This window comes from Actinospineispora acaciae DSM 45401 (assembly GCF_000620785.1).
In the GTDB taxonomy this organism is placed as follows: Bacteria; Actinomycetota; Actinomycetes; order Mycobacteriales; family Pseudonocardiaceae; genus Pseudonocardia; species Pseudonocardia acaciae.
In genome coordinates, this window is sequence record NZ_JIAI01000002.1 from 1,252,377 (window position 1) to 1,308,168 (window position 55,792).

General features: G+C 73.0%; 55 protein-coding genes and 1 pseudogene (2 of these 56 only partly in view). 33 read left to right on the forward strand and 23 right to left on the reverse strand.

Annotated features, from left to right (window positions below; genetic code table 11):
* Window positions 1–161: the start of a DUF2000 domain-containing protein gene (locus tag N912_RS0115685; RefSeq protein ID WP_028923176.1), read on the reverse strand. The gene continues 259 nt to the left of window position 1, outside the view; 161 of the gene's 420 nt are visible here — the first part of the coding sequence; the start codon lies at window positions 159–161; its stop codon lies beyond the left edge, outside the window.
* Window positions 162–268: 107 nt separating this feature from the next.
* Here N912_RS0115685 and N912_RS0115690 point away from each other — a divergent pair, with 107 nt between their 5' ends.
* Entirely contained in the window at window positions 269–724 is a 456-nt protein-coding gene (locus N912_RS0115690) for an Lrp/AsnC family transcriptional regulator (RefSeq protein WP_342670857.1), read from the forward strand.
* A gap of 5 nt (window positions 725–729) precedes the next feature.
* Here N912_RS0115690 and N912_RS0115695 read toward each other — a convergent pair whose 3' ends face one another.
* On the reverse strand, window positions 730–2,022 hold the full coding sequence (locus tag N912_RS0115695) for an MFS transporter (protein WP_051580217.1): 1,293 nt from the start codon (window positions 2,020–2,022) through the stop codon (window positions 730–732).
* Window positions 2,023–2,039: 17 nt separating this feature from the next.
* Entirely contained in the window at window positions 2,040–3,425 is a 1,386-nt protein-coding gene (locus N912_RS0115700; protein WP_028923179.1) for a M20 family metallopeptidase, read from the reverse strand.
* A gap of 140 nt (window positions 3,426–3,565) precedes the next feature.
* Between N912_RS0115700 and N912_RS66470 the strand changes: the two genes are divergently transcribed.
* Window positions 3,566–4,468, forward strand: a complete 903-nt coding sequence (locus N912_RS66470; protein ID WP_028923180.1) for a LysR family transcriptional regulator — start codon at window positions 3,566–3,568, stop codon at window positions 4,466–4,468.
* A 3-nt stretch (window positions 4,469–4,471) separates the two neighbouring features.
* On the opposite strand, the gene N912_RS0115710 is transcribed toward N912_RS66470, so the two are convergent.
* Window positions 4,472–5,392 (reverse strand): alpha/beta hydrolase, encoded by a 921-nt coding sequence (locus tag N912_RS0115710; RefSeq protein ID WP_037064457.1) that lies wholly within the window; start codon window positions 5,390–5,392, stop codon window positions 4,472–4,474.
* Window positions 5,393–5,424: 32 nt separating this feature from the next.
* Here N912_RS0115710 and N912_RS0115715 point away from each other — a divergent pair, with 32 nt between their 5' ends.
* Window positions 5,425–5,985 (forward strand): TetR/AcrR family transcriptional regulator, encoded by a 561-nt coding sequence (locus tag N912_RS0115715; protein ID WP_028923182.1) that lies wholly within the window; start codon window positions 5,425–5,427, stop codon window positions 5,983–5,985.
* Between the two features lie 6 nt (window positions 5,986–5,991).
* Here the strand turns inward: N912_RS0115715 and N912_RS62065 are convergent, their stop codons facing one another.
* The gene (locus N912_RS62065) at window positions 5,992–6,255 is read right to left on the reverse strand and encodes a WhiB family transcriptional regulator (protein ID WP_084210892.1); all 264 of its coding nucleotides are present in this window, start codon (window positions 6,253–6,255) and stop codon (window positions 5,992–5,994) included.
* A 124-nt stretch (window positions 6,256–6,379) separates the two neighbouring features.
* On the opposite strand from N912_RS62065, the gene N912_RS0115720 reads away from it, so the two are divergent.
* Window positions 6,380–6,802, forward strand: a complete 423-nt coding sequence (locus N912_RS0115720; protein ID WP_028923183.1) for a nucleoside deaminase — start codon at window positions 6,380–6,382, stop codon at window positions 6,800–6,802.
* On the opposite strand, the gene N912_RS0115725 is transcribed toward N912_RS0115720, so the two are convergent.
* From N912_RS0115725 to N912_RS52175, 3 genes are all read right to left on the reverse strand, one after another.
* Window positions 6,799–7,395: a dihydrofolate reductase family protein gene (locus N912_RS0115725; RefSeq protein WP_028923184.1), complete on the reverse strand. Its 597-nt coding sequence runs from the start codon at window positions 7,393–7,395 to the stop codon at window positions 6,799–6,801. The genes N912_RS0115720 and N912_RS0115725 overlap by 4 nt on opposite strands.
* A 4-nt stretch (window positions 7,396–7,399) precedes the next feature.
* Window positions 7,400–8,338, reverse strand: coding sequence for an NAD-dependent epimerase/dehydratase family protein (locus N912_RS0115730; RefSeq protein ID WP_028923185.1), 939 nt, complete (start codon window positions 8,336–8,338; stop codon window positions 7,400–7,402).
* Between the two features lie 206 nt (window positions 8,339–8,544).
* The gene (locus N912_RS52175; RefSeq protein ID WP_245645288.1) at window positions 8,545–9,366 is read right to left on the reverse strand and encodes an AraC family transcriptional regulator; all 822 of its coding nucleotides are present in this window, start codon (window positions 9,364–9,366) and stop codon (window positions 8,545–8,547) included.
* 203 nt (window positions 9,367–9,569) lie between these two features.
* On the opposite strand from N912_RS52175, the gene N912_RS0115740 reads away from it, so the two are divergent.
* Window positions 9,570–11,909, forward strand: a complete 2,340-nt coding sequence (locus N912_RS0115740; RefSeq protein WP_028923186.1) for an FdhF/YdeP family oxidoreductase — start codon at window positions 9,570–9,572, stop codon at window positions 11,907–11,909.
* Here the strand turns inward: N912_RS0115740 and N912_RS0115745 are convergent.
* Window positions 11,896–12,699, reverse strand: coding sequence for a family 1 encapsulin nanocompartment shell protein (locus tag N912_RS0115745; RefSeq protein ID WP_028923187.1), 804 nt, complete (start codon window positions 12,697–12,699; stop codon window positions 11,896–11,898). The genes N912_RS0115740 and N912_RS0115745 overlap by 14 nt on opposite strands.
* Entirely contained in the window at window positions 12,696–13,694 is a 999-nt protein-coding gene (locus N912_RS0115750; RefSeq protein ID WP_028923188.1) for a Dyp-type peroxidase, read from the reverse strand. Before N912_RS0115750 ends, N912_RS0115745 begins: the two co-directional genes overlap by 4 nt.
* A gap of 201 nt (window positions 13,695–13,895) precedes the next feature.
* Here N912_RS0115750 and N912_RS0115755 point away from each other — a divergent pair, with 201 nt between their 5' ends.
* Window positions 13,896–16,379 carry an ATP-dependent Clp protease ATP-binding subunit gene (locus N912_RS0115755; RefSeq protein ID WP_028923189.1) on the forward strand — a complete coding sequence of 828 codons (2,484 nt, stop codon included), beginning with the start codon at window positions 13,896–13,898 and terminating at the stop codon, window positions 16,377–16,379.
* A 28-nt stretch (window positions 16,380–16,407) separates the two neighbouring features.
* Complete coding sequence (locus N912_RS0115760; RefSeq protein WP_211261244.1) at window positions 16,408–17,031, forward strand: DUF1345 domain-containing protein; 624 nt, start codon at window positions 16,408–16,410, stop codon at window positions 17,029–17,031.
* Here the strand turns inward: N912_RS0115760 and N912_RS0115765 are convergent, their stop codons facing one another.
* A complete protein-coding gene (locus N912_RS0115765; RefSeq protein WP_028923191.1) occupies window positions 17,032–17,298 on the reverse strand; it encodes an HPr family phosphocarrier protein in 267 nt (88 codons plus the stop codon).
* Window positions 17,299–17,379: 81 nt separating this feature from the next.
* On the opposite strand from N912_RS0115765, the gene ptsP reads away from it, so the two are divergent.
* The gene (ptsP, locus tag N912_RS0115770; RefSeq protein WP_028923192.1) at window positions 17,380–19,044 is read left to right on the forward strand and encodes a phosphoenolpyruvate--protein phosphotransferase; all 1,665 of its coding nucleotides are present in this window, start codon (window positions 17,380–17,382) and stop codon (window positions 19,042–19,044) included.
* Window positions 19,045–19,047: 3 nt separating this feature from the next.
* Here ptsP and N912_RS0115775 read toward each other — a convergent pair whose 3' ends face one another.
* Entirely contained in the window at window positions 19,048–19,806 is a 759-nt protein-coding gene (locus N912_RS0115775; RefSeq protein ID WP_028923193.1) for a DeoR/GlpR family DNA-binding transcription regulator, read from the reverse strand.
* 138 nt (window positions 19,807–19,944) lie between these two features.
* On the opposite strand from N912_RS0115775, the gene N912_RS0115780 reads away from it, so the two are divergent.
* The 5 genes from N912_RS0115780 to cutA all read left to right on the forward strand — a co-directional run bounded on the left by N912_RS0115780 (window position 19,945) and on the right by cutA (window position 24,054).
* Window positions 19,945–21,549 (forward strand): PTS system mannose/fructose/sorbose family transporter subunit IID, encoded by a 1,605-nt coding sequence (locus N912_RS0115780; protein WP_028923194.1) that lies wholly within the window; start codon window positions 19,945–19,947, stop codon window positions 21,547–21,549.
* On the forward strand, window positions 21,536–21,952 hold the full coding sequence (locus N912_RS0115785) for a PTS sugar transporter subunit IIA (protein ID WP_028923195.1): 417 nt from the start codon (window positions 21,536–21,538) through the stop codon (window positions 21,950–21,952). Before N912_RS0115780 ends, N912_RS0115785 begins: the two co-directional genes overlap by 14 nt.
* Before the next feature lie 11 nt (window positions 21,953–21,963).
* The gene (locus tag N912_RS0115790; RefSeq protein ID WP_156993601.1) at window positions 21,964–22,443 is read left to right on the forward strand and encodes a PTS sugar transporter subunit IIB; all 480 of its coding nucleotides are present in this window, start codon (window positions 21,964–21,966) and stop codon (window positions 22,441–22,443) included.
* Window positions 22,440–23,546 (forward strand): SIS domain-containing protein, encoded by a 1,107-nt coding sequence (locus N912_RS0115795; RefSeq protein WP_028923197.1) that lies wholly within the window; start codon window positions 22,440–22,442, stop codon window positions 23,544–23,546. The genes N912_RS0115790 and N912_RS0115795 overlap by 4 nt, the downstream gene beginning before the upstream one ends.
* 184 nt (window positions 23,547–23,730) lie before the next feature.
* Window positions 23,731–24,054, forward strand: coding sequence for a divalent-cation tolerance protein CutA (gene cutA / locus N912_RS0115800; RefSeq protein WP_028923198.1), 324 nt, complete (start codon window positions 23,731–23,733; stop codon window positions 24,052–24,054).
* A gap of 79 nt (window positions 24,055–24,133) precedes the next feature.
* On the opposite strand, the gene N912_RS0115805 is transcribed toward cutA, so the two are convergent.
* Window positions 24,134–25,477, reverse strand: a complete 1,344-nt coding sequence (locus tag N912_RS0115805; protein ID WP_028923199.1) for an MFS transporter — start codon at window positions 25,475–25,477, stop codon at window positions 24,134–24,136.
* A gap of 76 nt (window positions 25,478–25,553) precedes the next feature.
* Here N912_RS0115805 and N912_RS52180 point away from each other — a divergent pair, with 76 nt between their 5' ends.
* Genes N912_RS52180 through N912_RS0115820 form a run of 3 tightly spaced genes read left to right on the forward strand, consistent with a single transcriptional unit; the run spans window position 25,554 to window position 29,972 of the window.
* Entirely contained in the window at window positions 25,554–26,063 is a 510-nt protein-coding gene (locus N912_RS52180) for a MarR family winged helix-turn-helix transcriptional regulator (protein WP_084210951.1), read from the forward strand.
* Entirely contained in the window at window positions 26,035–27,453 is a 1,419-nt protein-coding gene (locus N912_RS0115815; protein WP_028923200.1) for a 3' terminal RNA ribose 2'-O-methyltransferase Hen1, read from the forward strand. Before N912_RS52180 ends, N912_RS0115815 begins: the two co-directional genes overlap by 29 nt.
* Window positions 27,450–29,972 (forward strand): polynucleotide kinase-phosphatase, encoded by a 2,523-nt coding sequence (locus tag N912_RS0115820; RefSeq protein WP_028923201.1) that lies wholly within the window; start codon window positions 27,450–27,452, stop codon window positions 29,970–29,972. The genes N912_RS0115815 and N912_RS0115820 overlap by 4 nt, the downstream gene beginning before the upstream one ends.
* Here N912_RS0115820 and N912_RS0115825 read toward each other — a convergent pair.
* Both N912_RS0115825 and N912_RS52185 read right to left on the reverse strand, forming a co-directional pair.
* Window positions 29,969–30,301 (reverse strand): cupin domain-containing protein, encoded by a 333-nt coding sequence (locus N912_RS0115825; RefSeq protein ID WP_028923202.1) that lies wholly within the window; start codon window positions 30,299–30,301, stop codon window positions 29,969–29,971. The genes N912_RS0115820 and N912_RS0115825 overlap by 4 nt on opposite strands.
* Entirely contained in the window at window positions 30,280–30,723 is a 444-nt protein-coding gene (locus N912_RS52185; protein ID WP_245645289.1) for a winged helix-turn-helix transcriptional regulator, read from the reverse strand. The genes N912_RS0115825 and N912_RS52185 overlap by 22 nt, the downstream gene beginning before the upstream one ends.
* An 82-nt stretch (window positions 30,724–30,805) precedes the next feature.
* Between N912_RS52185 and N912_RS0115835 the strand changes: the two genes are divergently transcribed.
* A complete protein-coding gene (locus tag N912_RS0115835; RefSeq protein ID WP_028923203.1) occupies window positions 30,806–31,366 on the forward strand; it encodes a carboxymuconolactone decarboxylase family protein in 561 nt (186 codons plus the stop codon).
* Between the two features lie 4 nt (window positions 31,367–31,370).
* Here the strand turns inward: N912_RS0115835 and dctA are convergent, their stop codons facing one another.
* From dctA to N912_RS0115855, 4 genes are read right to left on the reverse strand one after another with little or no spacing between them, the layout of a single operon-like run.
* A complete protein-coding gene (dctA, locus tag N912_RS52190; RefSeq protein WP_037064464.1) occupies window positions 31,371–32,672 on the reverse strand; it encodes a C4-dicarboxylate transporter DctA in 1,302 nt (433 codons plus the stop codon).
* Window positions 32,673–32,695: 23 nt separating this feature from the next.
* Window positions 32,696–33,751 (reverse strand): tartrate dehydrogenase, encoded by a 1,056-nt coding sequence (locus tag N912_RS0115845; RefSeq protein ID WP_028923204.1) that lies wholly within the window; start codon window positions 33,749–33,751, stop codon window positions 32,696–32,698.
* Window positions 33,752–33,807: 56 nt separating this feature from the next.
* Window positions 33,808–34,692 (reverse strand): LysR family transcriptional regulator, encoded by an 885-nt coding sequence (locus tag N912_RS0115850; RefSeq protein WP_028923205.1) that lies wholly within the window; start codon window positions 34,690–34,692, stop codon window positions 33,808–33,810.
* A gap of 16 nt (window positions 34,693–34,708) precedes the next feature.
* Window positions 34,709–35,782: a helix-turn-helix domain-containing protein gene (locus N912_RS0115855; RefSeq protein ID WP_028923206.1), complete on the reverse strand. Its 1,074-nt coding sequence runs from the start codon at window positions 35,780–35,782 to the stop codon at window positions 34,709–34,711.
* Window positions 35,783–35,926: 144 nt separating this feature from the next.
* On the opposite strand from N912_RS0115855, the gene N912_RS52195 reads away from it, so the two are divergent.
* On the forward strand, window positions 35,927–37,432 hold the full coding sequence (locus tag N912_RS52195) for an FAD/NAD(P)-binding protein (RefSeq protein ID WP_064745259.1): 1,506 nt from the start codon (window positions 35,927–35,929) through the stop codon (window positions 37,430–37,432).
* On the opposite strand, the gene N912_RS0115865 is transcribed toward N912_RS52195, so the two are convergent.
* Complete coding sequence (locus tag N912_RS0115865; RefSeq protein WP_245645290.1) at window positions 37,359–38,030, reverse strand: nitroreductase family protein; 672 nt, start codon at window positions 38,028–38,030, stop codon at window positions 37,359–37,361. The two genes, N912_RS52195 and N912_RS0115865, sit on opposite strands and share 74 nt — an antisense overlap.
* A gap of 70 nt (window positions 38,031–38,100) precedes the next feature.
* Here N912_RS0115865 and N912_RS0115870 point away from each other — a divergent pair, with 70 nt between their 5' ends.
* The 6 genes from N912_RS0115870 to N912_RS0115895 all read left to right on the forward strand — a co-directional run bounded on the left by N912_RS0115870 (window position 38,101) and on the right by N912_RS0115895 (window position 44,063).
* The gene (locus tag N912_RS0115870; RefSeq protein WP_028923208.1) at window positions 38,101–38,553 is read left to right on the forward strand and encodes a MarR family winged helix-turn-helix transcriptional regulator; all 453 of its coding nucleotides are present in this window, start codon (window positions 38,101–38,103) and stop codon (window positions 38,551–38,553) included.
* Window positions 38,554–38,673: 120 nt separating this feature from the next.
* The gene (locus tag N912_RS0115875; protein ID WP_028923209.1) at window positions 38,674–40,143 is read left to right on the forward strand and encodes a diguanylate cyclase family protein; all 1,470 of its coding nucleotides are present in this window, start codon (window positions 38,674–38,676) and stop codon (window positions 40,141–40,143) included.
* A gap of 53 nt (window positions 40,144–40,196) precedes the next feature.
* Complete coding sequence (locus N912_RS60365) at window positions 40,197–41,411, forward strand: lipid II:glycine glycyltransferase FemX (protein ID WP_028923210.1); 1,215 nt, start codon at window positions 40,197–40,199, stop codon at window positions 41,409–41,411.
* A gap of 9 nt (window positions 41,412–41,420) precedes the next feature.
* Window positions 41,421–41,876, forward strand: a complete 456-nt coding sequence (locus N912_RS0115885; protein WP_028923211.1) for a winged helix-turn-helix transcriptional regulator — start codon at window positions 41,421–41,423, stop codon at window positions 41,874–41,876.
* A 223-nt stretch (window positions 41,877–42,099) separates the two neighbouring features.
* On the forward strand, window positions 42,100–43,482 hold the full coding sequence (locus N912_RS0115890; protein WP_051580219.1) for a cytochrome P450: 1,383 nt from the start codon (window positions 42,100–42,102) through the stop codon (window positions 43,480–43,482).
* Window positions 43,479–44,063 carry a TetR/AcrR family transcriptional regulator gene (locus N912_RS0115895; RefSeq protein ID WP_028923213.1) on the forward strand — a complete coding sequence of 195 codons (585 nt, stop codon included), beginning with the start codon at window positions 43,479–43,481 and terminating at the stop codon, window positions 44,061–44,063. The genes N912_RS0115890 and N912_RS0115895 overlap by 4 nt, the downstream gene beginning before the upstream one ends.
* On the opposite strand, the gene N912_RS52210 is transcribed toward N912_RS0115895, so the two are convergent.
* Complete coding sequence (locus N912_RS52210; RefSeq protein ID WP_169747882.1) at window positions 44,050–44,496, reverse strand: MarR family winged helix-turn-helix transcriptional regulator; 447 nt, start codon at window positions 44,494–44,496, stop codon at window positions 44,050–44,052. The two genes, N912_RS0115895 and N912_RS52210, sit on opposite strands and share 14 nt — an antisense overlap.
* Window positions 44,497–44,589: 93 nt before the next feature.
* Here N912_RS52210 and N912_RS0115905 point away from each other — a divergent pair, with 93 nt between their 5' ends.
* The 5 genes from N912_RS0115905 to N912_RS0115925 all read left to right on the forward strand — a co-directional run bounded on the left by N912_RS0115905 (window position 44,590) and on the right by N912_RS0115925 (window position 48,819).
* The gene (locus tag N912_RS0115905; RefSeq protein WP_425415293.1) at window positions 44,590–45,684 is read left to right on the forward strand and encodes a substrate-binding domain-containing protein; all 1,095 of its coding nucleotides are present in this window, start codon (window positions 44,590–44,592) and stop codon (window positions 45,682–45,684) included.
* Window positions 45,685–45,830: 146 nt separating this feature from the next.
* Window positions 45,831–46,115 (forward strand): FmdB family zinc ribbon protein, encoded by a 285-nt coding sequence (locus N912_RS0115910; RefSeq protein WP_028923215.1) that lies wholly within the window; start codon window positions 45,831–45,833, stop codon window positions 46,113–46,115.
* Between the two features lie 61 nt (window positions 46,116–46,176).
* Window positions 46,177–47,430, forward strand: coding sequence for a formamidase (gene fmdA, locus N912_RS0115915; RefSeq protein ID WP_028923216.1), 1,254 nt, complete (start codon window positions 46,177–46,179; stop codon window positions 47,428–47,430).
* A gap of 18 nt (window positions 47,431–47,448) precedes the next feature.
* Window positions 47,449–48,081: an AmiS/UreI family transporter gene (locus tag N912_RS0115920; RefSeq protein WP_028923217.1), complete on the forward strand. Its 633-nt coding sequence runs from the start codon at window positions 47,449–47,451 to the stop codon at window positions 48,079–48,081.
* A gap of 27 nt (window positions 48,082–48,108) precedes the next feature.
* Window positions 48,109–48,819, forward strand: a complete 711-nt coding sequence (locus tag N912_RS0115925; RefSeq protein ID WP_245645291.1) for a M50 family metallopeptidase — start codon at window positions 48,109–48,111, stop codon at window positions 48,817–48,819.
* Here N912_RS0115925 and N912_RS0115930 read toward each other — a convergent pair.
* The gene (locus tag N912_RS0115930; protein ID WP_028923219.1) at window positions 48,812–50,140 is read right to left on the reverse strand and encodes a purine-cytosine permease family protein; all 1,329 of its coding nucleotides are present in this window, start codon (window positions 50,138–50,140) and stop codon (window positions 48,812–48,814) included. The two genes, N912_RS0115925 and N912_RS0115930, sit on opposite strands and share 8 nt — an antisense overlap.
* Window positions 50,141–50,143: 3 nt before the next feature.
* A complete protein-coding gene (locus N912_RS0115935; protein WP_028923220.1) occupies window positions 50,144–50,743 on the reverse strand; it encodes a TetR/AcrR family transcriptional regulator C-terminal domain-containing protein in 600 nt (199 codons plus the stop codon).
* Between the two features lie 65 nt (window positions 50,744–50,808).
* Here N912_RS0115935 and N912_RS0115940 point away from each other — a divergent pair, with 65 nt between their 5' ends.
* The 4 genes and pseudogenes from N912_RS0115940 to N912_RS65730 all read left to right on the forward strand — a co-directional run.
* Window positions 50,809–52,857: a hydantoinase/oxoprolinase family protein gene (locus N912_RS0115940; protein WP_156993603.1), complete on the forward strand. Its 2,049-nt coding sequence runs from the start codon at window positions 50,809–50,811 to the stop codon at window positions 52,855–52,857.
* Window positions 52,857–54,527, forward strand: a complete 1,671-nt coding sequence (locus N912_RS0115945) for a hydantoinase B/oxoprolinase family protein (RefSeq protein WP_028923222.1) — start codon at window positions 52,857–52,859, stop codon at window positions 54,525–54,527. Before N912_RS0115940 ends, N912_RS0115945 begins: the two co-directional genes overlap by 1 nt.
* A complete protein-coding gene (locus N912_RS0115950) occupies window positions 54,524–55,747 on the forward strand; it encodes an amidohydrolase family protein (RefSeq protein WP_028923223.1) in 1,224 nt (407 codons plus the stop codon). Before N912_RS0115945 ends, N912_RS0115950 begins: the two co-directional genes overlap by 4 nt.
* Window positions 55,744–55,792: pseudogene (locus tag N912_RS65730) on the forward strand (DUF4440 domain-containing protein); its annotated part runs 296 nt beyond the window's last position; the annotation flags it as partial. The gene N912_RS0115950 and the pseudogene N912_RS65730, both read left to right, overlap by 4 nt.

Here is a 55,792-nt window from a genome sequence, read left to right on the forward strand (position 1 = left end):
GGGTGGGTCACGCCGTCGGCGTCCTTCACGTCCACCCCGACGAGCCCGTCGACGCGGTGCCCCATGGTCAGCGAGAGCACGCTCGCCGCGTTGACCGCGAGCCCGGTGGGCAGCTCGTCGCTGACCACGATCGCGCACTTGAACCCTGGCTGGTCTGTCATGGCGCCCAACGTAGTGAAGGCTGCGGACATTCGACTCTCTTGCCGTGATAAGTTCGGCATCTCATCGTAAAGTCCGAAATTCACACGGAGGCGAGGCGCTGGCGACGGTGCTGGACGAACTTGACACGGTGCTGCTGAGGCTCCTGCAGGAGGACGCCGGGCTGACGAACAAGGAGCTGGCCGCGCGGCTGCACGTGGCGCAGTCCACCTGCCTGGAGCGCATCCGCAGGCTGACCAGGCGCGGCATCCTGCGCGGCCGGCACGCCGAGGTGGACCTGCGGGGGATCGGGCGCGGCACCCAGGCGATGGTGGCCGTGCAGCTGCGCCCGCCGGACCGCGCGGTGATCGACTCGTTCCAGGCGTTCGTGGCGGGGCTGCCGGAGGTGTTGGCGTACTTCGTCATGTCCGGCGGCGACGACTTCCTGCTGCACGTCGCGGTGGCCGACAACGACCAGCTCAGCTCGTTCGTCCTGGACCGGCTCACCCAGCGGCGGGAGATCGTGCACGTGCGGACGTCGGTGATCTTCGGTCACGTCCGGCGCCCGGTGGTCCTGCCGCTGTAGCGCGGCTACCGCATCCCGAGCCGCTTGCGGATGACGATCAGGCTGGTCAGGCTGACCACCCCGGCGACGATCACCCAGAAGCTGGGGGCCACGCTCAGCGAGGTGGTCTTGATCAGCCAGGTGGCGACCAGCGGGGTGAACCCGCCGAAGATGGCCACGCCGATGTTGTAGCCCACCGCCTGCCCGGTGGCGCGGGTGCCGGTCGGGAAGAGCATCGCCAGCACGGCGGCCATCGGGCCGAAGTAGGCGCCCTTGAGCAGCGAGAGCAGGCCCACCACGACCAGCAGCACGCCCAGCGTCGGCAGGCCGACCATCAGCGCGAACATCGGGAAGATCAGCACCAGCAGCAGTATCGAGGCCGGGATCATGATGTTCAGCTGGCCGTAGCGGTCCGAGAGGTGCCCGACCACCGGCGTGACCGCGATGAGCAGCACCGCCGAGACGATCAGGCAGACGAACGAGCTGGACGCCGGCAACTTGAGCTGCTGCACCGAGAACGTCGGGATGTAGGTGATCATGTAGTTCACGCAGGTGGTGACCGCCATGATCCCGATCGCCAGCAGCACCAGCAGCTTCTGCTGGGCGAACAGCGTGGTGACCGGCGTGGCCCGCTCGCCGGACGCGATCACCCGCTCGGCCTCGGCCGACTCCGGCATGTGCCGCCGGATGTAGAGCCCGACCGGGCCGACCAGCAGCCCGAAGATGAACGGCACGCGGAAGCCCCAGGAGTCGAGCTGCTCCGGGGTGAGCGTGTTGGTGAGCGCGGTGCCGATCAGCCCGGACAGCAGCGTGCTCATCGACTGGCTGGTGAACTGCCAGCTCGCCGCGAACCCGCGCCGGTGCGGCATGTGCTCCACCATCAGCGCGGTCGCGCTGCCGTACTCGCCGCCGGCCGCGAACCCCTGGATCAGCCGGGCCAGCAGGATCCCGATCGGCGCCGCGACGCCGATCGCCGCGTAGGTGGGCATCACGCAGATGAGCAGCGTGCCGACCATCATCAGCCCCAGCGACAGGGTGAGCGCGGGCTTGCGGCCCTTCCGGTCGGCGTACCCGCCGATCGCCAGCGCGCCGATCGGACGGATGAGGAACGAGACGGCGAACGTGCCGAGCGCGAGCATCAGCGAGACGGCCGGGTCGCTGTTGGTGAAGAAGGCCTTGGAGATGTAGACGGCGAACACCGCGTACGCCGAGATGTCGTACCACTCCAGGGCGTTGCCGATCGACGCGGCGGCGATGATCCGCGTCGAGCTGATCTTCCTGCCGCCGGTGTCGGTGGTCGCGGACCCGGGTGCCGCCATGGCACGCTCCTTGATGTCTAGGGGACTCTGTCGATCTCGCCGAGGTCCCAGAAGAGCCCGGCCATGATTTGCAGCGCCTCGCGGGTGAGCGAGCCCAGCAGGTGTTCGTTCGGCGCGTGCTGGGCGCAGCCGGCGTACGAGTGCGGGATCCAGATGGTGGGCAGGCCCAGCACGTCGGCGAAGGCCTCGTTGGGCAGCGAGCCGCCGAGGTTGGGCAGCAGCCCCGGCTCCTTGCCGGTGGTGCGTTCCAGCGAGCCGAGCGCCCAGTGGATCCACGGGTGCTCGGGGTCGAGCCGGGTGGCCGCCATCCGGTGCTGCACCGACACCTCGACCATCGGGTAGCCGTGCGCGTCCAGGTGGGCGCGCACGATCGGCTCCAGGTCCGCCGCGTCGGTGCCGACCACGTACCGCAGCTGGCAGTGCGCCCGCGCCTCGCCGGGGATGGCGTTCACCGGGCCGTCCGGGTCGCCCGCGGTCATCGCCAGGACCTCCAGGGTGTTCCAGCCGAACAGCCGCTCGGACGGGGTCAGCCCGGGCTCGCCCCAGTCCGGGTCGATGGCCGGGCTGCCCGGCGAGGCGTCCACCTCGATCTTGCCGAGAGCGGCGCGCACCGAGTCCGGGATCGGCGGCGGCCGCAGGCCCTCCACGAGCAGCCGACCATCCCCGCTGACCATCGTGGCCAGCGCGCCCACCAGCACGGTCGCCGGGTTGCGCAGCACGCCGCCCCAGTTGCCGGAGTGGTGGCTGCCCACCCGCGCCCGGTAGCGCAGGGTGAAGTTCGTGCAGCCGCGCGAGCCGAGGAACAGCGTCGGCCGCTCGGCCGCCAGCCGGGGGCCGTCCGAGGCGATCAGCAGGTCGGCGCGTAGCTCGTCGGCCAGCCGCGCGCACACCTCGGGCAGGCCCGGCGAGCCGGTCTCCTCGCCGGTCTCCAGCAGTAGCTTCACGTTGAACCCGAGCCGGCCGCCCCGGGCGCGCAGCACCTGCTCCAGCGCGGCCAGGTTCACCGTGTGCTGGCCCTTGTTGTCCGCCGTGCCCCGCCCGTACCACCTGTCGCCCTCGATGGTCAGCCGCCACGGGTCCAGCCCGTCGCGCCACTGGTCGGGGTGCGCGAGCTGCACGTCGCCGTGCCCGTAGGTGAGCACTGTCGGCAGGCCGTCGCCCTCGTGGCGGTGCGCGATGAGGAACGGGTGGGCGGGGGAGACGGGGTTCTCCTCGATGCGCGCGGTGAACCCGAGCCGCTCGGTGTCCGGGATGATCTGGGTGGCCAGGTACTCGCGCTGGATCGGGCCGGACGCCGGGTCCTGGCTCTGCGTCGGCACGGCGACCCGGCGCGCGAGGTCATCGCGGAAATGGCCGGAGTCGAAGTAGTCGACGGCGAGTTCCAGTGCGGTGTCGCGGCTCATGCACGTCCTTTGGCTCGGGCAACCAGAGACTGAAAAGTGACACGGGTCACCGCCGGGAGCAAGGCCGACCAGGGGATATAGCGCTAGCTTTTTGCGCTCGTGGGCGTTGCCGTTGCGGCAACGCTCGCTACGGTGCGGTCATGGCGCTGTACGAGCCGGCGTTGCGGTACTTCCTCGCCGTGTACGAGACCGGGTCGGTGAACGCGGCGGCCCGGCGGCTGTTCGTGGCGGGCTCGGCGGTCAGCCGGCAGGTCGCGCGGCTGGAGAAGGAGGCGGGCGCGCCGCTGTTCGTACGGCTGCCCAGCGGCGTGGTGCCCACCGAGGCCGGGCACGCGTTCGCCGGCTTCGCGCGGCGGGTGATCCGCGACGCCGGGCGGCTGGTGGACCAGATCCACGAGCGGCGCGGCGCGGACACGCTGATCTCGCTGGCCTCCTCCAGCGGCATCGGGTACGAGTTCCTGCCCAGGGTGGCCGCCGACTACCGGGGGTTGCACGGCGGCGTGCGGTTCGAGCTGCACGTCACCGACCCGCTCGCGGCCACCCACATGGTGCGCGACGGCGCCGCCGACGTGGCGGTCACGTTCAACATCGCCATCGAGCGCGGGGTGCGCATCGCGTACTCCACGCCGGCGCCGCTGCGCGCGGTGGTCCGCGCCGGGCACGAGCTGGCCGGGCGGGCCAGTGTGAACCTCGCCGAGCTGCTGCCCTACCCGCTGGTGCTCAACCCGCCGCGCACCACCAACCGCCAGCTCCTCGACGTGCTGAGCGCGGCCCAGGGCACGCCCATCGAACCGGTGCTGGTCTGCGACAACCCGGGCGCGATGGTGCGGTTCATCGGCCGGGGCGACGCCGTCGGGGTGATCGGCATGATCTCGGTCGGCGCGCACGTGGCGGCCGGGGAGGTGGTGGCGATCAGGCTGCGCGACCGGGAGCTGCGCCAGCGCACCCTCCAGGTGCAGACCCAGGCCGGCCGGCACCTGCCCGCCGCCGTCCAGGAGTTCGTCGACACCCTGGTCGCCGCCCTGGAGACGACCGAGGTGTAGCCGTCAGGGGAGCAGTCCGTCCAGGTGACCGAGGACCACCCGGGCGTACTTGTCGGCGGCGTCCACCAGGCCGAGGAAGCCGAAGTAGCCGTGGATCAGCCCGGCGGCGGGGACGTGCTCCACCCGGACTCCGGCGGCGCGCAGCCGTTCGGCGTAGGCGTCGCCCTCGTCGCGCAGCGGGTCGAACTCGGCGGTGGTGACCACCGAGGGTGGGAGGTTGTCGAGGTCGGCGGCGTGCAGCAGGTCGATCACGGGTTCGGTGCGGTGCTCGGCCGGTACGTAGCGGTCGTAGAACCAGGCGACGTCGCGGCCGGTGAGGAAGAAGCCCTCGGCGTTGTCCCGCATCGAGGGTTGGCGCAGCGTGGGATCGGTGGCCGGGTAGATGAGCAGCTGCGCGGCGAGCCGGGGTCCGCCGGCGTCCCGGGCGCGCAGTGCCGCGCCGGCGGCGAGGCTGCCCCCGGCGCTGTCGCCGCCGACCACGTGCGGGCGGCCGGGGAACTCGGCGGCGGTCCAGGCGAGCGCGGCCATGGTGTCGTCCAGCGCGGCCGGGTGGGGGTGCTCGGGCGCGAGCCGGTAGTCGACGGCGACCACGGTGGCGCCCAGCGAGTTCGCCAGCGCCCGGCACACCGGGTCGTGCGTGTCCAGGTCGCCGACCACCCAGCCGCCGCCGTGCAGGAAGGTGAACACCCGGCCTCGGTCGACCGCCGGGGTGTAGACCCGCAGCGGCAGCGGGCCGCCAGGCCCGTCGATGGCGTGGTCCGCGACGCCTGCCACCGGCTCCGGGCGGTAGCCGTCGCCGCGCCGGGCCATCGCGAGCGTCCGGTAGTGCTCGCGGGTCTCCCGGGCGCTGCCCCGGACGAGGGGGATGGCGCCGGCCGAGGCCAGCTGGTCGAGGAGCGCGCGGACCTGGGGATCTATCGGCATGCCTGTGCATACTAGTAGGTACAATTCTGGGCGTGGGTACGGAGGAGCGGCTGATCGAGAGCACCCGCGCGCTGCTGTGGGAGCGCGGCTACGTGGGCACCAGCCCGAAGGCCATCCAGCGCCGCGCCGATGCCGGGCAGGGCAGCATGTACCACCACTTCGCCGGCAAGCACGACCTGGCGCTGGCCGCGATCCGCCGCACCGCCGAGGAGCTGCGGGCCTCGATCGAGGAGCCGCTGTCCGGGCCCGGCACGGCCGTCGACCGCATCACGGCGTACCTGCGGCGCGACCGCGACGTGCTGAGGGGCTGCCCGGTCGGCAGGCTGACCCAGGACCCGGACGTGATGGCCGACCCGGCGCTGCGCGAGCCGGTCGAGGGGTTGTTCGAGTGGCTGCACGCCCGGCTGGCGCGGGTGCTCGACGAGGGCCGCGAGGCGGGCGAGCTGGGCTCCGCGCTGGACCCCGCGACCACCGCCTCGGCCATCATCGCCGCGCTGCAGGGCGGGTACGTGCTGGCCCGCGCCTCGGGCACCGCCGAGCCGTTCGACCAGGCCGTCTCCGGACTGCTCGCCCTGCTGGCCGCCCACGCCTGAGCGGGCTCACGCCGCCCTGCGGGGACGGCGGGGACGGCCCCGGCCGCGCTTGGTTGGGACGATGCGGCCACGCTCGAAGATGTGGCCGCCCCACACGCCCCAGGGTTCGCCGCGAGCCAGCGCGTCGGCCAGGCAGGTAACTCGCAGCGGACATTCGCGGCACAGCGCCTGGGCTCGGGCGAGCTGATGCGGGAACTCGGCGAACCACAGGTCGGGATCGGCCGTGGTGCAGGGCAGCGCGGCGTCTGCCTCGGGAGCGCTCGGTGACATGATTCGGTGTCCGGGGGTTCGGCGAAGGTGACGGGGACCGCTCGAACACCAGTGAACCGAGCCGGCATGAGAAACCCCTGAACGTGGCCTGGGCATCGCCTGGCACTGTGAGAGGAGTTGCGCGGTGGACGAAGAGCACCTGCGGCGGGCGATCGCGTTGGCCGGCGAGGCGCGGTCGAGCGGGAACCCGCCGTTCGGGTCGTTGCTGGTCGGGCCGGACGGGTCGGTGCTGGCGGAGGACCGCAACTCCAGCGTGAGCGACGGCGACATCACCGCGCACCCGGAGCTGAAGCTGGCCCGCTGGGCGGGCCGGGAGCTGGACGCGGACACGGCGGCGCGCACCACCATGTACACCAGCTGCGAGCCGTGCGGGATGTGCGCGGGGGCGATCGCCCGGTCCGGGCTCGGGCGGGTGGTGTTCGCGCTGTCGTCCGGCCAGCTCGACGGGCTGCGCACGTCCGGCGGCGGGTTCCCGGCGGTGCCGACCGACGGGCCGCACCTCTACGACGAGGCGAAGGTGCCGATCGAGGGGTACTACGACGTTTAGCGCTTGACCTTGTAGCGCAGGTGCATCACGCGGTCGCCCTGGACCACCTGGTAGGGGTCGCCGAGGAGCACGGTTCCGGTGTGGCCGCCGAAGAAGCGCACGCCTTCGCCCATGACCACCGGGACGACGTCCATCGCCACCTCGTCGACCAGCCCGGCGGAGAACGCCTGCCCGCCGAGGTCGCCGGCGGTCACGTCGACGATGCCGTCGCCCGCGAGCTTCTTGGCGAGCGCGATGCCCGACTCGACCGAGTCGGCGGTGTGGAACGGTGCGTCCGGGTGGTCGGCGAGCCACCGCTGCGGCAACGGCCGGTGGGTGACGACGACCAGCTCGTCCCCGGCCGCCGGGTTGCCGTCCCAGCCGTTCGTGGTGTCGAACAGGTGGCGGCCGATCACGGTGACCTTGATGGCGTCCCAGAACGGCTGGACGTGCTCCGCGGACGTCCGCGAGACGTTGAACGTCCAGCCGCTCGGCCTGGCGGTCAACTCGTGGTCGCCGTTGCCGTACCAGTCGAACAGCGGCCCGACCGTGTCGTCGGGATAGGCGATGAAGCCGTCCACCGACACGACGGCCTGCATGACAACCGTGGCCATCTCTCTACTCCTCGTGGTGTCGCAGCCAGCCGACGTAGTCGGACACGGCGCGGTCGACGTCGTACTCGGGACGGAAGCCGGTGTCCGCCTGTAGCCGGGTGATGTCCAGGTACGTGTCCGGGGGCCTTTCGGGGTTGCGGCCCGCCGGGAGGGTGAGGTTTGCGCCCGGCACGGCGGCGTTGATCGCGTCGACCACCTCGCCGTAGCGCACCGGCCGTCCCGACGAGACGTTGTAGGTGCGGTGGTTGAGCCGGTCGGCGAGCATGAGCAGCGCGATGGCCCGCCCGCAGTCCTTGACGTAGCAGAGGTCCGTGGCGTCCTCGGCGTACGCCGGTGGCCGGGGCGGGGTGAGGTCGGGGTCCTCGCCCCGGACCGCCGCGTTGACCAGGCGGGGCAGCGGGGTGAACGGGTTGTCGGGCACGCCGAGAGGCCCCCAGACGGTGCCGATGCGCAGGGCCACCGTGTCGAACCCGGCGCTGTCGCCGGCCAGCGCGGCGAACAGCTCGGCCGTCTTCTTGAACACCGGGATCTGGTGGGCCGCCAGCACCGGCAGCGGGGCGTCCTCCCGCAGCGGGACCTCGTCCACACCCATGTACACGGCGATGCTGCTGGCGACGGAGAACCGCCGCACGCCCCACGCGGTGGCGGCATTGAGCGCGTTGAGCAGCGCGAGGGAGTCGGCGCGCAGGTAGGCGACCGGGTCGGGCAGGTCGTAGCGGGCCGCCGCGAGGTGCACGATGCCGGTGATCTCGTGCCGCGTGCCGATGTCGAGGAAGCTCGCCCGGTCGGTGGTGTCCAGCGGCTCGACGACGACCCGGCCGGCGAGGTGCTCGGGCAGCGCGGTGGACCGGTGCGCGGTGACCACGACGGACTCGCCCAGGTCCAGCAGTGCCCGTGCGGTGTGTGACCCGATCGAACCCAGGCCACCGGTAACAAGAATCACGCGCGTCCCTCCACAGCGTCTCGAACCGTGCGACAGCGACGCTAGCGCCGCGACACGAAAGGTTCGGCACGTTTCTCGGCGGCCCAGACGCCGCCTGGCGGCGTTGTCGTCGCCCCAGATACAACCCCGGTATCTGGGGCTCCTCCGCCTTGCCAGCCGACGCCTGGATCCACCGAATAAACGCACCAACCTTCCGTGTCACGACGCTAGGCCGGAACCGACCGCCGCTCTTGTACAGAACGGCCATCCTCGGGGCGCAGCATCGGGACGTAGGACGCGGCATGGTCGTGCCCGCAGGCGCAGGTGGCGGTCGACTGCGCGAGGAACTCGCCGGGCGTCACCCCGAGCAGCCGGCGGCACTCGCGGGTCAGGTGCGCCTGGTCGTGGTACCCGGTCTCGACGGCCCACCGGGCGAGGTCGACGTCCGAGCCTCGGGCGATGGACGCCTGGACGCGCGCGCTGAAGCCCCGCAGGCGCAGGATGCGGTGCAGCTCCTTCGGGCCGACCCCGACCGCCGCCCGGCACCGGCGCCGCAGCTGCCGTTCCGAGATCGAAAGCAGCGCGGGCAGGGTGGCCGTCCCGCCGCCGTGCCACGGCATGAGGCGCCGGACGGCCTCGTCGACCAGCGGGTCCGGGTCGCCGGCGGACCGCGCGACGAACGACTGGAGCGTGGCCAGCGCGGCCTTCGGCGTGGCGGCGCCGCCGAGGCTGTCGGTCAGGCGGGTCATGTCGCGCCAGAGGTCGGCGCCGGGGACGTCCAGGTCGGTGAGCTCGTCGGCCGGCATGCCGACCAGGCCGCCGAGCACCCCCGGGCGCAGCCGCATCCCGATCACGGTGCCGCCCGCCGGGATCTCCCGGTGCGTCGCGGTGGTCAGCGGCCCGAGCAGCCGGGGCGCCTCGCCGAGCACGCACCGCACCTCGGCGCCGCCGTGTGGCTCGTGCCGCTGCGTCACGGGTTCGTTACCCACCCGCTGGATCCAGACGGACGAGGCGAGCGCCGCCAGCGCGGGCGCCGGCGCACGCTCCACATAGGAGGATTCTCCAGCCACCCCGCCATTCTGCCAACCCGGTGTGGATCACGAACTCGGGCGTCCGTCGGACGAGAACCGGTGCGAGTAATGGTGACGGGGAATGTCGATGTGCGAGCATGGATACGGGCTGGTCAATAAGTGACAAGAAATGCTCCGGCCGTCCCCGTAAAGCGTCGGAAAATGTGACGGAGGGCGGCGTGATGGCGTCGGAGGAGTTGCGCGGGCAGGGTACGCCGGACTCGCCGGCGGCCGGGTGCGGGCCGGGCACCGGCGGTGCGCCTTCGCAGCGGGACTACCGCCATCCCGCCGCGGGCTGGGGGGCCGCCCGCAGCGTCGGGGAGGTGCTGGCGCGGCAGCGGGAGCTGCTGGACGGGCCCCGGATCATCCTGCGGATGAACCATGAGGACGGCGGGTTCGACTGTCCGGGCTGCGCCTGGCCGGACGACCGCAAGGGCCTGCGCATGGACATCTGCGAGAACGGCATCAAGCACTCCACCTGGGAGATGACCTCGAAACGGGTGGGGCGGGAGTTCTTCGCCGCCCATTCGGTGACCGAGCTGATGGGGTGGAGCGACTTTGCGCTGGAGGACGCCGGCCGGCTGATCGAACCCATGGTCTACGACCCGGAAACGGACCATTACGTCCCCATCGAATGGCCGGCGGCATTCGCCATGGTCGGGCAGGCGCTGCGCGGGCTCGACTCTCCGGACAATGCCGCTTTCTACACGTCCGGTCGGCTCGGAAACGAGGCCAGCTTCCTCTATCAATGGTTCGTCCGCGAGTTCGGCACCAACAACATGCCGGACTGTTCGAACATGTGCCACGAGGCCAGCGGCGTGGCGCTGCGGGCGGCGCTGGGGACCGGGAAGGGGACGGTCGACCTGGTCGACTGGGACAAGGCCGACGCCATCATCCTGCTCGGCGTCAACGCCGCCTCGAACGGCCCCCGGATGCTCACCTCGCTGGCCAAGGCGTACCGCCGAGGCGCCGCCCTGGTGCACGTCAACCCGCTGGTCGAGGCGGCCGCCACCCGCACGATCGTGCCGCACGAGCTCGCGCGCATGGCGCTGCACCGCGCGACGCCGACCAGCACCCTGAACGTGCAGCCGCGCATCGGCGGGGACGCCGCGCTGGTCAGGGGCGTGGCCAAGGCGCTGCTGGAGGCTGCCCGGACCGATCCCACCGCGCTGGACCACCAGTTCATCGACCGGCACACGCAGGGCTTCGAGGAGTACCGGGCGCTGTGCGAGGCCGCCGACTGGTCGGAGCTGGAGCGCCAGTCCGGGGTGGCGCGCGAGCGGATCCGCGCGGTCGCCGAGATCTACCGGAAGGCGCGGGCCACCATCATCGGCTGGTGCCTGGGGGTGAGCCAGCAGGGCCACGGCGTGGACACCATCCGCGAGATCGTCAACCTGCTGTTGCTGCGCGGCAACATCGGCCGCGCCGGGGCCGGGCCGTGCCCGATCCGGGGGCACAGCAACGTGCAGGGCAACCGCACCTGCGGCATCGACCACCATCCCTCGGACGCGCTGCTCGACCGCATCGCGACGGCCTGCGAGATCACCCCGCCGCGCGAGCGCGGGCTGGACACGGTCGGCACCCTCACCGCGATGCACCGGGGCGAGGTCGGCGTGTTCGTCGGGATGGGCGGCAACTTCGCGATGGCCGCCCCGGACACCGCCTACACCTTCGACGCGCTGCGGAAATGCGACCTCACCGTGCAGGTCTCGACCAAGCTCAACCGCTCGCACCTGGTGCACGGCCGGGCCGCGCTGATCCTGCCGTGCGTGCCCCGCACCGAGAAGGACTACCAGGCCGGCGGCGTCCAGTCGATCACCGTCGAGGACTCGATGAGCATGGTGCACCTGTCGGTCGGGCTGAAGGAACCGGCGTCGCCGCACCTGCGCTCCGAGCCGGCCATCATCGCCGGCCTGGCCCGCGCCACGCTGCCCGACTCACGGACCCCGTGGCTGGAGCTGGTCGGCGACTACGACCGGATCCGCGACCGGATGGCCCTGGCCCTGGACGGGTTCGAGGACTTCAACCGCCAGGTGCGCCAGCCGCTGGGGTTCCGGATCCGCCAGCCCGCGCGCGAGCGGATCTTCCTCACCGGCTCCGGGCGGGCCGAGTTCTCCCACGCGCCGCTGGCCGACGCGGTGCCCGCCGACGGGCGGCTGATGCTGAGCACGATGCGCTCGCACGACCAGTTCAACACCACCGTCTACTCCGACGACGACCGCTACCGGGGCGTGGAGAACCTGCGCACGCTGCTGTTCCTGAACCGCGCCGACATGGCCGAGCGGGGGATCGCCGAGCTCGGCCTGATCGACATCACCAGCGTCGCCCACGACGGCACCCGCAGGACCGCGCACGGCTACCGCGCGGTGGGCTACGACATCCCGCCCGGCTGCGCGGCGGGGTACATGCCCGAGCTGAACGTGCTCTGCCCGATCGGCGACTACGGCGCGCAGAGCCGCCAGCCGGTGATGAAGCACATCCCGATCGAGGTCAGCCCCCGCGGACGGCTCAGCCGCCGGTGAGCGGGACGCTGGACTCGGCGGTCAGGGCCAGGAACGTGAGCGACTCCTGCAGGTAGAGCTCGACGTGGCCGGCGTCGTGGGAGCTGTAGCCGATGGACAGGTCCTGGCCCAGGTGCAGCTCGTAGTCCCCGCCCCGGGTGGAGATGAGCAGGGCGCCGTCCAGCGCGGGCGCCCAGATGATCTCGCCGTCGCGCAGCAGCCGCGCGAGGTGGTCGCGGATCGGGTAGCCGTGGTCGGTGGTCTCGACGACCTCGGTGTACGCCTCGGCGGACAGCAGCAGGCTGTACGGGCCGCCGACGCCGGCCAGCCGCAGCGCGCTCACCGCCTGCGCGACGGTGGTGGGGATCTGCCGGATGTCCGCCGGCAGCGGCAGCGGCGGGTTCGAGCTGCCCGGGGCGATGCCGGTGATCCCGGCCGGGCCGGAGCCGTGGAAGATCGTCCGGTCCTCGACCAGCGCGATCTTCCGCGCGGCGTCCTTCACCGGCTGCCAGTCGGAGTCCTTGGAGCCGCGCTCGACGTCGTCCACGGCCTGGCGGTCCACCGAGAACGGCACCCGCAGCTCGATGACCGGCTGGGCCTCGCGGCGGTGCACGCTCACGCCCTCGGCGGGGGCGTCGAGCGCGCGCAGGTGCCCGGTGCCGACGGCGGACAGCGTCGGGCCGGCCGGGCCGACCACGTCCACCACCCGGCGGGCCGCGACGTGGCGGGTGAAGGTGCGGCGCGCCTCCTCCTCGATCTCGGCCCAGGCGGCGTCGGAGATCGGGGCCAGCTCGCGGTGCAGGTTGTTCACGGTGAGTGCTCCTTGCTGCTCAGGCCGCCGATGCCCAGCGAGCCGTCCTCGGCCTCGGTGCGCGGTGGGGGCGGGTCTTCGAGGAAGTCGGCGGTGGGTACGAAGAACAGCCCGCCCGTCACCGCGGTGGAGAAGTCCAGGATCCGGTCGTGGTTGCCCGGCGGGTCGCCGATGAACATGTTGGTCAGCATCTGCTCGATCACGTCGGGGGTGGCGGCGTAGCCGATGAAGTAGGTGCCGAACTCCCGGGCGCCGACCGCGCCGAACGCCATGTTGTCGCGCACGATCTGCCGTTCCGTGCCGTCCGGGTCCTCGATCGTGGTCAGCGCGACGTGGGAGTTGGTCGGCTTCACCGCGTCGGGCAGCTCGATGTCGTTGAGCTTGCGCCGGCCGATGGCCCGCTCCTGCTCCTCGACCGGCAGCGCGTTCCAGGCGTCCAGGTCGTGCAGGTACTTCTGCACGATGACGTAGCTGCCGCCGGCGAAGTCGGGGTCCTCGTCGCCGATGGTCACCGCGGCGCTCGCCTCGTCGCCGGTCGGGTTCTCGGTGCCGTCGACGAAGCCCAGCAGGTCCCGTTCGTCGAAGTACCGGAAGCCGTGCACCTCGTCGACCACGTCGGCCAGCCCTTCGAGCCGGGCCATGAGCTGGCCGGCCAGCTCGAAGCACAGGTCCAGGCGCCCGGCGCGCAGGTGGAACAGCAGGTCACCGGGGGTCGAGACCGCCGTGTGCACGGCGCCGGCCAGCGGCCGGAACGGGTGCAGGCCGGCCGGGCGCGGCGAGCCGTAGAGCCGGTCCCAGAGCCGGGCGCCGACCCCGACCACGCAGCTCAGGCCCTCCTCCGGGACCCGGAACCCCACCGCCCGGGTCAACCCCGCGACGTCGGCCAGCAGGTCGTTCACCTCGGCCTCGGCGCCCGCCCGCACGGTGACCACCATGAAGATCGCCGCCCGCGCGGGCGGCGCCAACACGTCCTGCGTTCGTTCCCGCCGTGCCATGGCATCACCCCGCGCTGATCGTCCGTGTTCCGACGATCAGCCTGGCACAGCGGCGGACGCCCGGCCCGCCTTGGGCGGCCGTCGACCAGCCGGTCCAGTGATGGCAGCCGGACTCGCCCGCCGGGTAGCGTCGGCGACGTTATATCGCTGTGAGGTGGGTCACGCGCGATGGGGCAGGGGGCGGACGAGCGGAGGTAGGCGATGAGCGTGGACCCCTTCGGGGCCGATTTCGGGTTTGACGAGATCCTCAACCGCTTCTTCCGGGGTGACCCGTTCGGGGGTCGTCGGCAGGTGCAGTCGGTGGACCTGTCGCGGCTGTTGTCCGACCGGTCCCGCGAGCTGGTGGCGCGCGCCGCCGAGCAGGCCCAGCAGTGGGGGAACTCGGACGTCGACACCGAGCACCTGCTCTGGGCGGCGACCCAGCTGCCCGCCACCCGGGAGCTGTTGGAGAGGGCCGGGGCCGAGCCGGACGCGCTGGCCGAGCGGATGCAAGCGGTTGCCGAACAGGAGGAGGCGGGCGCGGGCGCGCCGGTCAGCGGCGAGGGGGTACGGCTGACACCGGCGGCCAAGCGGGCGCTGCTGGACGCGCACGCCCAGTCCCGCGCCGCCGGGGCCTCCTACATCGGGCCGGAGCACGTGCTGCTGGGGTTGGCGGCGAACCCGGACACCCCGGCCGGGCAGGCGCTGCGCCAGCTCGGGCGGATCGACACCGGGCCGGCCGCCAGCGGTGAGCCTGGGTCGACGACCCCGACCCTGGACGAGTACGGACGGGACCTGACCGCCGCCGCGCGCGACGGGCGGCTGGACCCGGTGGTGGGGCGGGAGTCCGAGGTCGAGCAGACCCTGGAGGTGCTGTCCCGGCGCACCAAGAACAACCCGGTGCTCATCGGCGAGGCCGGGGTGGGCAAGACGGCGATCGTGGAGGGCATCGCGCAGCGGATCGTCAACAACGACGTGCCGGAGACCGTCGCCGGCAAGCGGGTCATCGCGCTGGACCTGGGCGCGCTGGTGGCGGGCAGCAAGTACCGGGGCGAGTTCGAGGAGCGGCTGAAGAAGGTCATCGACGAGGTGCGCGCCGCCGAGGGCGAGGTGGTGCTGTTCATCGACGAGCTGCACACCGTGGTCGGCGCCGGCTCGGCGGAGGGCGCTGGGTCGTCTCTGGACGCCGGCAACCTGCTCAAACCGGCCCTGGCCCGTGGCGAGCTGCACGTCGTGGGCGCCACCACCATCGACGAGTACCGCCGCTACATCGAGAAGGACGCCGCGCTGGAGCGGCGCTTCCAGCCGATCCTGGTGCCCGAGCCGTCGGTCGAGGACACCATCGAGATCCTCAAGGGGCTGGCCGACCGCTACGAGGCGCACCACCAGGTGCGGCTGGGCTCCGAGGCGCTGGTCGCGGCGGCCGAGCTGTCCGACCGCTACATCACCGGCCGCTGCCTGCCGGACAAGGCGATCGACCTGGTCGACCAGGCCGGCGCCCGGGTGCGGCTGCGCTCGCGGACGCCGGCGCCGGACACGAAGGGGCTGGAGGAGCACCTGGGCCGGCTGCACCGGGAGAAGGACAGCGCGGTCGCCGCCGAGGACTACGAGCGGGCCGGTGACGTCAAGGCGGAGATCGGCGAGGTCGAAGAGCAGTTGGAGGAGGCGCGGTCGGCGGGCCGGTCGGTGCCGGAGGTGACCGTCGAGGACATCGCCGAGGTGGTCTCGCGCGCCACCGGCATCCCGGTCTCGCAGCTCACCGCCGAGGAGCGCGAGCGGCTGCTGCATCTGGGGGAGTACCTGCACGAGCGGGTGATCGGCCAGGACGAGGCGGTGGAGGCCGTCGCCGAGGCGGTGCGCCAGTCCCGCGCCGGGCTCACCGACCCGCGCCGGCCGGTGGGCTCGTTCCTGTTCCTGGGTCCGACCGGGGTGGGCAAGACCGAGCTGGCCCGCGCGCTGGCCGAGGCGCTGTTCGGCGACGAGGACCGGTTGGTGCGCTTCGACATGAGCGAGTTCCAGGAGAAGCACACGGTGTCCCGGCTGCTCGGCGCGCCGCCGGGGTACGTCGGGTACGAGGAGGCCGGGCAGCTCACCGAGGCGGTGCGACGGCGCCCGTACGCGGTGCTGTTGTTCGACGAGATCGAGAAGGCGCATCCGGACCTGTTCAACACGCTGCTGCAGGTGCTCGACGACGGCCGGCTGACCGATGCCCAGGGCCGCACCGCCGACTTCTCCCACGCAGTGATCATCATGACCAGCAACCTGGGGGCGGACCTCATCCTGGGTGCCGGGGGAGACGTCGAACCGGTGCGCGAGCGGCTGATGGGGCTGCTGCGCCAGCAGTTCCGGCCGGAGTTCCTCAACCGCATCGACGAGATCATCGTGTTCCACGGCCTGGACCGCCGCGAGCTGCACCGGATCACCGAGCTGATGCTGGTGTCCACCCGGCGGCGGCTGCACGCCCAGGACGTCACGCTGGAGGTGTCCGACCAGGCGCTGGACTGGCTGGCGAACACCGGCTACCAACCCGAGTTCGGGGCGCGGCCGTTGCGCCGCACGCTGCGTCGGGAGCTGGACAAGCCGCTGGCGCGGATGCTGCTGGCCGGGGAGATCACCCCGGGCGACACGGTGCGGGTGGACTGCGCGGACGGTCGGCTGGATCTTGCGGTGGCCGACCGGACGCCGGTGGGGAGTGCGGCCGGCTAGACACTAGTGTCTGGCCATGCGTAGGTGGTTGCCGCTGTCGGCGGTCGCCCGGCTGGCCGGTGCGGTTGTTGTCGGGGCGGTTGTCGGCGTGGTCGTCGGAATTGCGGCGGGCGTGCCGTTGGGGGTTCTCTCCGGTATCGCGACGACCGCGGCGGCTTTTGTTGTGGCCGGGTGGACGGTGCTGTGGCCGATGGACGCGGCGACCACCCGTCGGAATGTCTCCCGTGAGGACTTCCGGCCGGTCGCCGAGGAGCTGGTCGTCGTCGGGGCCGCGCTTGCGGGGTTGATCATGATCGTGGTTTTGCTGGTCAGCGGGCGTTCGGAGTCCGGGCATGCCACGGCCGCGACGGCGCTGGCCGGGGTGTTCACCGCGTGGGCGGCGTTGCATCTGATGTATGCCACGCGGTATGCGTACCTTTATTATGCGGAGACCGAGGGCGGCATCGACTTCAACTCCCAGGAGTCGCCGACGTACCGTGACTTTCTGTATTTCAGCTACAACCTCGGCATGACGTATCAGGTGTCGGACACCGGGGTTTCGAGTACGACGATTCGAGCGGTGGTGTTACGGCACTGCCTGTTGTCCTACGTGTTCGGGACGGTCATTCTGGCCACCACGATCAACCTGGTCGCCGGGATCGTCACCGGTTGATCACTCGTCGAGCTCGCGGGCGAGCAGGGCGGCGAGGTCGTCGAGCGCTGGCTCGGCGCCGTCGCCCTCGGCGGAGAGGGTCACCAGGTCGCCATGCTGGACGCCCAGGGTGAGCAGGCTGATCAGGCTGCGGGCGCTGACCGGGGGTTTTCCGTTGGCCGCGACCCGGACCGGGACGGGCGCGGCGGCGGCCGCCTTGGCGAAGACCGCGGCCGGCCGGGCGTGCAGGCCGACCTTGGACGCGACGCGAACCTGACGTTCGATCATGGACAAACCTCCGGGGGTCGTTGCGGGCCGACTATCGCCGGTCGGGTTCGTGAATGGCAAGCGCGGGGCATGATGGCGGCCATGTCTCAGGTACTGCGCGGCATCGGAGTCAGCCCCGGCGCGGCGTCCGGGCCGGTGGTCCGGCTCGCCCCGCCGCCGCCCGACCCGGACCCCGGGCCGTCGGGGGGTGTTCCGGCGCAGGACACCGCGCGGGCGGTGGGGGCGCTCGCGGAGGTGGCGCGGCTGCTGCGGGCTCGGGGGGAGGCGGCCGGCGGCGGTGCCGAGGACGTGCTGGAGGCGACGGCCATGATGGCCGAGGACCCCGAGCTGGCGGCGCGCGTCGAGGCGCTGGTGGGTGAGGGGCGCACGGCCGCTCGGGCGGTGCACGAGGCGCTGGTCGAGTTCGCCGAGTCGCTGCGGGCGGTGGGTGGCTACCTGGGCGAGCGGGTGGCCGACCTGGAGGACGTGCGGATGCGCGCGGTCGCGCTGCTGACCGGCGCGCCGATGCCCGGGGTGCCCACGCTGGCCCGGCCGTCGGTGCTGGTCGCCCGCGACCTCGCGCCGGCCGACACCGCCGTGCTCGACCCGGCCAGGGTGCTCGGTTTCGTCACCGAGCTGGGCACCCCGACCAGCCACACCGCGATCCTGGCCAAGCAGCTCGGGATCCCGGCGGTGGTCGGCTGCCCGGGCGCGGCGGCGCTGGCCGACGGGGTCACCGTGGCCGTCGACGGGTCCGCCGGCGAGGTGACCGTCGACCCGCCCGCCGCCACGCTGGCCAGGGTGGCCGCCCGGAGCGCGACCCGGGCCGTCACCGATGCCGACACCGGACCCGGGCGGACCGCCGACGGCCTGCCGGTCGCGCTGCTGGTGAACGTGGGGACTGTCGCGGACGCGCGCGCCGCCGCGACCGTCCCGTCCGAGGGCGTCGGCCTGTTCAGAACCGAGATGCTCTACCTCAGCCGGCACACGCCGCCGCCGGTGTCGGTGCAGGTCGAGGCGTACCGGGCGGTGCTGGACGCGTTCGCCGGGCGCAAGGTCGTCATCCGCACCCTGGACGCGGGCGCGGACAAGCCGTTGCCGTTCCTGGATCAAGGTGACGAGGCGAACCCCGCGCTCGGGGTGCGCGGGCTGCGGGTGGCGCGCCGGCGGCCCGAGCTGCTGGACGACCAGCTCGCCGCGATCGCCGAGGCCGCCGCCGGCCGCGAGGCGCAGGCCTGGGTGATGGCGCCGATGGTGTCCACCCCGGCCGAGGCCTCGACCTTCGTCGAACGCGCCCGGGCGGCCGGTCTGCCGACCGTCGGGGCGATGATCGAGGTGCCGGCCGCCGCGCTGCACGCCTCCCGCCTGCTGCGGCACTGCGACTTCGTCAGCCTCGGCACCAACGACCTGGCCCAGTACTGCCTCGCCGCAGACCGGATGCAGGGCGCGCTGGCCGATCTGCTCGACATCTGGCAGCCCGCCCCGCTGGAGCTGATCGCGATGACCGCCGACGCCGGCCGCCTGGCGAACCGTCCGGTCGGGGTGTGCGGGGAGGCGGCCGGCGATCCCCTGATGGCGCTCGTGCTCGTCGGCCTGGGCGTCACCAGCCTGTCCATGGCGCCGGCGTCCCTGCCGCTGGTCAGGCGCGCGCTCGCAACCCACACCGTCGCCGAATGCCAGGCCATGGCGGGAGCGGCCCGGGAGGCCGACGACCCGGCGGCCGCCCGCGACGCCGTCCGCCAACTCGCCTCACCCGAGCTGCTGTGAGCCCTATTCGGTGACGACGCCAACCCCGGCGTCATCGATCTTGTCCCGAAGCTCGGGATCCACGTCGTCGGCGGTGAGCAGCTCGGCCACCTCGGCGAGCGGGCAGATCCGCGCGAACGCCGTGCGGCCCACCTGCGGGGCGTCGAACACCGCGACCGCGCGCCGCGAGACGTCCCTGAACACCCGCGCGGCGTGCGCGACCAGCGGATCCTCGGCGGTCAGGCCGGATTCCGGGTCGATCCCGTCGCCCCCGATGATCACCAGGTCGAGATGCACCTCGCGCAGGCTGGACTCGACCATCGGCCCGGTCAGCACCGGACTCCCCGAGAACGCCACGCCGCCGGTGACCATCACCGTCACGCCCTCGCGCAGCGACAGCTCGTGCGCCGCGTCGAGCTGGTTGGTCACCACCGTGAGCGACGCGCGCCCGGCCAGCGCCCGGGCTATCGCCACCGACAGCCCGCCCGCCGCCAGCCCGACCCGCGCTCCCTCCGGCACCCGCTCCGCGGCCAGCCGGCCGATCTCGAACCGCTCGGCCTGACGCCTCGCCGGCGCGCTGGGCAGCGACAACCCGACCGGCAGCGACCGCACGACCGCGCCGCCATGGGTCCGCGACAGCCAGCGCTGGGCCTCCAGGAACGACAGGTCGCGCCGCACCGACGCCTCGGAGACGCCCAGCCCGTGCGACAGCGCGGACACCGCCACGCTGCCGTCCTTCGCGAGGCGTTCCATGATCGCATGCAATCGATCAGAGCGACGCACGCGACGAGCATAACGAGCCGCGATCTACCGCCAAAACGAGCAGAACCGAGCAGATTGGTTGCCTGATTTTGCGCGGTGGTGTTACGTTGCGCTCTCCTTGAGCGCCGCCCTCGATGGCGAGGCGGTGAAAGGGGGGTCATGTCCGTCAGCCAGTCCCTCTTGCTCGCGTTCATCGCCGGGTTCGCCTACTTCACGCGGCGCTTCATGGGCGACCTGTTCCTGGAGCGCGCGGTCGTGCTCGGCCCGCTGACCGGGCTGATCCTCGGCGACCTCACCACCGGCCTGGTGGTCGGCGCCTCCCTGGAGCTGATCTTCATCGGGGCGGCCGACATCGGCGGTTCGGTGCCGCCCAACCTGCCCATCGGCAGCATCGTGGGCACCGCGCTGGCCATCGAGTCGGGCCTGCAACCGGCGCAGGCGCTGGTCATCGCGGTCCCGGCGGCGCTGCTCGGCTCGTTCGGGGAGCTGCTCGCCAAGGCCGTGAGCACCGTGTTCGTGAACGGCGCGGAGCGGTTCGCGGCGGCCGGCAACACCCGGGGGATATCGGCGATGTTGCACCTGGGCAACCTGGTGCACTTCCTGTGCATCGCGGTGCCCGCCTACCTCGGGCTCACCCTGGGCCACGACGTGGTGAGCGGGCTGGCCGCGAGCACCAAGGGGCCGATCGGCACCGGGCTCGCGGTGGCCGGCGCGGTGCTGCCCGCGCTCGGGTTCGCGCTGCTGATGAACAGCCTGGTCACCTCGGCGCTGATGCCGTTCTTCTTCATCGGCTTCCTGCTGGCCGCCTACACCGGCTTCGGCGTGCTCGGGGTGGCGCTGCTCGGCGTCATGATCGCCGCGCTGTGGATCAGCCGCCAGGGCGGGCTCACCCTGCTGCGGGCGGACGACGAGGATGCCGGCCGGTCCGGCGAGGTGGTGCCGGTGCGCGACCAGCGGCGGCTGTTCTGGCGTTCGTTCGCCACCCAGTCGGCGTTCAGCTTCGACCGCATGCAGGCGATCGGCTTCACCTGGGGGCTGATGCCGCTGCTCAAGCGGCTCTACCCGGAGCGGGCACGGCTCAGCGAGGCGCTGCGGCGCCACCTGGTCTTCTTCAACACCCACCCGTGGCTGCCCGGGCCGATCTACGCGCTGGTGGCCGAGATGGAGACCCGGCACGCCGCCGCGAAGGAACCCGAGGGCGTGAACGGTGCCGAGGCGGTCAACGTACAGACCATCCAGGGCGCCAAGGGCTCGCTGATGGGGCCGCTGGCCGGGGTGGGCGACTCGGCGATCCACGGCACGCTGCGCCCGATCTTCTCCGGCATCGGGGCCTCGCTGGGGATGCAGGCGAACTACCTGGCGCCGTTCGTGTTCCTGCTCCCGGTCAACGCCGTGCACCTGGTACTGCGCTGGCTGACTGTGCGGTGGGGTTTCCGGTGGGGGAGCCGGCTGTTCGAGCGGATGGACGCGGGCGCGCTGCGGCGGTTGATGGAGGGCGCCTCGATCACCGGCCTGATGGGCGTCGGCGCGCTGGTGGGCACCTGGCTGGTGATCAAGGTGCCGATCACGTACACCGAGGGCAAGGCGACGGTCAAGCTGCAGGAGATGCTCGATCACATCATGCCCAAGCTGGTCCCGCTGTTGATCACGCTGGCGGTGTTCTGGCTGGTCCGGCGGCGGGCGAACGCCGTGCTGGTGCTGATCGGGCTGGCCGTCGGCGGGTTCGCGCTCGGCGCGCTGGGGGTGCTCGGTGTCCCGTCCTGAGCCGCCCTCGGCCGGGGTTGTCGTCGCCGGCCACGGGGAGTTCGCCACCGGGCTGGCCAGCGCCGTCGAGGTGATCATCGGGCCGCAGGCCGCGTTCCGGGCGGTGGCGCTGGCCGAGCACGACTCGCCCGAGCGGTTCGGGGTATACCTGCTGGCGGCCGTCGAGGACGTGGACCGGGGCGCCGGCGTCCTCGTCCTGACCGACCTTCCCGGCGCCACCCCGTTCTCGGCCGCCGCCCGCGTCGCGCACGAGCGGCCGGGCGTGGAGGTGGTCAGCGGCGCGAACCTGCCGATGCTGCTGGAGGCGCTGACCCAACGCGACGGCCAGACCCTGGACGCGACTACCACCACCGCCGCAGATGCCGGCGCCCTCGGGATCCGCCGCTGGGCGCCGCCCGCCTGAAAGGAGTGTCCGTGCCGATCGCGATGGTGCGTGTCGACCATCGGCTGATACACGGCCAGGTCACGCTGGGCTGGTCCCGCGCCGTGCGCGCCGACGTGCTGCTGCTGGTCAGCGACCGGGTCGCGGCCAGCCCGCTGGACACCAGCCTGATGGAGATGGCCGCGCCGCCGGGTATCACCGTGCGGGTCTGGGACGTCGAGCGGGCGCGGGCGGCCGCGACCGGCGGCGACTGGCCGTCCGGCCGCACGCTGGTGCTGGTCGCCAACCCGCTGGACCTGGAACGGCTGGTCGAGGCCGGCCTCGACGTCACCGAGGTGAACATCGGCGGCGTGCGCTCCGACGGCGCCCGGCACAAGCTGACCAAGGAGGTGCACGCCACCGACGACGAGCTGGCCGCGTGGCGCCGGCTGGCCGGGCGCGGCATCAAGCTGTCCGTCCAATGGCTGCCCGGCCAGCGCCGCAAGCTGCTCAACGACGTGGTCGCCCCGTGACGACGACGGCCGGCCCTCGGTCGGCGCACCCGTTCCACATGTGGGACGGCATCCGCGCCATCCCCGACGCCCTGCGGGCCGAGCCCGCGTGGCTGGCCGAGGCCGAGGCGGCCGCCGGCGCGATGCTCACCCGCCCCGCCGTCGACCTGGTGGGCTGCGGGACCTCGTACTTCGCCGCGATCGCCATCGCGCACGTCGTCAACCAGGTCGCCGGCGTGCCGGCGCGCGCCCACAACGCCTTCGAGTACGCCGCCTACCCGCCGCCGCCCTCCGGGCGAGGCACGCTGGTCGCGATCTCCCACACCGGCACCACCCCGGACGTGGTGGCCGCCGTCGCCGCCCACGGCGACGCCGGACCGACGCTCGCGCTCACCGACGCCGCCGGCTCGCCGCTGGCCCAGGCCTGCGACCACGTCCTGGTCGAGCCCGGTGGCCTGGAGCCGGCCCTGACCAAGACCCGCAGCTACGCCACCACCCTGCGCCGGGGCTACGCGCTGGCGCTGGCGCTGGCCCGGCGCCTCGGCCGCCGCGCATCGGCACTGGAGCGGGCGCTGGACCGGGCCGGTGAGGCGGCCGCCGCCGCCCTCGCCGCCGCCGAGGCCGACGACTCGGGGGCCGCCGCCCGGTTCGCCTCGGCGCCGCGCGTCCTGGTCATCGGCGGCGGCCCCGAGCTGGCCACCGCGAACGAGGCCGCCCTGAAGATCACCGAAGCCGCGTCAGTGCACGCCGTGGCGCTGCAGGTGGAGGAGGCCGCGCACGGCGCCTGGGCCAGCACACGCCCCGGCGAGCTGGCCATCCTGCTGGCCCCCGCCGGCCCGACCGCCGCCCACGCCGACCGCGTCGCCCACGGCATGCGCACGCTCGGCGCGCACACCTGGATGCTCACCAACCGCGCCGCCCCGCCGGCCGAGGTGGACGCCCTCACCCGCCTCCCGGACCTGGACGAACCACTGATGCCGCTGGTGAGCGTGATCCCGCTGCAGGTCTTCGCCTATCGGCTGGCGCTGGCGCGCGGCCTCGACCCCGACACCATGGGCACCGACGACCCGCGCCGCTCGCAGGCCCGCACGATCATGCGCCGCTCGCTGGCTGCCCGTCCCTAGGAGGGTCCTGAACAATGCCGCTCGTCGCGAGCGGCGATCCAGCCGGATGCATCGCAAGGCTGTGTCTGATTCGGAGTCCCCGATACCGCTGTTGTATCGGGGGCGACGACAACGCCGCGAGGCGCCGGCTGGGCGCCGCGCAGCAGAGCATGCATTGTTCAGGGCGCTCCTAGAATTGCCGTCCATGGCCGCCGAGCACGTCATCGTCACCTCGACAACCGACAGCGAGCAGGCCGCCCGCGCGCTGGCCGCCGGCGCGATCGAGGCGAACCTCGGCGCCTGTGCCCAGGTGGTCGGGCCGATCACCAGCGTGTTCCGGTGGGAGGGTTCGGTCCAGACCGAGCAGGAGTGGCGCGTGGAGATCAAAACCGCCGCCGACCGGGTCGCGCCCCTGGTCGAGCACATCAAGGCCGCGCACGCCTACGACGTGCCGGAGATCATCGCGACCCCGATCACCGCCGGCAGCGCGGAGTACTTGACCTGGCTGGTGGACGAGACCCGGGGCTAGACGCTCACCCGGCGCACACCTACCTGGGCCGCCGCATACCCGCACCCCAACACGCTCTGCGAGACCCCGGCCAGCACCTTCACCGCAGCAGCGCGCTGAGCGCGGCGAGCGACACGCCGAGCCCCGCCGCGATGAGGAAGACCGCGTCGAAGCCGCCGGCCGTGGCCAGCACCGCCAGCCCGACCGACCCGCCCACCTGGCTGGCGGTGTTGGCCAGCCCGCCCGCGATCCCCGCGTCGGCGGCGGGGACGCCGGCGGTCGCGGCGGCCATCAGGGTGGGGAACACCAGCCCGATGCCGACCGCGACCAGCAGCGTCGGCCCGAGCACGCCCGCGAGGTAGCCGCTGCCCGCGTCCGCCCGGGCGAGCCAGCCGAAACCGGCCACGAAGCACCCGCAGCCGGCCAGCACCAGCGCCCGCACCCCGGTCGTCGGCAGCAGCGCGGCGGCCAGGCGCGCGATCACCACGAACGTCACCGCCGCCGGCGTCTGCCCCAGCCCGGCCGCCAGCGCGCTGTAGCCGAGCACGTTCTGCAGCAACAGCGACGTGAAGTACCACATCGCGATCGCGATCCCGCCGAACAGCAGCAGCATGCCGTTGCCGACGGCCACGTTCCGGACCCTGAACAGCCGAAGCGGCATCATCGGCCGGGCCGCGACCCGGGCCTGCACCACGGCGAACCCGACGAGCAGCAGCACCCCCGCCCCGACCGGCACGAGCACCTCCGAGGACGTCCAGCCGTGCTCGGCGCCGCCCATGACCCCGTAGACCAGCGCGCCCAGCCCCGCCGTCCCGGTGAGCGCTCCGGCCAGGTCGAGCGGCTCCCGCCGGCCCGTTCGGGCGCCGGCCAGCGCGGTCGCGGCCACCGCGACCAGCACCGCGCCGATCGGCACGTTGATCAGGAAGACCCACCGCCAGGACAGGCCGGTGGTCAGCGCGCCGCCCGCGAGCGCCCCGGCCATCCCGCCCACGCCGCCCGAGGCCGACCACGCCCCGAACGCACGGGCCCGCGCGCGCCCCTCGGTGAAGCTGGTGTTGATCACGGCCAGCGTCGCCGGGGCCAGCACCGCCGCCCCCACGCCCTGCGCGACGCGGGCCGCCACCAGCACATGCGGCGCGGTCGCCAGGCCGCCGACCAGGCTCGCGGCGGAGAACAGCACCAGCCCGGCGGCCAGCGCCCGCCGATGCCCGAACAGGTCAGAGGCTCGCCCGCCCAGCAGCATGAAGCCGGCGAAGGTGAACAGGTAGCCGTTCACCACCCAGGCCAGGCCGGTGGCGGTGAAGCCGAGGTCGCGCTGGACGGACGGCAGGGCGACGTTCACGATGGACGCGTCCAAGATCACCATGAACTGGCAGGCGCAGGCCAGCGCCAGGACCGTCCAGGTGGGTCCGACGCGGCCGCGGGTCAGGGCTGGTTCGGTCACCGCGGGCTCCCTTGTCCTGAAAGATTAGTTATGCGCATAATGTTATGCGCATAACGAACCTGTCAAGGAGCCGTCCGTGGACTTCGAGCAAGCCGATGCCGTCAACCAGGCCATCCGCCTGCTGAGCCTGCGCCACCGGGCCAGGGCGGCGGCGCTGCTGTCCCCGCTGGGCCTGCACCCCGGCCAGGAGGCGCTGCTGCTCGAGCTGGCCCGGACCGGCCCGATGATCCAGGCGCAGCTCAGCGAGGCGCTCGGCTGCGAGCCGCCCAGCGTCACGCTCATGACCCGCAAGCTGGAGGCCTCCGGCCACATCCGCCGCGGTCCCGCCCCGTCCGACCGGCGCGCCACCGTCGTCGAGCTCACCGACAGCGGCCGCGCACTGGCCGACCAGGTCAAACGCCTGTGGTGCGCGCTGGCCGAGGAGACCGTGACCGGCCTGCCCGCCCGGACCGTGGCCGAGCTGCCCGGCCTGCTCACGGCGCTGACCGACAACGTCGACACCCGGCGGGCGGGCAAAGTCCGTGGCGGCGTCGCACCACCGCCGAGATACTCCAGCCGTGTTCCTGACGATCTCGACCACGGGTAGCGACGAGCGACCGGCCACCGACCTCGGGTTCCTGCTGCACAAGCATCCCGACCGGGCGCAGCGGTTCGCGACCGCGCACGGGGACGCGCACGTGTTCTACCCCGAGGCGTCCGCGTCGCGCTGCCGGGCCGCGCTGCTGCTGGAGGTCGACCCGGTCGCGCTGGCCCGAGCGGGCGCTCCGGACGGCGCCCGGTACGTCAACGACCGGCCGTATGCCGCGTCCTCGCTGCTGGCGGTGGCGCTGCGCACGGTGTTCGGCACCGCGCTGCGGGGCGAGTGCCGGGAGATGCCGGAGCGCGCCGCCGAGCCGCTGCCGCTGCGCATCGAGGTGCCCGCGTTGCCCGCGCGCGGCGGCGCCGAGCTGGTGCGGCGGCTGTTCGAGCCGCTGGGCTGGACGGTGCTGGCCGAGCCGGTCGCGTTGGACCGCCGGTTCCCGGAGTGGGGCGAGTCGCGCTACGTGCGGCTGGAGCTGGCCGGGGAACTGCGGCTGGCCGACGCGCTGCGCCACCTGTACGTGCTGATGCCGGTGCTGGACGGCGCCAAGCACTACTGGGCGGCCCCGGACGAGGTGGACAAGCTGCTGCGGATGGGGGAGGGGTGGCTGGCCACCCACCCGGAGCGGGGGCTGATCACCAACAGGTACCTGATGCGGCGCCGCGCGCTGACCGAGCGGGCGCGCGAACGGCTGGAGCTGGCCAGGCTCGCGGAGTCCGACGACGCCGGCGCCGACGAGATCGACAACGCGGTCGACGAGGACACCGACACCGAGGAGCGGCCGGTCCCGCTGGCCGTGCGGCGCCGCGAGGCGATCCTGGGCGCGCTGGCCGAGGCGGGCGCGGCCCGGGTGCTCGACCTGGGCTGCGGGCAGGGCCAGCTGCTGCGCGAGCTGCTCAAGGACGCCCGCTACACCGAGATCGTGGGGATGGACGTCTCCGCGCGGGCGCTGGGCGCGGCCGCCCGCCGGCTGCGCCTGGACCGGATGAGCGAGCGGCGGGCGGCGCGGGTGCGGCTGCTGCAGGGCTCGCTGGCCTACACCGACGCGCGGCTGTCCGGCTACGACGCGGCGGTGCTCTGCGAGGTCGTCGAGCACGTGGACCCGCCCCGGCTGCCCGACCTGGAGTACGCCGTGTTCGGCGCCGCCCGGCCCCGCACGGTGCTGGTGACCACGCCGAACGTCGAGTACAACGTGCGCTACGAGACGCTGCCCGCCGGCCACGCGCGGCATCCCGACCACCGCTTCGAGTGGACCCGCGCGCAGTTCCGGGACTGGGCGGACGCGGTCGCACACCGCCACGGCTACCGCGTCGGCTACCGGCCGGTCGGGCCGGAGGACCCCGAGGTCGGGCCGTCCACCCAGATGGCCGTGTTCACCCTGGAGGTGGCCACATGACCCAGCTCGGCGTGCCGGACCTGTGCCTGGTCGTGCTGGTCGGCTGCACCGGCTCGGGCAAGTCCACCTTCGCCCGGACCCACTTCCGGTCCACCGAGGTCATCTCCTCGGACTTCTGCCGGGGCCTCGTCTCCGACGACGAGAACGACCAGACCGCGACCGGCGACGCCTTCGACGTGCTGCACTACATCGCCGGCAAGCGGCTCGCGGCCGGGCGGCTGACCGTGGTGGACGCCACGAACGTCCAGCCCGACGCGCGGCGACCGCTGGTGCGGCTGGCCCGCGAGCACGACGTGCTGCCGGTGGCCATCGTGCTCGACGTGCCGGAGCGGGTCTGCGCGGACCGCAACGCCGTCCGCCCCGACCGGGCGGACCTGCCCCGTCACGTCATCCCCCGCCAGCAGCGCGAGCTGCGCCGCTCGCTGCGGATGCTGGCCCGCGAGGGCTTCCGCAAGGTCCACCACCTGCGCGGCGTCGACCAGGTCGCGGCCGCCGAGATCGTGCGGGAGCGCCGCTACAACGACCTGCGGCACCTGGCCGGCCCGTTCGACATCGTCGGTGACGTGCACGGCTGCGCCACCGAGCTGGAGGCGCTGCTGGCCAAGCTCGGCTACGTCGACGGCGCGCACCCCGAGGGCCGCACCGCCGTGTTCGTCGGCGACCTGGTGGACCGCGGCCCGGACACCCCCGCCGTGCTGCGCCGGGTGATGGACATGGTCGACGCCGGCGCCGCGCTGTGCGTGCCGGGCAACCACGAGAACAAGCTGGGCCGCCACCTGTCCGGCCGCACGGTCCAGCTCACCCACGGCCTGGCCGACACCGTCGAGCAGCTGGAGCGCCACGGCGAGCCGTTCCGCGACCGGGTGCGGGCGTTCATCGACGGGCTGATCAGCCACTACGTGCTCGACGGCGGCGCGCTCGTGGTCTGCCACGCCGGGCTTCCGGAGCGCTACCACGGCCGCACCTCCGGGCGGGTGCGCTCGCACGCCCTGTACGGCGACACCACCGGGGAGACCGACGAGTTCGGGCTGCCGGTGCGCTACCCGTGGGCGGAGGACTACCGGGGGCGGGCGGCGGTGGTGTACGGACACACGCCGGTGCCGACCGCGAGCTGGGTCAACAACACGCTGTGCGTGGACACCGGCTGCGTGTTCGGCGGCCAGCTCACCGCGCTGCGCTGGCCGGAGCGCGAGCTGGTCGCGGTGCCCGCCGAGCGGGTCTGGTACGAGCCGGCCCGCCCGCTGGCGGACCCACCGGCCCGGGGCCCGCGCCCGCTGGACCTCGCCGACGTCACCGGCCGGCGGGTGGTGGAGACGGCCGAGCACGGCGGGGTGGCCGTCCGCGAGGAGAACGCCGCCGCCGCGCTGGAGGTGATGAGCCGGTTCGCCGTGGACCCCCGGCTGCTGGTGTACCTGCCGCCGACCATGGCGCCGTGCGCCACCTCCCGGCTGGACGGCCACCTGGAGCACCCGCACGAGGCGTTCGCCGGCTACCGGGAGGCCGGCGTGCGCGAGGTGGTGTGCGAGGAGAAGCACATGGGCTCGCGCGCGGTCGCGCTGGTCTGCCGGGACGCGGGCGTCGCCGCCGAGCGCTTCGGGGTCACCGACGGCGTCACGTCCGGCGCCGTGCACACCCGCACCGGCCGCCCGTTCTTCACCGACCCGGAGCTGACCGAGCGGCTGCTGGCCCGGCTGCGTGACGCGGTGGCCGGGGCCGGGCTGTGGGACGAGCTGGACACCGACTGGCTGTTGCTGGACGCCGAGCTGCTGCCCTGGTCGGTGAAGGCGATGGGGCTGCTGCGCGACCAGTACGCGGCCGTCGGGGCGGCGTCCGGCGCGGTGTTCCCGGGCGCGATCGCCGCCCTGGAAGCGGCCGCCGCCCGGGGCCCCGACGTGACCGAGCTGCTCGCCCGCCAGCGGGAGCGGGCGTCCGACGCGGCGGCGTTCACGGCCGCGTACGGCGGGTACTGCTGGCCGGTCGACGGGCTGGACGGGGTGCGGCTGGCCCCGTTCCAGATCCTGGCCGCGCGGGGCCGCACCCTTGCCGGCGTCCCGCACGACCGGCAGCTCGCGATGGTCGACAGGCTGGTCGCCTCGGACGCCAGTGGCCTGCTGCGCGGCACGGGGCGGATGGTCGTGGACGTGACCGACGAGTCGTCGATCGCGGCGGGGACCGACTGGTGGCTGGGCCTCACGGACGCCGGCGGCGAGGGGATGGTGGTCAAGCCGCTGGCCGCGCTGGTGCGGGCCGAGGACGGCCGGCTGGTGCAGCCCGGCGTGAAGTGCCGGGGCCGGGAGTACCTGCGGATCATCTACGGCCCGGAGTACGCCCGGCCGGCCCACCTGGACAAGCTGCGCTCGCGCGCCCTGGGCCGCAAGCGTTCGCTGGCGCTGCGGGAGTACGCGCTCGGCCTGGAGGCGCTGCGCCGGCTGGCGTCCGGGGAGCCGCTCTGGCGGGTCCACGAGGCGGTCTTCGCCGTGCTCGCGCTCGAGTCCGAGCCCGTCGACCCGCGTCTCTAGTGGCGCGTCGTGGTGGTGAGCAGCACCGCGGAGTCCTCCAGCGCGAGCAGGGCGTGCCGTTGCGGGGGGATGCTGATCAGGTCGCCGTCGCGGGCTTCCCAGCTGTCGTTCCCGGCGTCCAGGCGCACCCGCCCGCGCAGGACGTGCACGGTGGCCTCGCCGGGGCTGTCGTGCTCGGCCAGGCTGGAGCCGGCGGTGAGGGCGACCAGGGTCTGGCGCAGGGTGTGCTCGTGCCCGCCGTAGACGCTCTGGGCGCTGCGCCCGGAGCTCGCCTCGCGCGCCCGGGCCAGGTGGTCACGCGCGAGCGCTACCAGTGAGATCTTCCGCATGCGTTGCGCTCCTGTTCGCCGGTGTCGACCGTCCGAGCCGATCGTTGCGCACCACCCGGGGGTCGTTGTGACGAACTCACCGGTCCGGGGGAGGAACGCGCCCACTTCACCGACCACCGTTGAAGCGCAGAGATGGCCTCGCCGAGCTCGCGCCCGAGGTCGGTGAGCAGGTAGGAGCCGTCCGGCAGCCGTTGCGCCAGGCCGGACCGCTCGAGGTCGCGGATCCGGCGGTAGAGCACCGAGGACGACAGGCCCTCGCAGTTGGCCAGGATCGCCCGAGGGCCCAGCGGGCCGTCCCGCAGCTCCCACAGCAGCCGCAGCGTCCAGCGTCGCCCCAGCAGGTCCAAGGCCGCCATCAGGGGCCGGCCGGTTGTCGAGCCGCGGACCGGCTTACCCGGCTCGGGCGTGGTGGAACGGGCCACGTGCGGCATCTCCTGGTGTTGCTGAAAAAGAAACGATAGCATCCGACGGCGTTGCTGTTTTGAAAACGCCGAGGAGGCCGCCGTGACGCCGCGCATCGAGCCGCTGTCCGAGCCGTACACCCCGGAGGTCGCCGAGCGGCTCCGCGCGCTGATGCCGGGCGGCGGGGAGCCCATCCGGCTGTTCCGCACGTTCGTGCGCAACCTGCCGATGGCCGCCGGCCTCAACGCCTGGGGTGGCTACTACCTGAGCCGGCAACTGTCGCTGACGATGCGCGAGCGCGAGCTGGTGATCGACCGCACCACCGCGCGGTGCGGCTGCGACTACGAGTGGGGCGTGCACATCGCCGTCTACGGCGAGCGTGTCGGGCTGACGCCTGACCAAATAGGCTCGATCGCCCACGGCGCGGCGTCCGACCCGTGCTGGGACGCCCACGACGCGCTGGTGATCGAGGCGGTGGACGCGCTGCACGACACCGCGACGATCGGCGACGATCTCTGGGGGCGCCTGGCCGGGGAGTTCACCGAGGCACAGCTGCTGGACCTGCTGCTGCTCACCGGCTGGTACCACGCGATCAGCTTCGCGGCGAACGCCGCCGGGGTGGAGCCGGAGGACTGGGCGCCGAGGCTGGCCGACGCGCGGTGAGTGCTCACGCGTTGGCCAGGGCGGGCTGGGCGGGCGCCTCCGGTTCGGGGGTGCGGGTGCGCAGCACGCGGTTGACCCGGGCGGTGTCGAGCACGCGCTCCCAGCGGGCGACGACCAGCGAGGCGACGCTGTTGCCGGCCAGGTTGGTCAGCGCGCGGCACTCGGACATGAACTTGTCGATGCCGAAGATGAGCATGATGCCGGCGGCGGGCAGGGTGCCCACGGTGGACAGGGTGGCGGCCAGCGCGATGAACCCGGCGCCGGTGACGCCGCCGGAGCCCTTGGAGGTCAGCAGCATGACGGCCAGCAGGCCGAGCTGTTGGGCGACGGTGAGCGGGGTGTCGGTGGCCTGCGCGATGTAGACGGCGGCCAGCGAGAGGTAGATGGAGCTGCCGTCGAGGTTGAACGAGTAGCCGGTGGGCACGGTGAGGCCGACGATCTCGCGGCGGATGCCGAGGCCTTCGAGCTTGGCCATCAGCCGAGGCAGCACGCTCTCCGAGGAGGAGGTGCCGAGCACGATCAGGAACTCCTCGCGCAGGTAGCGCAGCAGCCGGAAGATGTTGACCTTGAGTAGCGCGGTGACGCCGCCGAGGATGACCAGCACGAAGAACAGCGAGGTGCCGTAGAACAGCGCGATGAGCTGGCCGAGGCTGGTCAGGGTGGAGATCCCGTACTTGCCGATGGTGAAGGCCATCGCGCCGAACGCGCCGACCGGGGCCGCGAGCATGATGTAGTGCAGGATCTTGAAGACCACCGCGCTGAGCCGGTTGACGCCCTCGACGATCGGCCGGCCCACCGGACCGACGGCCTTGAGCGCGACGCCGAACAGCGCCGCGAAGAAGATGACCTGCAGGATGTTGCCCTCGGCAAAGGCGCCGACCGCGCTGGTCGGCACGATGTCGGTGAGGAAGTGCCACCAGCTCTGCTCCTGGCCGGACTGGGCGTACTGGGCGGCGCTGCCGGACAGGCGCAGCTGGCCGGGGTGGGCGTGGACGCCCTCGCCGGGGCGGAAGGCGTTCACGGCGGCCAGCCCGACGAGGAGCGCGACCAGGGTGCCGGCCTGGAAGTAGACCAGGGCCTTGACGCCGACCCGGCCGACGCGGCGCAGGCTGTCCACGCCGCCGATCCCGGCCACGATGGTCAGGAACACGATCGGGGTGATGAGCATCTTGATGGCGGCCACGAACGTGGTGCCGACCGGTTCCAGCGCGACCCCGGCCGCCGGCCAGAGCCATCCGGTCGCGATGCCGGCCGCGATCGCGGTGAGCACCCAGAAGTAGAGCTGTCTGTACCAGGGGCGTGCCATGGCGTTTCTCCTCGTCGAGAACGTCAGAGGTGTTCGAGCAGCTTGTCGGTAAGCTCGTCGGTGGTGGCGCCGCCGCCGAGGTCGGGGGTGCGCACGTCGGTCTTGGCCAGCACGGCGGCGATCGCGTCGGTGATGTCCTTGGCCGCCTCGGGGTGGCCGAGGTGGTCGAGCATCAGGGCGGCCGACCAGATGGCGCCGAGCGGGTTGGCGATGCCCAGGCCGGCGATGTCCGGCGCGGAGCCGTGCACCGGCTCGAACATCGAAGGGAACGCGCGCTCGGGGTTGAGGTTGGCCGCCGGGGCGAGGCCGATCGAGCCGGCCACGGCGGCGGCGAGGTCGCTGAGGATGTCGCCGAAGAGGTTGGACGCGACCACCACGTCGAACCGGGCCGGGTCCAGCACGAGCTTCGCGGCCAGCGCGTCGACGTGCTCCGCCGCCCACCTGACCTGGGGAAACGACCCGCTGCGCTCGGCGACCAGCTCGTCCCAGAACGGCATGGTGTGCACGATGCCGTTGGACTTGGTCGCCGAGGTGAGGTGGCCCCGGCGGCGGGCGGCCAGGTCGAACGCGTAGTCCAGCACCCGGGTCACCCCGGGCCGGGTGAACACCGCCTCCTGCGCGGCCATCTCGTCGGGGAACCCCCGGTTGAGCCGGCCGCCGATCTCGCTGTACTCGCCTTCCACGTTCTCCCGGACCACGACCAGGTCGACCTCGCCGGCGACGGCCGCGCGCAGCGGGCTCTCCACCCCCTCGAAGACCCGGATCGGACGGAGGTTGACGTACTGGCGAAAGCCCCGGCGGATCGGGATCAGCAGCCCCCACAGGGAGACGTGGTCGGGCACCCTCGGATCGCCCACGGCGCCGAGCAGGACGGCGTCGCTGTCGCGCAGCCGGTCCAGCCCGTCGGACGGCATCATGGCGCCCTCGCGCAGGTATCGGGCGCAGGACCAGTCGTAGCCGGTGTAGGTCAGGCCGAAGCCGTGCCGGGCGCCGACCGCGTCCAGGACCCGCCGGGCCGGCGGCAGCACCTCGGCACCGATCCCGTCGCCGGGTATCAGCGCGATCCGATGGTTCGTCATGCGGTGATTCGAACAACCCCGCCCCGGGGGCGTCCAAGACGCAGATACGGCCTGCCTTATAGGCCAGGCTTATCGGTGGCGCCGTCCAGGAAGGCACGGGCGGCGGGGGACGGCTCCGCGCGGCGGGCGACCAGGCCGATCCGCAGGGTGGTCTTCGGCTCCACGTCGTGCACCAGCGCGCCGGCCCGCTCGGCGAGGGCTCGCCACGACTCGGTGACCACCGCGAGCCCGACCCCGGCCAGGACCAGCGGCAGGATCGCCACCCGGTGCTCGGTCTCGACCACCATGCCGATGCCGATGCCCTGTTCGCGCAGGCCGTCGACGTACGCGCGCATCCCGGTGCCGGGCTGGCCGACGATCAGCCGGTGCCCGGCCAGCTCCTCGCGGGCGACCGCCCGCCCGGCCGGGAACGGGCCGTCGGGCGGGCCGACCACCACGAACCGCCGCTCGCCGACCAGGTGGGAGCGCACCTCCCTGTCCGGCAGCGGCCCCGTGGTGGCCAGCAGGCCCAGCTCGGCCGAGCCGGTGCGCACCATGTCGACGACGTCGCGCGGGGTGAACGCCGCCCGGATGCTCACCGACACCCCGGGGTGGCGGCCGCTGAACTCGCTGATCATCGTGGTCAGCGGCTCCACCGCCTGGGACGGCATCGCGGCGATGTCCAGCGCCCCCTCGCGCAGCCCGTGCACGGCCGCGACCCGGGCGCGGGCGGTGTCCAGGCTGCGCACCGCCTCCCGCGCGGGCTCGATCAGGGCCTTGCCGGCCTCGGTGAGCACCGCCCGGCGCCCGATCCGGAAGAACAGCTCGCTGCCCAGGTCGCGCTCCAGCGACCGCACGGTCTGCGACAGCGAGGGCTGCGAGACGTACAGCGCCGACGCCGCCCGGTTGAACCCCCCGTGGTCCACGATGGCCAGGAAGTACACCAGCTGCCGGATGTCCATCCGACGATTCTGCTGGTTAGTGCCGGACGGAGTAGTGCTCGGTGAACAGGCGCGCGACCAGCTCGCCCCGGCTGGACACCGCCGTCTTGTCGAAGATCACCTTGAGGTGGTCGCGGACGGTGTGCGGCGAGATGAACAGCCGGGCGGCGATCTGTCCGGTGGGCAGGCCGCGCGCGACCTCCTGCGCGACCTGCAGCTCGCGCGGGGTCAGCTCGTAGGCCTCGGCGACGAGCACCCCCAGGTCGGACGCGGTCGCGGGCTCGATCACCAGCGCGACCGGGCCGGGTCGCCCGTCCGCGCCGGTGAGGGCGGACGCGTGGCAGGCCAGCCACCGGCCCCGGTCGGTGCGGATGCGGGTGCGGGCGGGCGCCCGGTCGTGACCGCTCGCCACCGCGCGCGCCTGCAGGGCCGTGCCGAGCACCCAGATCGGCAGTCGCACGCCGAGCGCGGACGGCACGGACGGGCCGTCGGGCAGGCTCGCCAGGTGCTCGCGGGCCTCGTCGTTGATCGACGTCGCGGTGCCGTCCTGGTCGAAGAGCACCAGCCCGGTGCCCGGCGGCGGCTCGCCGGTCACGGGTAGCGGCCGGGCCAGGCGCCGCAGCCGGGTGGCCAGCGGCGCCGACAGCGCGGCGAGGAGGTCGACCTCGTCGCGGCCGAACGGCGCGCCGCGGTCCCGGAACAGGCTCACCACCGCCCAGGGCCGGCCTCCGGCGCGCGCCACGCCGCGCAGCTCGTCGTGCACGCCCTGGCCCCGGAGCAGCCGGCGGTACCGCGCGCAGCGGGCGGGCAGGTCGTCGGTGGCCGCCCTGAGTCCGGCGGCCGGGACCGGCGCGCGGGCCAGGTCCCGGAACGGGAGGACGTTCTCCTCCAGCAGCTCGCTCTCCCAGTACTCGGCGCAGCGCTCCCGCCCGCCGAGGCCCTCCACCACCATCGGCGCGGTGACCAACCCGGTCTCCGGGTCGGTGGCCGCCCACACCGCCGCGTCGAAGGGCAGCGCGCGGCGCAGCCGTTCCGACACCTGTGTGAACACGCCCTCAGCGTCTGCCGCCCGCTCGGCGCCGGCCAGCACCCGCGCGACCCGCCCGCCCATGACGTCCTCCCGTGTCCCCTCCGCGGTCCAGCGTGCGCGGCCGGCACCGTTCGCGCCAACCCCTCAGGTGAGGGGGTCATTCCCGACGAGGTCACCCGTGCTTGCGGGATGGGGACACGGCCCGGTGGCGCCGAGGCTTGCCGCATGAGCATCGGAGTCATTGGAGTCATCGGAGCCGGCGCGGCCGCCGCAGGGCTGCTGGACGCGCTGGCGAGCAACGCCGGAACCGACGGGGCGGTGACCGTGTTCGAGCCGTCGGCGAACCTCTGGCGTGGCCGACCGTACGCGCCGGACCTGGACTCGGTGCTGGTCAACGCCCCGCCCGCGATCATGTCCATCCGCCACGGGGACCACGGCCACTACACCGCGTGGCTGGGCGCGCGCGGCGACGAGCACCTGGACCCGGGGATGGGCACGCCGCTGGTGCCCCGCGCCTTCTACGGCGAGTACCTGGAGCACACCGCCGAGAAGGCGGTCGCGGCGCTGCGCGAACGCGGCTGGCGCGTGCAGGTCGTCCCCTCGGCCGTCCTCGCGGCGGCACCCACCGCCGGCCGGTTGGCACTGCGGACCGCCGACGGCCGCGAGCACCTCGTCGACCGGGTCGCGCTGTGCGTCGGCGGCGGCACGCCCCACGACCACTACGGGCTGGCGGGCGCGCCCGGGTTCGTCGCTGATCCCTACCCGCTCGCGCGCACCCTGGACTCCGTACCCCCAGACCGCCACATAGCGGTGATCGGCAGCGGCCTGACCGCGGTGGACGTCGCCGTCTCCCTCGCCGCGCGCCGCCACACCGGCCGGATCAGCCTGCTCTCACGCACCGGCATGCTCCCGCACGTCTGGCAGCGTCCGAACGCCCACCAGCCGCGACACCTGACCATCGCCCGGATCGAGCAGCGACGGGGCGGGATCACCCTCGACCACCTGGCCGCCCTGCTGCGCGAGGAGATGGCGGATGCGGGCGAGGACTTCGACGCGCTGGTCGCCGACCTGTGCGCGGCCCGATCCGAAGCGCCAACCGCCCGGCTGCGTCGCCAGGTCGCCGCGATCACTGCCCCCAAGATCGGCCGGCGGGTGCTCCAACAGGCCTCCCACACCGTCGGCCCGCACGCCTGGGCGCTGCTGCCCGAGCGGGACCGGGACCGGCTGCGCGCCTGGTCCCGCACCGCGACCAGCGTCGCCTCGCCCATGATCCCGGTGAACGCCGTGCGGCTGCTCGAGCTGCTCGACTCCGGCCAGCTCGACATCCTGGCCGGAACCCGCCGGATCACCCACCGCGACGGTGGCTTCGCCGTCGAGACGACCCGCGCCGGCGAACGCCGCGCCGACGTCGTCATCAACGCGGTGAACCCCCCACCGCACGCCGTCCCCCACACCGCGGCGGCGCTGGTAACCACCCTGGTCGACGCCCGCATCGCCACCCACCACCCGTCCGGCGGCGTCGTCCCCGCCGACCCGCGGCTGCACGTCGTGGGCGACCTCGCCGGCGGCGGCCCGTTCCTCACATCGAGCATCCCGGGCCTCGCCGCCGGGGCGGCCGCCGCCGCCCGCGCCCTGCTCCCCGCCGCCTGGACCGGCCTCACCACGCGTCCCAGTGCAGGACCTGGTCGCGGTCGATGCGCGCGGCCGGCCGGAAGTCGGTGCCGAGGGTGAAGGCCAGCGGGATCAGGGCGGCGAGCATGATCCTGTCGTGCGGGACGCCGAGGACCGAGGCCAGCTCGCGCTCCAGCGGGGCTTGTGCGGTGGTCCAGGCCGTGCCGAGGCCGCGAGCGCGGGCGGCGAGCATGAAGCTCCACACGGCGGGCAGGATCGAGCCCCAGGTGCCGGCCTGCTCGGTCACGTCCGCGCGGTCGGTGCGGCCCTCGACGGCCGGGATGACCAGGGCGGGCACCCGGTGGATGTGCTCGTAGAGGTGGCGCGACCCGTCCGCGATCCGCTCCCACGAGCCGGGGTGGGCGGTCATCCGGCGCAGGTCGCGCTCGGTCAGCGGGGTGCCGTGGGCGAGCTGGACGGCCGCCCGGTAGACGTCGGCGACGGCGCGGCGGCGGGCCTCGTCGGTGACGACCAGGAAGTGCCAGCGCTGGCGGTTGCGCCCGGTGGGGGCCTGGGTGGCCAGGTCGACGCACTCCTCGATGAGGCGGCGCGGCACCGGCCTGGTCAGGTCGAGCCGCTTGCGCACCGCGCGGGTGGTGGACAGCACGTCGTCGGCGGACAGGTTCAGCGACATCGAGGCGTCCTTTCGTCTGTCCATAAATCATCTGTACTAAGAAGGTCTCTTGTCAAACGATCGGCGGACAGACGGCCTGTGCTAGCGTGCGGGCATGCCGACCAGGACGGGTGCCGCCTACTTCGGCCGGCTCGCGGCGGAACGCCCGGACATCGCCCTGTGTCGCGCCTCGGCGGACGTGGCGCGCGCCGCGGAGGCGGCGGCCGGGAAGAGCGGCCTCGGGGTGGGCCATCACCTGGTGCTGAAGATGCTCGCGGCCGTCGGACCCTGCTCGCAGCGGGTGCTCGGTGAGGAACTGCGGATCGACCGGAGCGTCATGGTCGGCATCGCCGACGAGCTGGAGCGGTCCGGCTATGTCCGCCGCGAGCGCGACCCCGGGGACCGGCGCGCCTACGCGGTCACCGTCACCGAGGCGGGCCGGCGGGCGCTGGCCGAGGCGGAGCGGGCCGTGCCCGAGTTCCTGGACAGCACCTTCGCCGCCCTCACCGCCGCCGAGCGCGACCAGCTCACCTCCCTGTTGGGCAAGCTGCTGGTGACGGTCTCCTAACGGTTGCCGATCGGGCGCGCCCTCGGGGGGCCGTGCCCGGTTAGGCACCGTGGATGGGGGTCGTTCCAGGCAAGGGGGAGGGTGACACATGGACAGGGGCACATCGGCTGGCGGGCGCCCATGACGAGGTCCGTCTTACCGGCGTCCGAGCACACGGCCGAGCCGGGCCCGGACCCGGAGGAGCTGGGGACCCGCGAACAGCTGCGGTGGTTCGGCACGCTGTGGGTGATCGCGGCGGCCGCGCACTTCACGGACGAGCGCCCGCTCGGGGTGTTGTCCGCGCTGGCCTTCGGCCTGCCGCTGCTGGCGTACCCGACGTCGGCCGCGGCGTTCGGCCTGTTCGTGGCCGGCGCGGCGGTGACCGCGGCGATGGCCCTGCCCGAGGCGGCCAACCACCACGTGCTGAGCCTGTTCGTCGCGCTCGCGTTCGGCGGGGCGGCCGCAAGGGCGTGGGCGAGGAGGAACCGCGCGGACGGCCGCGGCGGGTTCCTGGTCCGCTGGTTCCAGGCCGCCCGCACCCCGGCGATGCTCACCCTGCTCGTGGTCTACCTGTTCACCGTCTTCCACAAGCTGAACACCGCCTTCTTCGACCCGGCCACGTCCTGCGCGGGCGCCCTGCTGGGCAACATGATCAAGGACAACGGGCTGGCCATCGGCGTCGATCCGGCGGTGGTGTGGGTCGCGGCGATCGGCACGGTGCTGGTCGAGACGGCCATCCTGGTCCTGCTGGCGGTGCCCCGGACGCGGCGCTGGGGCCTGCTGCTCGGGATCGGGTTCCACCTGGTGCTGGCGCCCGCGTCGTTCTGGGACTTCGCCACCATGGTGTTCGCGCTGTACCTGCTGTTCGTCCCGACCCGGGTGTTCGCCGGCCTGGCGCCCCGGGCGGTCAGGGCCCGCAGGATCGCGCTGATCGCCTTCGGGGTGCACCTGCTGCTGTCCGTCGCGGTGAGCCTGAGCGGCGGCGCGAGCGCGAACAGCCTGTTCGGCCTTCGCTCGCACACGCTGATCGTGCTGGCCTGGTACGTGGCGGTCATCCCGATGCTGGTCGCGCTGCTGCGGGCCTGCTTCGCCGACCGGGGACCCTGGCCGGGCTACCGGCTGCGCCCGGCCTGGCTGCTGGTCGTCCCGCTGCTCGCGTTCGTCAACGGCGCCGTGCCTTACCTCGGGCTCAAGACGGTGTCCAGCTACAACATGTTCAGCAACCTGCACACCGAGCAGGGCGCCACCAACCACCTGCTGCCCGGCCTCGTCGGACTGCAGCTCGCGCCGTACCAGCTCGACACCGTCACCCTGACCAGGGTCGACCTGCGCACCGACCAGAACACCGGGCCGGTGTCCGAGCCCAACTGGGTGCGGGAGAAGCCGCCGACCACCGTGCCGTGGCTGGAGCTGCGGCTGCTGGTGGCGGACTGGCGCGACGACGGTGTCGCGGGCGTGCGCCTGGAGTACGAACGCGGGGGACAGGCGCACGTGGTGCCCGACGCGCTCACCGACCCGGAGCTGGGCGAGCCGCCGGCCTGGTGGCAGCGGCACCTGCTGGCCTTCCGGGCGATCTCGTCGGGCGACGGCCCGGACAAGTGCCGGTGGTGAGTACCCCCCGGGTGTGACTCTCAGGAACGGTACGGGATGCTCGGTTACCGACAGTGGTTACACCGCCGGCCTCCCTGGAGGGGTGCCCTATCGCTCTGTGCAGCCCCGCGACCGATGTCACCGTCGAGCTGACGGACAGTCCTCCCCCCGACGCCCTCGCGGGCTGGCGCCGCCTGGTCGCCGAGTCGCCCGGCGGTGACGTCACCCAGCTGCCCGGCTGGGCCAGCGTGCGTGCCGAGGCGGGGTTCTCCGCTCGGTACCTGCTGGCGTACCGGGGTTCGCGGGCCGAGTCCGAGCTGGTCGGCGGCGCGCAGGTGCTGGAGCGGCGGTTGCCGGTCGTGGGCCGGGTGGGCTACATCGCGTACGGCCCGCTGCTGGCCGCGCACCTGGGCGGCGGAGACAGCGGCGACGGCGGGGACGGCGAGCCGGCCGCCTCGGTGCGGCGCGCACTCGGCGCGGCAGTGGCCGAGCTGGGCCGGCGCGAGGAGCGGATGCTGTTCGTGCAGCCGCCGCCCGGCGCGGACGTGCTCGGCGCCGACCTGTTGGAACGCGGTTTCCGGCGCTCCGAGGCCGGCATCGCGCCGGGCCAGTCGCTGCGGCTGGACCTGACAGCCTCGCCGGACCGGCTGCGCGCCGGGCTGAGCCGTCGGCTGCGGACCTGGACCAACCGGTGGGCCAGCCGGGGCATCACGGTCCGGGCGGGCACCCAGGACGACCTCCCGGTGCTGGCGCGGATGGTGGCGAGCTCCGGGCAGCACCAGGGCTTCATGCCGATGTCGGAGGAGTACCTGCGCACGCTGGTCACCGAGCTCGGCGACGCCGCCGTGCTGTTCGTCGGCGAGCTGGAGGGCCGGCCGGTGGCGGCCGCGCTGTTCACCCGGTGCGCCGGCGTGCTGCGGCTGCGGTTCGCCGGGATGGACCGCGACGACGCCGTCGGGCGGTACAACGTGCCGGCCGCCGTGCAATGGCACGCGATCAGGTGGGCGCGCTCGGTCGGGCTGCGGTGGTTCGACTTCGGCGGCATCAGCGTCGAGGCCGCCGACCTGCTGGACGACGGCGGCCGCCGCGACGAGCTGCGCGGGGTGGACAGGTTCAAGGCCGGCTTCGGCGGCGAGCTGTACCGCTGCCCGCCGGCCGTCGAGCTGATCTCCTCGGCGCCGCTGCGGATGTGCTACGACGTGTCCCGCCGCGCCCCCGCCGGCCGTCGGGGGATCGCGCTGGCCAAACGCGCGCTGCGCACCGGGCGGCCGCTAGCGTGGCGCAAGTAAGCTGGTCGGATGCTCGGTCGGACCTACGGCAACCAGAACTGCTCGGCCGCGCGCGCCCTGGAGGCCGTGGGGGAGCGGTGGAGCCTGCTGATCATCCGGGACGCCATGTTCGGCGGCGTCACCAGGTACACCGACTTCCAGCGCAACCTGGGCATCGCGCCCAACATCCTGGCCGCTCGGCTGGACGGGTTCGTCGAGGCCGGGCTCATGCGCACCCGCCAGTACTCCGACCAGCACCGCGAGTACCTGCTCACCGACAAGGGCTGGGACCTGCAGCCGGCGATCATCGCGCTGACCGAATGGGGTGACCGGTGGGCGGCCCCCGCCGGCCCGCCCGCCGTCTACCGACACCGCGACTGCGGCGGCCACGTCCAACTCCGTACCCACTGCTCGACCTGCGGCCAAACGCCACCGCCCGCCCAGGTCGCCGCCCACCCCGGCCCCGGCCGAGACCCGGCCAGCTGATCGACCCTCCCGCGAGTCGGGCGTCTGGGCACACCGAGTCGGGCGTTTCGGCACATCCGCGTGGTGTGCTGGAACGCGCGACTCAGGGTGCTGACACGCCCGACTCGCGGATGGGTCTTGGCGGGCGTTCACCCGTGGGTCGCGGACTCCACGACTTGACCTGTGAATCTGGATTCACGTACGGTGTTGCGTGAATCCAGATTCACATCGCGGGGAGGCGACGATGAGGTCAGCGACTCCGACGGCGGCCGCGCCGGGGCGAGCCGGGTTCCCGCCCGGCCCGCGCCTGCCGGCCCCGCTGCAGGCCATCGACTGGCTGCGGGGTTCCACGTCGGTGCTGCGGCGCTGCCACCGGCGCTACGGCGACATGTTCACGGTGAACCTGGTCGCGAAGGTGGCCGCCGGGCCGGCCGCCGACGCCGAGCACGGCCGCTGGGTCTTCCTCGCGCATCCCGACCACGTCAAACAGTTGCTCACCGCCGACCCCTCGGCCGTGCGCACCGGCGAGACCAACAGGTTCCTGGAGCCGCTGGTCGGGCCGCGCTCGATCCTGGTGCTGGACGGGCAGGAGCACCGGGCGCAGCGCCGGCTGATGCTGCCGCCGCTGCACGGCGACCACATCGCGGGCTACGGCGAGCTGATGTCCGAGGTCGCCGAGGCCGAGCTGCGGCGCTGGCCGGTGGGGGAGCCGTTCGGACTGTGGCCGAGCATGCAGGCGATCACCCTGGAGATCATCGTCCGCGCTGTGTTCGGCGTCCGCGACCCCGACCGGGTGCGGCACGTGACGGGCGTGCTGCGCACCCTGCTCAACCGGATGACCAGCCCGGCATGGCTGGCCGCCCACGCCGCGCTGGCCACCGTGGCGGGGTCGAGCCCGGCGGGGTTCTCCCGCGCCGGCCGCCGCCTGATCGACCCGGTCGACGACGTGATCAACGACGAGATCGCCCGCCGCCGCGTCGCCCCCGACCTGGAGGACCGCACGGACATCCTGTCGCTGCTGGTCAGGGCGCGCTACAAGGACGGCTCCGCGATGACCGACCGGGAGCTGCGCGACGAGCTGATGACGCTGCTGATCGCCGGCCACGAGTCCACCGCCACGGCGCTGGCCTGGGCGTTCGAGCGGCTGCTGCGGCATCCGGACGCGCTGGAGCGGGCGCGCGCGGAGGCCGACACCGGCGGCGAGGACTACGCCGGCGCCGTCGCGAAGGAGGCCCTGCGGCTGCGCCCGGTGCTGCCGTTCGTGCTGCGCGCGCTGGGCCGGCCGATGGAGATCGGCGGGCACGCGCTGCCGGCCGGCGCCTGGCTCGCACCGTGCGCGTACCTGATCCACCGCCGCCCGGACGTCTACCCGGAGCCGCTGCGGTTCCGCCCGGAGCGGTTCCTGGAACGGCCGGAGGGCGCGTACACCTGGATGCCGTTCGGCGGCGGCGTGCGGCGGTGCCTGGGCGCGAGCTTCGCCCAGTTGGAGATGCGGCGGGTGCTGCGGGCCGTGCTCCGCCACGCCGACCTGGAGCCGGCCGACCCGGAGGCGGAGCGGATCAGCGCGCGGTTCATCACGCTGGCGCCCGCGCGCGGGGCCAGGGTGGTCCTGCGGGGGCGCCGGTGAGCACCCGCGACCGGCTGCTGCGCGCGGCGGCCGAGCTGATCGAGGACAGCGGCTACGCCCACGCGTCCGTCGGCGCGGTCGCCGAGCGCGCCGGGCTGGCCGCGGGCGCGCTGTACCGGCACTTCCCGTCCAAGGCCGAGCTGTTCGCCACGGTGTTCCGGGCGGAGGCCGAACGGGAGCTGGCCGCGATGGTGGCGGCGGCCGGCCGGTCCTCGGACTTCCCCGACCGGCTGGACGCGGTGATCAGCACCTACGCGACGGGCGCGCTCGGCAACCGCCGGCTGGCCTGGGCGCTGGTGTACGAGCCGGTGGACGCGCTGGTCGACGCCGAGCGCCTGACCTACCGGCGGCGCTACCGCGACGGGATGGCCGAGCTGCTGCGCGAGGGGGTACGGGCTTGGGCGATCCCCGAGCAGGACGTGGACCTGGCCGCGGCGGCGGTGGTCGGGGCGATCGCCGAGGCGCTGGTCGGGCCGCTGTCGCCGGTGGCGGGCGCGACCCCTCCGGACGCCCAGATCATCGACGCGATCATCGCGTTCTGCCGCCGCGCGGTCGGACTGCCGGTCGTCAGCCGGGCGTGACCTCGCCGGCGGGCGTGGCGTCCCGCCGCAGGCCACGGGACAACCGGCGCAGCAGGTCGTCGAGCAGGTCGGCGTCCGTACCCAGGATCTCCCGCAGCTGTTGCTGGACCTCGGCCACTGCCTCGTCCCACCTGGCGAGCGCCTGGTGCCCGCGCGGGGCGGCGAAGACGAGCACCCGCCTGCGGTCGGCCTCGTCGGAGCGGCGCGACACCAGGTTCGCCGACACCATCCGGTCGACCAGCTTGCTCAGCTTCGGTGGCAGCAGCATGGCGTGCTCGGCGACCACGTTCATCGGGCAGCCGCCCCGCTCGACCAGCAGCGACAGGACCCGCCACTGGTCGATCTCCGCGCCGTGCACCTTGAGCGCCTCGTCGAGACGCTGGGTGACGGCGCGCTCCACCATCGAGAGCTGCCGAAGGGACTCATCACTCATCGGGGGTGTGCGAGCCGGGCGCGCCCTCATCAACGAATGCTATCCCTGCGTTTGGAGTAACACGACACGTGCGCGAATGGCTAGCGTATCGCCATGACCCCGGTGGTGCCGGCGCACCTGACGGTGCCGCCGCAGCGCGGGCGCGATGTGCTCAACATGGCGCTCGTCATTCCGCTGCAGGGGCCCGCCGGCATCTTCGGGCCGTCCTGCGAGAGCTGCGCGGCGCTCGCCATGGAGGAGGTCAACGCCGAGGGCGGCGTGCTGGGGCGCGAGCTGAACCTGGTGCCGGTGGACGGCGGGACGGCCCCCTCGGTGGTCGCCACGGACGTCGACGCGCTGATCCGCGCCGGCGCCGTGGAGGCCGTCACCGGGTGGCACATCTCCGCGGTGCGGGAGGCCGTGGCGCCCCGGATCGACGGGCGGGTGCCGTACGCGTACACCGCCCTGTACGAGGGCGGCGAGCGCCGGCCGGGGGTGTTCCTGACCGGTGAGACGCCCGACCGCCAGCTCGCTCCGACGCTGGAGTGGTTCGCCGGCTCGGCGGGGGTCCGGCGCTGGACGATCGTCGGCGACGACTACGTGTGGCCGCGCGGGTCCGCGCGGGCCGCGCACCGCTACCTGCGGCGGATCGGCGGGACCGTCTGCGACGAGATGTACGTCCCGCTCGGGACCTCGGACTTCTCCGGGGTGCTGCGCCGGGTGGAGGCCAGCGGCTGTGAGGCCGTGCTGATGCTGCTGATCGGCGACGACGCCGTCGAGTTCAACAGGGCGTTCAGCGCCAGCGGGCTGGACAGGGACGTGCTGCGGTTCAGCTCGCTGATCGACGAGAACGTGCTGCTCGCGTCGGGGGCGGACAACACGCGCGGGCTGATGACCTCCGCCGGGTACTTCGAGGACCTGGCGACGACGTCGGGCATGGACTTCGCGGCCACCTACTTCCGCCGGTTCGGCCCGGACGCGCCGGTGCTCAACAGCCTGGGCGAGTCCTGCTACGAGGGCGTGCGGATGCTCACCGAGCTGATGCGCCGCGCCGGCTCGGTCGAGGTGCCGCCGGTGATGGCGGTGTCCGAGGGGCTGGCCTACGAGAGCCCGCGCGGCACCGTCGAGGTCCGCGACCGGCACCTGCGGCAGCGGGTCTTCCTCGCCGTCGCCGACGGGCTGTTCTGGGACGTCATCCAGGAGCTCTGACCCCGGCGGGTGTGACCGTTGACACCCACGATGACGCAGAGTACTTTTTTTGGAAACTATTTCCGTCGATTGTGATCTCCTTGTGCAGCTCACGAGGCTGCCGAGGGACGTGGTTCTCCAGGCTCGGGTGCGGAAGGTAAGCCGCCATGGCGACGTACGCGTATCGATGCGACAGCGACGGTCCGATCGAGGTTCGCCGGCCGATCGGCACCGCGCCGGACACCGTCGCCTGCCCGAGCTGCGGCGGGCCGTCAGCCCGGGTCTTCAGCCCACCGATGCTCGGCCTGGCCGACCGGGGGCGCATGGCCGTGATCGACCGCGCCGAGGCGTCCGGCTCAGAGCCCGCCGTGGTGTCCTCACCGCCGCCGTCCCGCCGCCGTGCCCCGGCCGCACGCCCGGACCCCAGGACCCGAGGACTGCCGCGTCCCTGACCGCGCACCGGTTTCGAGTTTTCCGCACACAGGTTTCTCACAACACCTGAGGAGTTCTGCCATGCCCGAGGTCGTGTTCCCGCTCGACTCCCAGAAGAAGTTCACCGAGCAGCGCATCGTCGGTCACAACCGCTGGCACCCGGACATCCCGGCCCTGGTCCAGGTCAGGCCGGGCGACACGTTCCGGGTGCACTGCCGCGAATGGTTCGACGGCGCCATCCACAACAACGACTCCGCCGACGACATCCTGAACGCCCCGCTGGCCGGCGTGCACGTGCTGTCCGGCCCGATCGCCGTGCAGGGTGCCCAGCCCGGTGACCTGCTCATCGTCGACATCCTGGACGTAGGCCCGATCCCGCAGGAGGACTCCGGCCCGCTGGCCGGCCAGGGCTGGGGCTACACGGGGGTGTTCGCCACCCGCAACGGCGGCGGGTTCCTCACCGAGCAGTTCCCGGACGCCTACAAGGTGATCTGGGACTTCCAGGGCGGCGTCGCGACCTCGCGGCACGTGCCCGACGTGTCGTTCACCGGCATCGTGCACCCCGGCCTGATGGGCACCGCGCCCTCGGCGGACCTGCTGTCGAAGTGGAACGCCCGCGAGGGCGACCTGATCGCCACCGACCCGGCCAGGGTGCCGCCGCTGGCGCTGCCGCCGCTGCCGGAGTCGGCGATCCTGGGCAACCTGACCGGCGACGAGTTCGACCGGATCGCCGCCGAGGCCGCCCGCACCGCGCCGCCCAGGGAGAACGGCGGCAACCAGGACATCAAGAACCTCACCAAGGGCTCGCGGGTGTTCTACCCGGTGTTCGTCGACGGCGCCAAGCTGTCCATGGGCGACCTGCACTTCTCCCAGGGCGACGGCGAGATCACGTTCTGCGGCGCGATCGAGATGGGCGGGTTCATGGACCTGCACGTGGACGTGATCAAGAACGGCATGGAGCTGTACGGGGTGTCGGAGAACGCCGTGTTCATGCCGGGCCGGACCGACCCGCAGTACAGCGAGTGGCTGGCCTTCTCCGGCACCTCGGTGACCCTCGACGGCGAGCAGCGCTACCTCGACTCGCACCTGTCGTACCAGCGCGCCTGCCTGCACGCCATCGACTACCTGACCAAGTTCGGCTACAGCGACATCCAGGCGTACATGATCCTGGGCGCCGCGCCGATCGAGGGCCGGCTGTCCGGGGTGGTGGACATCCCGAACTCCTGCTCGACCGTCTACATCCCGACCGAGATCTTCGACTTCAACGTCCGGCCCGGCAAGGAAGGGCCGCACAAGATCGACCCCGGGATGGGCGTCCCCAGGGCCGCGGCGTGACCTGAGAGGTCCGGACTCATGGGATCCGTGGGACTGCTGTTCGTCGGGGCCGTGCTGTTCATCAACGGAGCGATGCTGCTGGGCTGGGTCGACGCCAAGTCGGCCGCGCCGATCAACTTCTTCGTCGGCGGCCTGCAGATCATCACCCCGACCTACCTGATATTCACCGCCAACGGCAACGCCGACACCATCCTGTCGGCGGCGGGCCTGTACCTGTTCGCGTTCACCTACCTCTACGTCGGGCTCAACCTGGTGTTCGACCTGGACGGGACGGGCCTGGGGTACTTCTGCTTCTTCGTGGTGCTGTCCGCCCTGGTCTACTCGGGCCTGAACTTCGTCCGCTTCGGCGATCCCGGTTTCGGCGTCATCTGGCTGTACTGGGCGTTCCTGTGGCTGTTGTTCTTCCTCGTGCTGGGCCTGAAGCGGGAGAGCCTGAGCCGCTACACCGGCGCGGTGTGTGCCATCCAGGGCTGGGTCACGGCGTGGCTGCCGGCGTTCCTGCTGCTCACCGGGCGGTACAACGACTACGTCGGGCCGCTCACGATCGCGCTCGTAGTGTTCGGCGTGGTGGTGTTCGTGGGCTTGTACGTACGGATGAGAAAGGGGGGCGCACAGCCGGTGGAGCCGGCCGCGCAGCACGCTCCGGCCTGAGCCAGGCCGCGTGCCAGACTGGCGGGCGTGGCGAACGGGACGGTGACACTGGACCGGGTCGTCGACACCGTCGTGACGCTGGCCGACCAGCGCGGCGCCGTGGTGTTCGCCGCGGTGCTCGCGCTGGTCGCGGTCGGGTGGACGGCGGTGTGGCGCTGGGCGCGCACGGTCGTGACGATCGCCCACGAGGGCGGGCACGCGATCGTCGCGGTGCTGGCCGGCCGGGGGCTGACCGGCATCCGGCTGCACGCCGACACCTCGGGGTTGACCGTCTCGACCGGTGCCCGCCGGGGGCCGGGGCTGGTGTTCACCATTCTGGGCGGCTATCCGGCGCCGTCGGTGCTCGGGCTGGGCGGGGCGGCGCTGGTGGCGGCCGACCGCGCGGCGCTGATGCTGTGGATCGCGATCGGGCTGCTGGTGGCCGCGCTGGTGCACGTGCGCAACGCGTACGGGGTGTTCGCCGTGGTGGTCACCGGGGGGTTGGTCGGCGCCGTCGCGGGGTGGGGCGGGCCGGGGCTGCGTGACGGGTTCGCCGCCGCGCTGTGCTGGTTCCTGCTGTTCGGCGGCGTGCGGGCGGTGCGGGAGCTGTGGCGCACCACGCGGTGGACGCGCGGCACCTCGGACGCGGACCTGCTCGGCGCGCTCACCTGGCTGCCCCGGTCGCTGTGGGTGATCCTGTTCGGGCTGGTCGCCGCGGCCGCTGTGGTCGCGGCGGGTGGGTTGCTGCTGTTCAGCTGACCGGCGCGCGGTCGGCGCCCTCGGTGACGGCGACGCCCACGCCGCGCACCCAGCCCAGGCGGCCGGCGGCCACGTAGAGGACGAACGCCAGCACCAGCGCGTTGACCGTCCCGATGCCGATCGGTACGAACATGCCGACCAGCGTGGACGCCAGCCAGATGAGCAGGCTGGCCGGCACCCACACCGGGGCATGACCAGGGGCTCGGGTCTCGTCGGCGCCGCTCTGGCGCAGGTCGTCGCGCCAGGTTCGGACCACGAAGTACTCCGCGAGCATGATGCCGGCCACGGGGGAGAAGGTGTCGCCGAGCAGCGTCAGGAACGTGGCGAACGACCCGATGACGTTCGCGGCGGCCAGGACGGACCCGACGACGCCCATCGCGAGCGCCACCGCGCCCCGGTGCACCTTCCGGCCGAAGACGGCGTCGGCGAAGATCACGAACCCGAGGCTCGCGGAGTAGAGGTTCCAGTCGTTGATCTTCAGCGCGGACAGGACGGTGACCAGGACGCCGATCCAGCCCACCGCCGAGAGCACGATGACGACGACGTTCTCGGTGCGGGTGGCGTGGGCGAGGAGCACCCCGGACAGGCCGATGAAGAACTCGCCGAGCGTGATCCCCAGGACGGTCTGCTTCACCACGTCGCCGACCGTGCGGTTGAACCGCGTCATGTCGCAGGTGATCACCGCGGTCAGCATCGTTCCGCCGGCGACCAGGCCGGCGCCCTGCGCCACGCTCATCGCCGGCCCCGGCGCGGGCGAGGCCACCAGCGCGGCGAGCGGGTGGTCGGTCAGCGTGGAAGCGATCGCCCAGCCGACGAGGATCACGAACGGCGGCACCGTCAGGTAGGCCGTCCACGCCATGGAGTTGAAGCCGAACACCACGATCAGCGTGACGACCAGGCCGAACACCAGCGACCACGCCCACTCGGGCAGGCCGCCGAGCAATTGGGTGAGGCCCTGCGCGGAGATCTGGGTCTGCACGCCGAACCAGCCGATCAGCGAGATGCCGATGATCAGCCCGATCAGGCTCGCCCCGCCCTTCCCGAAGCCGGCCCAGCGGGCGATCATCGAGGTGGACATGCCCTCGCGCACGCCCAGGACCCCGACCAGGATCGTGATCAGCTCGAAGACCACCGACCCGCAGACGAACGCCCAGAACGCCTCCCAGAACGTCATCCCGACACCGAGCGTCGAACCGAGCAGGAACAGCGGCAGCGACGACATGGTGCCGAACCGCTGCATCGCGACGGACAACCATCCGTGCCGGCGTTCGCGCGGAATCCGCCCCGCCGCGAAGTCGTCGGCCCCAATGTGTCGGGACATTCCTCAGCTCCTTGGCGAGTGCCGGAGAATGACGTCCAGCCCGAACTCGAACCGTTCCGGGAAGGCCGTTGTGGCGATCTCTTCGGAGACTTCGTGCAGGGCCGGGTGCTCCTCGGTCGAGGCGATCTGGAGCGACCCGTCGGCGCGTCTCTGTTCCTCGCCGACCAGGCCCTGCACGAAGTAGGTCAGCGTCCAGCTCGTCCAGACCGCCTCGCGCCGGGGCAGGCCGTCGAGCAGCGCGCTGATCAGCTCGTTCTCGAATCGGAGCACGTTCGGGTCGATGCTCGGCATGCCGGTCATCAGCTGGGCGCTGTCCCGGTGGGAGAGCAGGGTGGCGCGCAGCCGGCGCATGATCTCCCGGGTGCGGCTCTCCCAGTGGTCGGGGAGGTCGTCGTAGCTGACCTCGCCGATGATTCTGTCGATGAGCAGTTCCAGGAGGCGGCGTTTGTCCTTGACGTGCCAGAGGACGGTTTGCATGGACACGTCGAGGCGCGCGGCAATGGCGCGGGTGGAAAGGCCGTCGAGCCCTTCGGCGTCGAGCACCGCCAATGCGGCGTCGAGCACGGCGGTCACCGTGAGTCCTTTGGGGACGGTGCGCGCCATCGGCCGAACCTAGCCATGACCGTTCACTCTGTCAACGACAGAGTGTTCGCCGTATGCTGCTCGCCGTGGATGCGAGGTCGGTGCGGGTCGCGGTGGACATCGGCGGGACGTTCGTGGACGCGATGGAGCTGGACGGGCGGACCGGGGCGGTGCGGTTCCGGAAGGCGTCCACCACGCCGGCGCGGCCGGCCGAGGGGGTGCTCAATGCGATCACCGCGCTGGGTACGGACCTGGCCGGGGCGGAGCTGTTCATCCACGGCACGACGCTGGGGTTGAACGCGGTGCTGGAGCGGCGCGGCGAGACCACCGGGATCATCACCAACGAGGGCCTACGGGACGTCTTCCTGCTCGGGCGGGGCAACGTCCCGGACGCGCACATGTACGACTTTCAGTACGGGCGGCCGGCTGGGCTGGTGGAACGGCGCAACACGGTCGGCGTCCGGGGGCGGATGGACTACCGGGGCAACGTCCTGGACGAGCTGGACGAGGACGGCGTGCGGGAGGCCGCGCGGGTGCTCGTGGAGGAGCACGGGGTGGGGTCGGTCGCTGTCTGTTTCCTGCACGCGTTCCGCGACCCGTCGCACGAGCGGCGCGCGGCGGAGCTGGTCCGGGAGGCGTATCCGCACGTCACGGTGTCCGTATCGACCGACATCGCGCGGGAGTACCGGGAGTACGAGCGCACCAGCACCACGGTGCTCGACGCGTACATCCGGCCGATCTTCGAGCGGTACGTGGGGGAGCTGGAGCGTTCGCTGTCCGTGCGCGGGTTCGCCGGGCGGTTCCGGATCATGCGCTCCGGTGGCGGGTCGATGTCGGCCGAGGCGGCGAAGGTGTCGCCGACGCACACGATCCTGTCCGGGCCGGCGGGCGGGGTGGTGGGCGCGGCGTTCCTGGCCGAGGCGCTGGGGCGGCGCGATCTTCTGACGTTCGACGTGGGCGGCACGTCGCTGGACACCTGCGTGATCGAGCGCGGCGGCGCGGTGACCGCGCACGAGGCGAGGCTGGAGGACTACCCGCTGCTGGTGCCGACCTACGACATCCGCACCATCGGCGCTGGCGGCGGGTCGGTGGCCTGGCTGGACGGTGGGCTGCTCAAGGTCGGGCCGCACAGCGCGGGCGCGGATCCCGGGCCGGTCTGTTACGGGCGGGGTGGGACCGAGCCGACGGTCACGGACGCGGCGGTCTGCCTGGGTTACGTGGATCCGAAGAGCTTCCTGTCCGGCGAGATGGACCTGCACGCGGACGCCGCGCGCGCCGCTCTGCGCGGGGAGATCGCCGGGCCGTTGGGGATGGACGTCCAGGCCGCGGCGGCGGGGGTGTTCGACGTGCTGTTGGCGCGCACCGTCGGCGCGGTCCGGCAGATCACCGTGGAGCGCGGGCACGACCCCCGGGAGTTCTCGCTGCTGGCCTTCGGCGGCGCCGGGCCGCTGCTGGCGCCGCTGTTGGCCAGGGAGATGGGCATCCGGGAGGTGATCGTGCCGTTCGCGCCGTCCGGGTTCTCGGCGTGGGGGATGCTCAGCGCGGACGTCGTGGAGGACGTCTCGCGCACGGTGATGTCGCCGCTGGACGAGCTGGACATGTCCGCTCTTCAGGGGATGTTCGACGAGCTGGGCGCGCAGGCGTCGGCGTCGGTCGCGGCGCAGGGCGTACCGGCCGGCCGGGCGGTGCTGGAGCGCCACCTGGAGATCCGCTACCTCGGCCAGGAGCACACCCTGCCGGTCCCGGTCGCGCAGGGGGTGCCGGACGCGGCGGCGGTGCGGGCGGAGTTCGAGCGGCTGCACCGGCTGCGCTACGGGCACGTCATGAACGACCGCCTGCAGGTGCTCACCGTGCGGGTGCGCGGCATCGGCCGGAGTGAGCCGCTGCAGGTCCCGGTGCTGCCCGCCGGCGACGGCTCCCCGGGGCGGGCACTCACCGGCAGCCGAGACGCGTTCGACTTCGACACCCGCGGCACGGCGTCGTTCGCGGTCTACGACCGTTCGCTGCTGGAGCCCGGTGACGTCTTCCCCGGGCCGGCGCTCGTCGACGAAGGAACCTCGACCACCGTGGTGCACGGCGGCCAGTCAGTGCACGTGGACGAACACGGTTATCTGACGGTACGGGAGGCCCGGTAGTGACGACGCCCGATGGCGCCACCGTGGAGGTGGTGCGGTCGTACCTGGTCGCCGCGGCGGAGGAGATGCGCGCGACGCTGATCCGCACCGCGTTCAACCCGGTGATCTACGAGGTGCTCGACTTCGGCATCTCCGTCTACGACGCCCGGATGCGGCTGGTCGCCGAGGCGGCCGGGATGACGTTCTTCCTCGGCGCGAACGACTACTCGCTGGCCAAGGGCGTGGAGTACGTCGGCGCGCAGAACCTGCACCCCGGCGACATCGTGCTGCTGAACTACCCGTACTGGAACGCCGCGCACGCCTCGGACGCGACGTTGTTTATGCCCGTCTTCCACGGCGACCCGCAAACCCTCGTCGGCTACCTGTGCGTGCGGGTGCACTGGATGGACCTGGGCGCCAAGGACCCCGGCTACGTCCTCGACTCCACCGACATGCACCAGGAAGGCGTGATCTTCCCGGGCACCAAGGTGTTCGAGCGCGGCGAACCGGACGAGAAGATCCTGGAGCTGCTCCGGTTCAACTCGCGCATGCCGGAGCTCGTGATCGGCGACCTGCACGCCCAGGTCGCCGCCCTGCGGACCGGCGAGCACCGGTTCCACGAGATCCTGGCCAAGTTCGGCGCCGACACCGTGACGGCATGCGTGGACCGCTACCTGGAGGCGGCCGAGGTCAAGGCGCGGGCGAGGCTGCGGGAGCTGCCGCAGGGCTCCTGGACGGCCACCGACTGGCTCGACGACGACGGCATCAGCGACGATCCGATCCTCATGCGGGTCACGGTGACGATCGCGGACGGCACGCTGACCTGCGACTTCACCGGTTCGGCCGGCGCGGCGCGGGGGCCTGTCAACATGCCGTTCGGGGCCACGCTGGCCATGTGCAAGGTGGTGCTCAAGGCGCTCACCTCGCCCGACGAGCCGACCAACGCCGGCACCACCGCCGCGCTGCGGGTCGTCGCCCCGCCCGGGTCGCTGTTCCACGCGGTGTACCCGGCGCCCACCTACACCCTGTGGACGGGCATCGTCGCGTTCGAGCTGATCTACAAGGCGCTCGCGCAGGGCATGCCCGAGCTGCTGGCGGCCAGCACCGGCGGGGACATGCCGGGGTTCATGATGGTCGGCGAGCACCCGGAGACCGGCGAGTTCTACGCGATCAGCAACAACGAGCCGGTGGGCTGGGGCGCAAGCCCCGGGCACGACGGCAACCACGCCACCATCCACATCTCGGCCAGCACCTCGCGGAACACGCCGCTCGAAGTGCTGGAGGCGCGCACCGGGATGATCTTCGAGCGGGTGGAGATCCGGGAGGACTCGTCGGGCGCCGGCCGGTTCCGGGGCGGGTGCGGGCTGCGCCGCGACATCCGGTTCCGCGCGCCGGGGGAGTTCCTGTCGGTGATCAAGAAGACGAAGACGCGGCCGTGGGCGATCGGCGGCGGACATGAGCCCGAGCCGAACCAGGTGGTCGTCTTCCCCGGCACCGACCGCGAGCACCGGGTGAGCACGAAACGGGTGGCGGTGGCGCCCGGTGACCGGATCACGGTGCTCACCGCCGGCGGCGGTGGCCACGGCGACCCGCGCGAGCGGGATCCCGACCTGGTGCGCCGCGATGTCGCCCAGGGGTACGTCTCGCCGGCGGTCGCCCGCGAGGTCTACGGCGTGGAGGTGGATCGGTGACAGACGTGCTGGTGCGCGGTGCGACGCTGGTCGACGCGGTCGGCGAGCGGACGGTGCCGGGCGCGGCGGTGTGGGTGCGCGACGGCCGGATCGTCCGGTGTGGGCCGGAACGGGATCTCAGCGTCCCGGCCGACCGGGTGGACGTCGACCTGGACGGCGGCTACCTGATGCCCGGACTGGTCAACATGCACACCCACCTGTCGCTGTCGCTGCCCGGGCGGGCGGGGGAGGAGATCCTCGCGCTGGATGCGTACGGGCTCGCCCTGTACATGGCGGCGGGCGCGCGCCGGACCCTGCACGGCGGGGTGACCACCGTGCGCTGCGTCGCGGAGAAGGACCACGCCGAGTTCGCGCTGCGGCGGGCCATCGAGCGCGGCGAGGTGCCCGGACCTCGGATCTTCACCGCGGGCCGGGGCCTGGCGTGCACCGGCGGGCACGGCCACTCCTCCACCGACACCCTGGAGTGCGACGGCCCCGACGGCTTCCGCCGAGGCACCCGGGAGCAGCTCAAGGTCGGCGCCGACCTGATCAAGGTGATGATCTCCGGCGGCATCGCGGGTGAGCACGAGGCGATCCATACCCCCCAGCTGACCGGCGACGAGATGGCCGCCGTGATCGACACCGCGCACGCGTGGGGCCGCAAGGTCACCGCGCACGCCGGCCCGGCGCCGGTGATCGAGGAGGCGGTCCGCCTGGGGCTGGACTGCGTGGAGCACGGCTACCAGCTCACCGAGCCGGTGGTCGCGCTGATGGCCGAGCGCGGCGTGCACCTGGTGCCGACGCTCGTGGTCACCCGCTGCGGCGAGTTCTTCGACGAGCTGGGCGTGCCGCCGTGGATGCAGCGCCGCTCGCTGGACGCCGGGCCGCGTCACATGGGCAGCTACCGGATGGCCCTGGCGGCCGGCGTGCCCGTCATGTTGGGTAGCGACATGCCGCCGTTCTGGCAGTTCGAGGGGACGAGCGCCACGGTCCGCGAGCTGGAGTACATGGCCGAGGGCGGGCTCGCGCCGTACCCCGCGCTGCGGGCGGCCACGATCGTCCCGGCGCGCTGGCTCGGCGCCGAGCACGACATCGGCACCGTCGAGGAGGGCAAGCTCGCCGACCTCATCGCGACCCGCGACGACCCCACCAGGGACATCTCCGCGCTGCGCACCCTGAACTGGGTGATGAAGGGCGGCGAGGTGGTGCGTGACGACCGTCGGGATTGGCGGTCGCCATGACCGAGATCGCCGCCGTGGTGGAGGGGCTGTACCGCGCGCTCGGTG

Excerpts from the sequence above, each read along its gene's own strand:
- N912_RS0115695 (WP_051580217.1), bottom strand. The coding sequence starts at position 2,022 with ATGGCGGCACCCGGGTCCGCGACCACCGACACCGGCGGCAGGAAGATC.
- N912_RS0115700 (WP_028923179.1), bottom strand. The coding sequence starts at position 3,425 with ATGAGCCGCGACACCGCACTGGAACTCGCCGTCGACTACTTCGACTCC.
- N912_RS66470 (WP_028923180.1), top strand. The coding sequence starts at position 3,566 with ATGGCGCTGTACGAGCCGGCGTTGCGGTACTTCCTCGCCGTGTACGAG.
- N912_RS0115710 (WP_037064457.1), bottom strand. The coding sequence starts at position 5,392 with ATGCCGATAGATCCCCAGGTCCGCGCGCTCCTCGACCAGCTGGCCTCG.
- N912_RS62065 (WP_084210892.1), bottom strand. The coding sequence starts at position 6,255 with ATGTCACCGAGCGCTCCCGAGGCAGACGCCGCGCTGCCCTGCACCACG.
- N912_RS0115725 (WP_028923184.1), bottom strand. The coding sequence starts at position 7,395 with ATGGCCACGGTTGTCATGCAGGCCGTCGTGTCGGTGGACGGCTTCATC.
- N912_RS0115740 (WP_028923186.1), top strand. The coding sequence starts at position 9,570 with ATGGCGTCGGAGGAGTTGCGCGGGCAGGGTACGCCGGACTCGCCGGCG.
- N912_RS0115750 (WP_028923188.1), bottom strand. The coding sequence starts at position 13,694 with ATGGCACGGCGGGAACGAACGCAGGACGTGTTGGCGCCGCCCGCGCGG.
- N912_RS0115755 (WP_028923189.1), top strand. The coding sequence starts at position 13,896 with ATGAGCGTGGACCCCTTCGGGGCCGATTTCGGGTTTGACGAGATCCTC.
- N912_RS0115765 (WP_028923191.1), bottom strand. The coding sequence starts at position 17,298 with ATGATCGAACGTCAGGTTCGCGTCGCGTCCAAGGTCGGCCTGCACGCC.
- ptsP (WP_028923192.1), top strand. The coding sequence starts at position 17,380 with ATGTCTCAGGTACTGCGCGGCATCGGAGTCAGCCCCGGCGCGGCGTCC.
- N912_RS0115780 (WP_028923194.1), top strand. The coding sequence starts at position 19,945 with ATGTCCGTCAGCCAGTCCCTCTTGCTCGCGTTCATCGCCGGGTTCGCC.
- cutA (WP_028923198.1), top strand. The coding sequence starts at position 23,731 with ATGGCCGCCGAGCACGTCATCGTCACCTCGACAACCGACAGCGAGCAG.
- N912_RS0115820 (WP_028923201.1), top strand. The coding sequence starts at position 27,450 with ATGACCCAGCTCGGCGTGCCGGACCTGTGCCTGGTCGTGCTGGTCGGC.
- N912_RS0115825 (WP_028923202.1), bottom strand. The coding sequence starts at position 30,301 with ATGCGGAAGATCTCACTGGTAGCGCTCGCGCGTGACCACCTGGCCCGG.
- dctA (WP_037064464.1), bottom strand. The coding sequence starts at position 32,672 with ATGGCACGCCCCTGGTACAGACAGCTCTACTTCTGGGTGCTCACCGCG.
- N912_RS0115845 (WP_028923204.1), bottom strand. The coding sequence starts at position 33,751 with ATGACGAACCATCGGATCGCGCTGATACCCGGCGACGGGATCGGTGCC.
- N912_RS0115850 (WP_028923205.1), bottom strand. The coding sequence starts at position 34,692 with ATGGACATCCGGCAGCTGGTGTACTTCCTGGCCATCGTGGACCACGGG.
- N912_RS0115855 (WP_028923206.1), bottom strand. The coding sequence starts at position 35,782 with ATGGGCGGGCGGGTCGCGCGGGTGCTGGCCGGCGCCGAGCGGGCGGCA.
- N912_RS52195 (WP_064745259.1), top strand. The coding sequence starts at position 35,927 with ATGAGCATCGGAGTCATTGGAGTCATCGGAGCCGGCGCGGCCGCCGCA.
- N912_RS0115865 (WP_245645290.1), bottom strand. The coding sequence starts at position 38,030 with ATGGACAGACGAAAGGACGCCTCGATGTCGCTGAACCTGTCCGCCGAC.
- N912_RS0115870 (WP_028923208.1), top strand. The coding sequence starts at position 38,101 with ATGCCGACCAGGACGGGTGCCGCCTACTTCGGCCGGCTCGCGGCGGAA.
- N912_RS0115875 (WP_028923209.1), top strand. The coding sequence starts at position 38,674 with ATGACGAGGTCCGTCTTACCGGCGTCCGAGCACACGGCCGAGCCGGGC.
- N912_RS0115885 (WP_028923211.1), top strand. The coding sequence starts at position 41,421 with ATGCTCGGTCGGACCTACGGCAACCAGAACTGCTCGGCCGCGCGCGCC.
- N912_RS0115890 (WP_051580219.1), top strand. The coding sequence starts at position 42,100 with ATGAGGTCAGCGACTCCGACGGCGGCCGCGCCGGGGCGAGCCGGGTTC.
- N912_RS52210 (WP_169747882.1), bottom strand. The coding sequence starts at position 44,496 with ATGAGTGATGAGTCCCTTCGGCAGCTCTCGATGGTGGAGCGCGCCGTC.
- N912_RS0115905 (WP_425415293.1), top strand. The coding sequence starts at position 44,590 with ATGACCCCGGTGGTGCCGGCGCACCTGACGGTGCCGCCGCAGCGCGGG.
- N912_RS0115910 (WP_028923215.1), top strand. The coding sequence starts at position 45,831 with ATGGCGACGTACGCGTATCGATGCGACAGCGACGGTCCGATCGAGGTT.
- fmdA (WP_028923216.1), top strand. The coding sequence starts at position 46,177 with ATGCCCGAGGTCGTGTTCCCGCTCGACTCCCAGAAGAAGTTCACCGAG.
- N912_RS0115920 (WP_028923217.1), top strand. The coding sequence starts at position 47,449 with ATGGGATCCGTGGGACTGCTGTTCGTCGGGGCCGTGCTGTTCATCAAC.
- N912_RS0115930 (WP_028923219.1), bottom strand. The coding sequence starts at position 50,140 with ATGTCCCGACACATTGGGGCCGACGACTTCGCGGCGGGGCGGATTCCG.
- N912_RS0115935 (WP_028923220.1), bottom strand. The coding sequence starts at position 50,743 with ATGGCGCGCACCGTCCCCAAAGGACTCACGGTGACCGCCGTGCTCGAC.